The sequence below is a fragment of the Kineococcus aridisoli genome, assembly GCF_050871885.1.
Lineage (GTDB): Bacteria > Actinomycetota > Actinomycetes > Actinomycetales > Kineococcaceae > Kineococcus.
The window spans coordinates 1-57,671 of sequence record NZ_JBJLSF010000007.1; the positions used below are offsets into that span (position 1 = coordinate 1).

46 protein-coding genes and 4 pseudogenes (1 of these 50 running past the window's edge) are annotated in these 57,671 nt (G+C 73.4%); 24 read left to right on the forward strand and 26 right to left on the reverse strand.

Features of this window, described 5'->3' with window-relative positions:
• Positions 1-93: 93 nt before the first annotated feature.
• A complete protein-coding gene (locus tag ACRYM2_RS03405) occupies positions 94-1,053 on the reverse strand; it encodes a hypothetical protein (protein ID WP_432519882.1) in 960 nt (319 codons plus the stop codon).
• A 293-nt stretch (positions 1,054-1,346) separates the two neighbouring features.
• On the opposite strand from ACRYM2_RS03405, the gene ACRYM2_RS03410 reads away from it, so the two are divergent.
• The 5 genes and pseudogenes from ACRYM2_RS03410 to ACRYM2_RS03430 all read left to right on the forward strand — a co-directional run.
• Entirely contained in the window at positions 1,347-1,652 is a 306-nt protein-coding gene (locus ACRYM2_RS03410) for a hypothetical protein (RefSeq protein ID WP_432519883.1), read from the forward strand.
• A gap of 268 nt (positions 1,653-1,920) precedes the next feature.
• Entirely contained in the window at positions 1,921-2,271 is a 351-nt protein-coding gene (locus tag ACRYM2_RS03415; RefSeq protein WP_432519885.1) for a hypothetical protein, read from the forward strand.
• Between the two features lie 287 nt (positions 2,272-2,558).
• Positions 2,559-2,999 (forward strand): DMP19 family protein, encoded by a 441-nt coding sequence (locus ACRYM2_RS03420; protein WP_432519886.1) that lies wholly within the window; start codon positions 2,559-2,561, stop codon positions 2,997-2,999.
• Between the two features lie 147 nt (positions 3,000-3,146).
• Complete coding sequence (locus ACRYM2_RS03425) at positions 3,147-3,332, forward strand: hypothetical protein (RefSeq protein WP_432519887.1); 186 nt, start codon at positions 3,147-3,149, stop codon at positions 3,330-3,332.
• A 406-nt stretch (positions 3,333-3,738) separates the two neighbouring features.
• Positions 3,739-4,351: pseudogene (locus ACRYM2_RS03430) on the forward strand (IS5 family transposase); the annotation flags it as partial.
• Positions 4,352-4,400: 49 nt separating this feature from the next.
• On the opposite strand, the gene ACRYM2_RS03435 reads toward ACRYM2_RS03430, so the two are convergent.
• The 7 genes and pseudogenes from ACRYM2_RS03435 to ACRYM2_RS03465 form a co-directional block, all read right to left on the reverse strand.
• On the reverse strand, positions 4,401-6,359 hold the full coding sequence (locus ACRYM2_RS03435) for a hypothetical protein (RefSeq protein ID WP_432519888.1): 1,959 nt from the start codon (positions 6,357-6,359) through the stop codon (positions 4,401-4,403).
• Between the two features lie 95 nt (positions 6,360-6,454).
• Positions 6,455-8,596, reverse strand: coding sequence for a hypothetical protein (locus ACRYM2_RS03440; protein ID WP_432519890.1), 2,142 nt, complete (start codon positions 8,594-8,596; stop codon positions 6,455-6,457).
• Between the two features lie 399 nt (positions 8,597-8,995).
• Positions 8,996-9,898 (reverse strand): hypothetical protein, encoded by a 903-nt coding sequence (locus tag ACRYM2_RS03445; protein WP_432519892.1) that lies wholly within the window; start codon positions 9,896-9,898, stop codon positions 8,996-8,998.
• A 54-nt stretch (positions 9,899-9,952) separates the two neighbouring features.
• Positions 9,953-10,856, reverse strand: a pseudogene (locus ACRYM2_RS03450) (IS5 family transposase).
• A gap of 215 nt (positions 10,857-11,071) precedes the next feature.
• Positions 11,072-11,680, reverse strand: a complete 609-nt coding sequence (locus ACRYM2_RS03455; RefSeq protein ID WP_432519893.1) for a hypothetical protein — start codon at positions 11,678-11,680, stop codon at positions 11,072-11,074.
• A 391-nt stretch (positions 11,681-12,071) separates the two neighbouring features.
• On the reverse strand, positions 12,072-12,395 hold the full coding sequence (locus ACRYM2_RS03460) for a hypothetical protein (protein WP_432519894.1): 324 nt from the start codon (positions 12,393-12,395) through the stop codon (positions 12,072-12,074).
• Positions 12,396-12,744: 349 nt separating this feature from the next.
• Positions 12,745-13,479 (reverse strand): annotated as a pseudogene (locus ACRYM2_RS03465) (ABC transporter ATP-binding protein); the annotation flags it as partial.
• A 188-nt stretch (positions 13,480-13,667) separates the two neighbouring features.
• Here ACRYM2_RS03465 and ACRYM2_RS03470 point away from each other — a divergent pair.
• Positions 13,668-15,548, forward strand: a complete 1,881-nt coding sequence (locus ACRYM2_RS03470) for a DNA/RNA helicase domain-containing protein (protein WP_432519895.1) — start codon at positions 13,668-13,670, stop codon at positions 15,546-15,548.
• A 299-nt stretch (positions 15,549-15,847) separates the two neighbouring features.
• On the opposite strand, the gene ACRYM2_RS03475 is transcribed toward ACRYM2_RS03470, so the two are convergent.
• From ACRYM2_RS03475 to ACRYM2_RS03515, 9 genes are all read right to left on the reverse strand, one after another.
• Complete coding sequence (locus tag ACRYM2_RS03475) at positions 15,848-16,243, reverse strand: hypothetical protein (protein WP_432519896.1); 396 nt, start codon at positions 16,241-16,243, stop codon at positions 15,848-15,850.
• Positions 16,240-16,785, reverse strand: a complete 546-nt coding sequence (locus ACRYM2_RS03480; RefSeq protein ID WP_432519898.1) for a helix-turn-helix domain-containing protein — start codon at positions 16,783-16,785, stop codon at positions 16,240-16,242. Before ACRYM2_RS03480 ends, ACRYM2_RS03475 begins: the two co-directional genes overlap by 4 nt.
• Before the next feature lie 171 nt (positions 16,786-16,956).
• A complete protein-coding gene (locus tag ACRYM2_RS03485; RefSeq protein ID WP_432519899.1) occupies positions 16,957-17,787 on the reverse strand; it encodes a hypothetical protein in 831 nt (276 codons plus the stop codon).
• Complete coding sequence (locus ACRYM2_RS03490) at positions 17,784-19,844, reverse strand: alpha-galactosidase (protein ID WP_432519901.1); 2,061 nt, start codon at positions 19,842-19,844, stop codon at positions 17,784-17,786. The genes ACRYM2_RS03485 and ACRYM2_RS03490 overlap by 4 nt, the downstream gene beginning before the upstream one ends.
• The gene (locus ACRYM2_RS03495; protein ID WP_432519903.1) at positions 19,841-20,716 is read right to left on the reverse strand and encodes a carbohydrate ABC transporter permease; all 876 of its coding nucleotides are present in this window, start codon (positions 20,714-20,716) and stop codon (positions 19,841-19,843) included. The genes ACRYM2_RS03490 and ACRYM2_RS03495 overlap by 4 nt, the downstream gene beginning before the upstream one ends.
• Positions 20,713-21,594, reverse strand: coding sequence for a carbohydrate ABC transporter permease (locus ACRYM2_RS03500; protein WP_432519989.1), 882 nt, complete (start codon positions 21,592-21,594; stop codon positions 20,713-20,715). Before ACRYM2_RS03500 ends, ACRYM2_RS03495 begins: the two co-directional genes overlap by 4 nt.
• Before the next feature lie 101 nt (positions 21,595-21,695).
• A complete protein-coding gene (locus ACRYM2_RS03505; RefSeq protein ID WP_432519904.1) occupies positions 21,696-22,994 on the reverse strand; it encodes an ABC transporter substrate-binding protein in 1,299 nt (432 codons plus the stop codon).
• Positions 22,991-24,346, reverse strand: a complete 1,356-nt coding sequence (locus ACRYM2_RS03510) for a cellulase-like family protein (RefSeq protein ID WP_432519906.1) — start codon at positions 24,344-24,346, stop codon at positions 22,991-22,993. Before ACRYM2_RS03510 ends, ACRYM2_RS03505 begins: the two co-directional genes overlap by 4 nt.
• The gene (locus ACRYM2_RS03515) at positions 24,343-27,780 is read right to left on the reverse strand and encodes a DUF5107 domain-containing protein (RefSeq protein ID WP_432519908.1); all 3,438 of its coding nucleotides are present in this window, start codon (positions 27,778-27,780) and stop codon (positions 24,343-24,345) included. Before ACRYM2_RS03515 ends, ACRYM2_RS03510 begins: the two co-directional genes overlap by 4 nt.
• Before the next feature lie 106 nt (positions 27,781-27,886).
• Here ACRYM2_RS03515 and ACRYM2_RS03520 point away from each other — a divergent pair, with 106 nt between their 5' ends.
• On the forward strand, positions 27,887-28,756 hold the full coding sequence (locus ACRYM2_RS03520; protein ID WP_432519910.1) for a helix-turn-helix domain-containing protein: 870 nt from the start codon (positions 27,887-27,889) through the stop codon (positions 28,754-28,756).
• 39 nt (positions 28,757-28,795) lie between these two features.
• Here the strand turns inward: ACRYM2_RS03520 and ACRYM2_RS03525 are convergent, their stop codons facing one another.
• Entirely contained in the window at positions 28,796-30,613 is a 1,818-nt protein-coding gene (locus tag ACRYM2_RS03525; protein WP_432519912.1) for an ABC transporter ATP-binding protein, read from the reverse strand.
• Entirely contained in the window at positions 30,610-32,544 is a 1,935-nt protein-coding gene (locus ACRYM2_RS03530; protein WP_432519914.1) for an ABC transporter ATP-binding protein, read from the reverse strand. The genes ACRYM2_RS03525 and ACRYM2_RS03530 overlap by 4 nt, the downstream gene beginning before the upstream one ends.
• 119 nt (positions 32,545-32,663) lie before the next feature.
• On the opposite strand from ACRYM2_RS03530, the gene ACRYM2_RS03535 reads away from it, so the two are divergent.
• Both ACRYM2_RS03535 and ACRYM2_RS03540 read left to right on the forward strand, forming a co-directional pair.
• Positions 32,664-34,043 carry an ATP-binding protein gene (locus tag ACRYM2_RS03535; protein WP_432519916.1) on the forward strand — a complete coding sequence of 460 codons (1,380 nt, stop codon included), beginning with the start codon at positions 32,664-32,666 and terminating at the stop codon, positions 34,041-34,043.
• 100 nt (positions 34,044-34,143) lie between these two features.
• On the forward strand, positions 34,144-35,559 hold the full coding sequence (locus ACRYM2_RS03540) for an ATP-binding protein (RefSeq protein ID WP_432519918.1): 1,416 nt from the start codon (positions 34,144-34,146) through the stop codon (positions 35,557-35,559).
• 25 nt (positions 35,560-35,584) lie between these two features.
• On the opposite strand, the gene ACRYM2_RS03545 is transcribed toward ACRYM2_RS03540, so the two are convergent.
• Complete coding sequence (locus tag ACRYM2_RS03545; RefSeq protein WP_432519920.1) at positions 35,585-36,274, reverse strand: response regulator; 690 nt, start codon at positions 36,272-36,274, stop codon at positions 35,585-35,587.
• On the reverse strand, positions 36,271-37,380 hold the full coding sequence (locus ACRYM2_RS03550) for a sensor histidine kinase (RefSeq protein ID WP_432519922.1): 1,110 nt from the start codon (positions 37,378-37,380) through the stop codon (positions 36,271-36,273). The genes ACRYM2_RS03545 and ACRYM2_RS03550 overlap by 4 nt, the downstream gene beginning before the upstream one ends.
• Positions 37,381-37,515: 135 nt before the next feature.
• Here ACRYM2_RS03550 and ACRYM2_RS03555 point away from each other — a divergent pair, with 135 nt between their 5' ends.
• The 3 genes from ACRYM2_RS03555 (at position 37,516) to ACRYM2_RS03565 (ending at position 39,916) form a co-directional block, all read left to right on the forward strand.
• On the forward strand, positions 37,516-38,802 hold the full coding sequence (locus tag ACRYM2_RS03555) for a serine hydrolase domain-containing protein (protein ID WP_432519924.1): 1,287 nt from the start codon (positions 37,516-37,518) through the stop codon (positions 38,800-38,802).
• Positions 38,803-38,879: 77 nt separating this feature from the next.
• Positions 38,880-39,509: a nucleotidyltransferase domain-containing protein gene (locus ACRYM2_RS03560; protein WP_432519926.1), complete on the forward strand. Its 630-nt coding sequence runs from the start codon at positions 38,880-38,882 to the stop codon at positions 39,507-39,509.
• A complete protein-coding gene (locus tag ACRYM2_RS03565) occupies positions 39,506-39,916 on the forward strand; it encodes a HEPN domain-containing protein (RefSeq protein WP_432519928.1) in 411 nt (136 codons plus the stop codon). Before ACRYM2_RS03560 ends, ACRYM2_RS03565 begins: the two co-directional genes overlap by 4 nt.
• Positions 39,917-39,983: 67 nt before the next feature.
• Here ACRYM2_RS03565 and ACRYM2_RS03570 read toward each other — a convergent pair whose 3' ends face one another.
• A complete protein-coding gene (locus ACRYM2_RS03570; protein WP_432519930.1) occupies positions 39,984-41,765 on the reverse strand; it encodes a putative bifunctional diguanylate cyclase/phosphodiesterase in 1,782 nt (593 codons plus the stop codon).
• Entirely contained in the window at positions 41,762-42,601 is an 840-nt protein-coding gene (locus ACRYM2_RS03575) for an alpha/beta fold hydrolase (protein ID WP_432519932.1), read from the reverse strand. The genes ACRYM2_RS03570 and ACRYM2_RS03575 overlap by 4 nt, the downstream gene beginning before the upstream one ends.
• Before the next feature lie 169 nt (positions 42,602-42,770).
• Between ACRYM2_RS03575 and ACRYM2_RS03580 the strand changes: the two genes are divergently transcribed.
• Positions 42,771-43,718, forward strand: a complete 948-nt coding sequence (locus ACRYM2_RS03580; RefSeq protein WP_432519934.1) for a hypothetical protein — start codon at positions 42,771-42,773, stop codon at positions 43,716-43,718.
• A 269-nt stretch (positions 43,719-43,987) separates the two neighbouring features.
• Positions 43,988-44,253 (forward strand): annotated as a pseudogene (locus ACRYM2_RS03585) (DUF8836 family protein).
• Positions 44,254-44,276: 23 nt separating this feature from the next.
• On the opposite strand, the gene ACRYM2_RS03590 reads toward ACRYM2_RS03585, so the two are convergent.
• Both ACRYM2_RS03590 and ACRYM2_RS03595 read right to left on the reverse strand, forming a co-directional pair.
• Positions 44,277-45,614 carry an Nramp family divalent metal transporter gene (locus ACRYM2_RS03590; protein WP_432519936.1) on the reverse strand — a complete coding sequence of 446 codons (1,338 nt, stop codon included), beginning with the start codon at positions 45,612-45,614 and terminating at the stop codon, positions 44,277-44,279.
• 67 nt (positions 45,615-45,681) lie between these two features.
• Positions 45,682-46,725: a LacI family DNA-binding transcriptional regulator gene (locus tag ACRYM2_RS03595; protein WP_432519937.1), complete on the reverse strand. Its 1,044-nt coding sequence runs from the start codon at positions 46,723-46,725 to the stop codon at positions 45,682-45,684.
• A 356-nt stretch (positions 46,726-47,081) separates the two neighbouring features.
• Here ACRYM2_RS03595 and ACRYM2_RS03600 point away from each other — a divergent pair, with 356 nt between their 5' ends.
• The 9 genes from ACRYM2_RS03600 to ACRYM2_RS03640 are packed head-to-tail and all read left to right on the forward strand — an operon-like array spanning position 47,082 to position 56,325.
• Positions 47,082-48,386 carry an ABC transporter substrate-binding protein gene (locus tag ACRYM2_RS03600; protein ID WP_432519939.1) on the forward strand — a complete coding sequence of 435 codons (1,305 nt, stop codon included), beginning with the start codon at positions 47,082-47,084 and terminating at the stop codon, positions 48,384-48,386.
• Positions 48,387-48,400: 14 nt separating this feature from the next.
• Entirely contained in the window at positions 48,401-49,351 is a 951-nt protein-coding gene (locus ACRYM2_RS03605) for a carbohydrate ABC transporter permease (RefSeq protein WP_432519941.1), read from the forward strand.
• Positions 49,348-50,235, forward strand: a complete 888-nt coding sequence (locus ACRYM2_RS03610; protein WP_432519943.1) for a carbohydrate ABC transporter permease — start codon at positions 49,348-49,350, stop codon at positions 50,233-50,235. Before ACRYM2_RS03605 ends, ACRYM2_RS03610 begins: the two co-directional genes overlap by 4 nt.
• Positions 50,232-51,173 (forward strand): aldo/keto reductase, encoded by a 942-nt coding sequence (locus tag ACRYM2_RS03615; RefSeq protein WP_432519945.1) that lies wholly within the window; start codon positions 50,232-50,234, stop codon positions 51,171-51,173. Before ACRYM2_RS03610 ends, ACRYM2_RS03615 begins: the two co-directional genes overlap by 4 nt.
• Positions 51,170-52,273: a Gfo/Idh/MocA family protein gene (locus tag ACRYM2_RS03620; RefSeq protein WP_432519947.1), complete on the forward strand. Its 1,104-nt coding sequence runs from the start codon at positions 51,170-51,172 to the stop codon at positions 52,271-52,273. Before ACRYM2_RS03615 ends, ACRYM2_RS03620 begins: the two co-directional genes overlap by 4 nt.
• A complete protein-coding gene (locus tag ACRYM2_RS03625; protein WP_432519949.1) occupies positions 52,273-52,644 on the forward strand; it encodes a tautomerase family protein in 372 nt (123 codons plus the stop codon). The genes ACRYM2_RS03620 and ACRYM2_RS03625 overlap by 1 nt, the downstream gene beginning before the upstream one ends.
• A complete protein-coding gene (locus ACRYM2_RS03630; RefSeq protein ID WP_432519950.1) occupies positions 52,641-53,789 on the forward strand; it encodes a zinc-binding dehydrogenase in 1,149 nt (382 codons plus the stop codon). Before ACRYM2_RS03625 ends, ACRYM2_RS03630 begins: the two co-directional genes overlap by 4 nt.
• Positions 53,786-54,553, forward strand: a complete 768-nt coding sequence (locus ACRYM2_RS03635) for an SDR family NAD(P)-dependent oxidoreductase (RefSeq protein ID WP_432519952.1) — start codon at positions 53,786-53,788, stop codon at positions 54,551-54,553. Before ACRYM2_RS03630 ends, ACRYM2_RS03635 begins: the two co-directional genes overlap by 4 nt.
• Positions 54,553-56,325, forward strand: a complete 1,773-nt coding sequence (locus ACRYM2_RS03640; RefSeq protein ID WP_432519954.1) for an IlvD/Edd family dehydratase — start codon at positions 54,553-54,555, stop codon at positions 56,323-56,325. The genes ACRYM2_RS03635 and ACRYM2_RS03640 overlap by 1 nt, the downstream gene beginning before the upstream one ends.
• Positions 56,326-56,485: 160 nt before the next feature.
• Here the strand turns inward: ACRYM2_RS03640 and ACRYM2_RS03645 are convergent, their stop codons facing one another.
• Complete coding sequence (locus ACRYM2_RS03645; protein WP_432519956.1) at positions 56,486-57,331, reverse strand: VOC family protein; 846 nt, start codon at positions 57,329-57,331, stop codon at positions 56,486-56,488.
• Positions 57,332-57,405: 74 nt separating this feature from the next.
• Between ACRYM2_RS03645 and ACRYM2_RS03650 the strand changes: the two genes are divergently transcribed.
• On the forward strand, positions 57,406-57,671 hold the 5' portion of the coding sequence (locus tag ACRYM2_RS03650; protein WP_432519957.1) for a putative quinol monooxygenase. 82 nt of this gene lie beyond the right edge of the window; only the first 266 of its 348 coding nucleotides appear in the window; its start codon is at positions 57,406-57,408; the stop codon falls past the right edge of the window.

Consider the following 57,671-nt stretch of genomic DNA (forward strand, 5'->3'; position numbering starts at 1 on the left):
CGCCGGGTCCTCGACCCGGCGGCCGTCGTGCGTCCGGTGCACCCGGCCACGGCGAGCGCAGCGCAAGGCTCAACAGCAGGCTCAACAGTCGGCTCAGGTGTTGAGCGTGTCGGCGAACAGGCCCAGGTCGTCGCCCTCGGTGACCTCCCACGCCTCCAGGCCGGGCGCGGCGAGCACGGCCTCGATCAGCTCGGTGGAGCCGCCGATGAGGGTGGAGTCGAAATCGATCTCGCTGACCAGGCACCAGGAGCGGTCGAGCGGCCACAGCAGGTTCGGTGACTGCGGATCGAACCAGTCGCCGGTGACCTGATCGCCCATGGCCAGCGCCGCGCGCAGCGGCCCGGCGAGAAGCAGGTAGTCGCGTCCGGGCAGCGACAGGCGTGGTGCGGCCAGGGCCCGGCGCAGCTGCACCGGCACCGGCACCGGCACCGGCACCGGCGCCGGCTGCGGTGGCGGTGGGGGAGGGCCGCCCTCGCTGTCGGCGTAGGCGAAGACGGTGAAGGAGCTGGAGCCGGTGAGCCAGCCGTAGCCCTCCCACAGGGCGTGGCAGCACTCCTGCTCACCGGTGAAGGGGGCCAGGACGTCCAGCAGCGCGGTCAGGGCGGCAGGCTCCAGGGTGCCTTCCTGGACGCTGACCTCCTCCCACAGGCCCTCGTCGGTGACGGGCAGCCGCGTCTGGCTGGGCGCGTCGCCGGTGGGTGCGGGGGTGGTGATGGCGCGCCACTGCATGAGCGCGTGCGGGGTGCGCCCGGTGCGCTGGCACACCTGCGCCCACGTCAGCCCCGCCCGCTGCGGCACCAGCCCGTGCGGCGCTGTCCCTGTCGGTGTCCCGGGCCCTTCGGCCGCGGGGGCCGACGCGGCGCTCGCCGATGCCGGCGCCGACGATGTTGAGGGCGGTGCGGGGAAGAAGTCGACGGGGTGCAGGATGCGCGCGTAGGCGGCGAAGCCGGTGGGCACCGTGCATGCCACCGTGCTGCCGAAGCCGCGCAGCCGACCGGTGATCCAGTTCCCGGCCGAGCCCTCAGGCAGGGCTCGCAGTCCTTCCATGCTCACCAGCTCATCCTGCCGGTCAGCACCCCTGATCGTCACCGCTCGAGACCACGCACTGTGGGGCGGCCGTCATCGACGGCACGAACACATGGGCGTCGAGCGAGCAGGAACCCTCCTGTGGGCCCGTCCTCTCGGGCAGCCTGTCCTGCATGGCCGGCACCGCGCGCTTGTCCGTCACAGCATCCGTGCGCATGCAGAGCAGTGGCAGTGGCAGAGTCAATGGCAGAGGTTCTGACCCTGGCCCTGGCCCTAGCCCTAGCCCTGGCCCTGACCTGCCGCGGCCGCGGGTGGCCTTGGTGGCAGCTCCCAGCCACCTGCTGCCGCACGATCACGACGAGCTGGAGGACGTGCGTGAGTGGCCCTTCCCGGTGAGCGTGGACTTCGCCGGGCCCTCGGGGGAGAGCCGCTACGCCGTGGCGCGCACGCTCTCGCAGCGGGTGACCTCAGGGGGCGCGGCTTTGGTGCTCGATAGCGCCTCGGGCGACCCCGAGTGGCAGCCACGCCCACGGGTGCTGCGCCGCGACCCGGATGACTGGGGACTCCTGTGGCCCTTCGATGGGTGGTGGGTGTGGCCGGATATCACCGCCAGCTTCCCCGAGTAGGCCTCCTTTACCGTCAGCGCACCTGTGGAGTGGGGCACGCGTATCAACCCGCGGTACGGGCAGGTACTGCTGACGCTGGCGATGCAGCAGCACTGACCCCGTCGTGGCGCTCGGTGTGCGAGCGCGTCGTGACATCGGTGTGCGAGCGCGCTCACCGGCGGGGCGGGCGCCGGCACCCCCCGGGGGGCAGGACATGCCTACGGCTGTTCACGAGTTTCGCTGGCAGAAGGCCCTCAAGGAGGCGTCGTGATCTGCCGATGACCTGACGGTGACCTCCGAGCAGGTGGTGGTGCGGTTGCTGCCCACCGATCCGCGCGACATGGTGCCCTCGGCGGTGCGCTGGGCGCAGGCCGTGCGGAGCGCGGTGGAGCGCGTACCCGGCCGCCAGATGCACCAGCCGGCACGTGAGTCGCTGGCCGCGGTGACGTGGGTGCTGGCAGCAGCGGCCGACTACGAGAGCCGCATCCCCGCCGACCACACCGCAACCGTGCTGACGCGGGAGGCCGGGGTCGGCGCCCGGGTGTGGCAGAAGCGCACCGCGTGGCTGCGCGAGCACCACTGGCTCGAGCACGATGCAGCCGGCGTCCACACCGGCTGGCGGCTGCGGTCCCCGGCATGAGGGACGCCGAGCAGGCCGGGGTGGCCCAGGTCGCCTTGGCCGTGCAGTGGACCCATGGCTGGACGACGACCTGCCCAGAGTGCGGCGGGCCGGAGTGGTGGACATGGTGGCGCTCACCGGTGGACGGCCTGTGGCGTCCCTCGCTGGGGCGCTGCAGCGGCTGCTGACACGCGAGCCGAGCATCTGGAGGTTAGCGCGTCACCGATCCAAGGTCTTGCTGGACGGAAGCGTCGGCGGTGAGGGCTAGCGTCTGGGCTCGACCTGCTCGCGACCGGAAGGCGCAACCGATGACCCCACAGGCGATGTCCCCACTGATCGGGGCGTTGACGGTGCGCGCCATCCACGCTTACGAGCGCGAAGACGCCTCGATCCTGCCTGGACTGCGCTCTCTGGGGGCTGTGATGGCCCTGCACGGCATCGCCGAGAACGGCGGTCTGGTCGGCGGCGGCATCGAGAACGTCTTCTTCAGCGAGAACATGCCGTCGCTCGAGGACGCGATCGCGGGCTTGCGCTGGCTCGCTCTCGACGACGTCGCCGCGCTGGTGGTCCGCGCCCGCCAGGAGTACCTGTGGTTTCGGCCCACCGGCTGGGAGGAGCTCTCCGAGGAGGGCACCTTCGTGTGGGATCAGCTCGACTCAGCGTTCTTCGAGATCGCCACCCTGGACCGGCTGGAGACGGCGATGGCTGCTCGCCTGCACCAGATCGCCCCGGAGCTGCTGCTGTCCTGACCGCCTGGGGAAGTCAAGTACCACCACCGGGGGAGTGCCGAGGCGGTGCTCACGGTGTCGCGCACATCGACACGCCAGGACGTCGCTGACTGCTCATGATCACACGCGTATCGCGGGATGACCCAGCGGTTACACGAGAGATGCTTCGTGGTCGCGACAGTACTCGAGCGCGGCAATCGCCCGCTGCGCGACACCCAGCATCCTGAACGCATGCAGGTCGCGTACGGACACCCGGTGGTCGAGTTGGCTGCCGGCCTCGGTGCTCAGCGGCAGGCGGCAGGCATCTGGGCCCGCGCCACCGTCAAGCGGGAATACCTGCCTTCGGTGCCCTAGGACGAGGACAAGCTGGCTGGCATCCTGCAAGCTCTGCCGGCAGCTGGCGCATCGCTGTGCACCTGGCTCGCCGCGACCAGTTGGCCGTGGATTCTGCATTCCCATCCCGCAGGAGGACCGCTACCTGGCCACCGATCCCAGAGCTTGGGGTCAGGGACAAGTCGGGCGCTGCTGGAGCGCGTGCACCAGTACGCCCGCCAGGCGGCGTTCTCCTGCGGTGAGCTGTGGGCCATCGCTGACAACGCGCGAGCGATCAGCGTGTACGAGCGTGCAGGCTGGGTGGTTACGGGCACCGTTGGGGTGCGCGGGTCCGCGGAGCGCCTGGAACGTCGCTCTGTGCGCGACTTCCGCTGACTCGTCGTGGTGCTGGTCGAGCAGCAGCCGCTCAGCCGTTAGCGCGAGCTGAACGTGCTCGCAGCGCCTGCGCCAGTGGCAAGAGGCCGGCGTGTGAGATGAGCTACACGCCGCGGTGCTGGACCGTCTCGGGCGGCAAGGACTGCTGGACTGGTCTCAGGCTAGTGCGGACTCCGTCAGCGTCCGAGCGAGAAGGGGGCAAGCTGACGGGCCCGAACCCCACCGACAGAGGCAAGCTGGGCACCAAGTACCACCTACTGGTCACCGCCGACGGCCTGCCGCTGAACGTCGTGCTGTCCAGAGTGAACCGGCACAACTCGATGTTCCTGGCTCCGATGCTGGACGGGCAGCGCGCCATCAAGGGCACCGGCCGCGGACGTCCCCGACGTAGACCGCTCAAGCTGCACGCCGACAAAGGCCACGACAATCGGCGTTGTCGCGCCTACCTGCTCCGCTGGGGCATCGCCGCGCGCATCGCCCGCATCGGCATCGAGTCCAGCCAGCGACTCGGGCGGCATCGCTGGGTCGTCGAGCGCGCCATCGACTGGCTGCTGGCCTACAAGCACCTGGCGCTGCGCTACGACTGCACCGCGGTCACGATCACCGCATTGGCGCGTCTGACCGTCACCTTGATCTGCGCCCGCCGACTACCTCTGACGAACTAATGCAACGGCTTCTTGGACCTACCTGCTGGCTGATGCTCGCTTCAGGCATTCATGCCACCACCGGCGGTACCGGCTCGGCCTGATTGGTGACGTCAGGAGTGCTCATGAGGCGGCGCTCGATGTAGCGATCACGCCACTGGCCAACTTGCTGGCGGATGTCGTCCAGCTTGTCCATCCACGCTTTGGCCCGCAAGTTTTCCACACCGTCCTGCTCCACCACGGGTGTGCCGTCGTCGAGGCTGAGCGTGCTGAGGTCCGCGATGGCGGCCTCGAGCGCCAGCACGGCAGTGTTCACCGTGCCCAGCCGGCCCTCCAGGGGGTCCGCGGCAGATGTGGCAGCGCCACGGGGAAATCCGCTTTCACGCAGCCAGCGGTGTGTGACGGTGGCATCGCCGCCATGCCCAGCGGCCAGGGCCTGGCCGCTCTCGTCGACAATGGTGGGGGCGGTGTTCCTGCGGCCATCCTCGATAGCACGGGCGAGGAGCTGCAGGCCGCGCTCGGTCGCTGCCATGTCCTCGAGCAGGGCCGCGACGGAGCGGCGGTCACCGCCAGGGCCGACGTCATTGCGGGGACCGCGGATTGCGTCGTAGCGGGCCAGGTAGTACAGGCCCCGAACGCGCAGCTCAGTGGTGGCGGGCCGCTCCGGTGCGTCGGCGGCCCGCTCCGCCAGCGCCTCATGCAGGAGCTCGCTCACCGGCTTGGAGCTGGGAACCCAGGAGCCGATGCTCGTGTCGGCGCCAGCGGTGAGCACGCTGGCCATCCGCTCAGCAGCCTCGGCCGTCATGACCCCACCGCGCAAGCCCCGCACCACCAGCTCCACGGCGAGTGGGACCTTCGTGCTGCGCCTGATGCGGGCGCCACGGCGTTCCGGCTTTTCCAAGTCCAGGAAGATTGGCTCGCGGATGGCCTTGCGGACCCTGTCCTGAGCGGTGGTGAAGAGGAACACTAGGTCCGCGAAGCGGTCATCGGGCTGCAGTCGGCTCACCCCCAGGCGCTGGGCCTCGCTGCTGGTGATCTCCCCGCACAGCCATGCGCGCTTCGCGTCCGTGTCAACCTGGCTGATGCCGTGGCGGGCAGCGGCGGCGACGCAGGAGCTGGCGAGCTTGCCGGAGCGGGCTGCGTCGTCCCAGGGACGCTTCGTGTTGATGTGCTCCTGCCCGATCTTAATTTCGACGGCGCCGGCCAGATCGAGGCCTGATGCGGTGCTGTCGGTGATCGCACCGACGATGACGATTAGGGGGATGACCATGCAGCGTGCCTGTGCCCGCTGCTCGTCGCTCAGCGCGGAGTCGGGCATGCTGATGAGCTCGCTGAGCTCGTCCAGCTTGCGCCTGAGGGGGGTGGAGGAGGCCGGGTAGGTGAACAGCAGCTCCGATGCGCTCAGCCCTAGCTGGCGCTGGGCATGGCTGGTGCGGCTGGTGCCTTCGCGCACCACGGGGAGGACGATCTCTGAAGCGCCGTCCTGGAAGGTGATGCGGGTCATCACCGCGATCGGCGCATCCATGATCCCCTGCTGGGAAACGGGCGGGTTGAGGTCGTTATTCGCGCGGGTGAGGTTCATGGCCGTCTCGAGCTGCGCTACCAGGTCCTGCCGCGACGCAGCGCTGATGCACAGCTCGGCTGGCCCACTGGTGACGGGGCTGGTGGCGCGCTGGTACAGCGAAACTCTCCCGGCCGCTTCCGCGGCCAGGGGGTACTCGACCATGGACCCGATGCGGGGGTTGTCCACGTCTGCGATCACGCTGGTGGCCCACGCCTCGCCCTCGACAAAGAGCAGGGTGGCGCCGGGGATGCGCATGCGGCGCGGCCGGCTCACCTGCGCAGAGATGTCGGCGGGATCGGCCCACAGGTAGGCGAACGAGCGCGAGCACCGCTCGTCCATGCCCAGCGTCTTGCGCGCCCGAGTGGCCAGCTCCCGCTGGGCGGAGGCGCCGGGCAGCGGTGGCAGCTCACGCACCGGGCGGGGGGCGTGCACCGAGCTATTGGTGGGGGTGCTGATCGTCGTCATGGGATCTCCGTCGGTATGCCGCTGAAAGCGGTGAGGGCCGCGCGCGCAGATACGGCCCTCACCGCATGCCGAGAGTGCAAGGCTGCCGCGCCGGGTCAAGCCGGCAGGGCCTCCCCGTCGCTGGCGGCCGCCCAGCGCCCACGCCGGTGCTGCTCGGCGTCCTGGCGGATCGCCTCCTGGATCCGGGCCCGGGTGGCCACGCCACCGCGCACGAGCACCCACAGCGTGTCCGGGGACAGTAGCTGCTCCTGCTGTGCCCGGGTAGGGACCTGGCTGGTGGTCTGCAGGATGGCCGCCAGGGTGAGCGTCGTGTACTCGACCTCGAGGGCGCTGGTGATCATCGCCGGCTCGATGTGCTCACGGATGCGGGCCTGCTCGTCCTGCCGCGCCCACGTGTCGGTGAGGTGACGCACCTCGTTGGCGAAGTGGGGGTGCTCGCGGTTGAAAACCAGCTTGCGGTTCTGGTTGTCCCAGAACGCCGGGATCTCGCCGCCGCGCGCATCCTCACCAATCTCGCCGGTGAACTCCTCCCGGGATAGCCACACCACCTGCGGCGTCGCCTGGCGGCGCACCGGCAGGCCCAGGACCGGACCAGCAGGATCGGGCGTCAGCGGCGTGCCGGGCGCTGCCTGATCCCCCGGCGAGCCAGGGCCGCTGCCGCCACCGGTGCCGCGGCCAGCGCCCGGGCCCGCAGGGGTGGCGGTGGCGGTGCCGGGGCCGGGCGTGGCAGGCACGCCCGGCTCGGTGCCGTTCGCCCTGGCCACCAGGCCCGAGCCGGCCAACAGCGCGCGCAGCCCGGTGTAGATCTGGGCGACGCGCTCCTCCCAGCCATGCGGCTGCTGCGAGCGGGCGGTGGCGGCGGCCAGCTCGTCGCGGATGAACTGCGGAAGCAGGTGGCCGTCGACGATCTCGTCGGCCCACTCGCGCGGCTTGCCCGAGTCGGCCAGGAACTGCGAGGTGCCTGAAATCATCAGGTGCGAGCGGGTGCGGTCCTGCTCGACGGCGAAGGGCTCGCTGCCGTCGCGGGCGATGGGCGGCTCGATGACCACGGCCACGCGCCTAGCCACCTCGGCGTGCCCGATGCCCAGCTCGCGGCAGGTGGCCACGTGCTTGCGCGAGTGCCACAGCTTGTGCGCATCGCCCCGGTAGCGCACCTCGGAGAAGCCCTTACCGCCGAACGGCATGTGCCGGGCGTCACCGCCGTTGCTGGGGGCCAGGCCGAAGCGGATTGTCGTCCCGTCGGCCAGCTGCACGCTCTGCTCTTGCACGCCGTCCATGGCGAACCAGGCGTCGTGGCTGCGCAGGCGGCGCGAGTCGATCCGATACTCGGTGCCGTCGGCAGCGTGCACGAAGCGGCCACCGGCGCTGGAGTGGCTGCGCGTCTCCTCGCGCCCGCGCCGGGAGCTGGCCACCAGCTCGACCGTCAGGCGTGAGGGGTCGTACAGGCGCTCGGTGATGGCGGTCTCGACGTTCTGCGCCGTCTCGTCGGTGAAGTAGTCACGCACGTCGTCTTCCAGGTGCATGCCCAGCTCGGCGAACACCATCCCGCCCCACTTGAGCACCTCCCGCGGGATCAAGGACGGAAAGTCGATGCCGTCCATCTCATAGCAGGGCACCACATCGTCGTAGACGTAGCGCACGCTGCCCGCGTCGTCCTCGACGAGCTCAGCAGGCAGCTGGCGGGTGACGTACGCCTCCTGCGCGTCGTCGAAGCGGATCCACATAAGGTGGCTCCGCTGCAGCAGGTCACCATCTCCAGGTTCCACGGCGATGATGACGAAGCCGGCGTGGTTCTGCGGTAGGGCCACCTGCCGCAGTCCCTGGCCGAAGCTGCCGTCGCGCGAGGAGGTCGACCAGGTCTCGTTGCCCGACTCGCCGATGTAGCGGAAGTAGTCGCGCATCTGCTGCGCGGACATCGCAGGGGCGGTGTTGGCGGTGACGACCTTGATCCGCGTGCCGTGCGTGCCGTCGGGCAGCGGCACGCCTACCTCAAGCGACCGGATCCACATCTGCGCAGCTCCAGCCTGGAGCTGGTCCCCGATGGTGATCATCCGGTCGTGCTCGCGCTCGCACGCCTGGATGAAGTTGCGGTAGCTCTCGACGGCCTTGGTATAAGGGGCGGAGCGGTCCGCCTCGTACTGCAGCCGTCGCGCCGTCGCCCTGGCCGTGGTGGTGACGGGCGTGTCACCCAGGTGAGGCCCAGCGGCGGGGGGAGGGGTCTTGTCGGGCTCGGTCATGCGCTGCTCCCGAAGGTCGCAGCCGCGGGTCCTGTCCCGCGGCGTCCTCACGCGGGAGCTGGGCACCGACCGGCTCTCGCACCGCCACCACCGGGTCCGGCCCGGGTCGTGCGGGCGGCACAGAACCTCAGTCGCGGTGCTCAGGTCTCCGCGGCAGTGCCACTTGACGGACCTCATGGTCTTCCCGGGGTCGGTGCCCCGGGTCGACCGCACCGTGACGCGGTTCCGCGTCGTTGGCTTCGAGCGTAAGGCACAGTGCCGATGCTGTCTTCCCCTTCCGTCCGAATGGCCCAAATGCCTCAGTGCGCCCCAGGTGGGTGCCGCCTTGAGCCCAGCCGGGGCGGCCAACGGCGCCGCGGGCGGCTTGAGAAGCCGCCACCCCGGCCGCTACCGCCACCGTCAGGGATGCAGGCCGGTCGCGGGGCTGAGCGTCTGAAAAGTCATACCCTGCCGATACGTGACGCTGAGGCCCACGGTGGTGATGAGGTCGACCAGGTCGTCGTTGGGCCGCGCGGGCAGCAGCACGGCGCAGTGAGCGGGCTGGTCGATGTGCCGGCGGTAGTCTAGGAGCTGGCCGATGGCCATGCGGATGTCGCTGCGGCTGCTGGAGGCCTTGGCCTCGATGAGGGTGGCGGTGGCGCGGTCGTAGGCGTCGCAGACGATCCTCGAGCCGTCGGGCAGCTTGGCGCTGATGACGGCCAGGTCACGGCCAAGGGAGCGCTGGTAGTCCAGCAGGAGCCGCTGCTCGTCGTAGGTCTTGGTCAGCGTCCCGCCGGGCAGGAGCACCTCGGAGGGTGTGGTGGCCGCGCTGAGCAGGCGGGAGGTGAGCATCGGGGCGCTGGGCTGCGCGGCGGGATCCAGGTCTGGGGCGGGCAGGTGGGCCTGCAGCACCGCCCACTCGGCGCCAGTCAGCCGCAGTGGGTTGGCGGCACCGGGCATGCGCAGGATCAGCGCGCTGGCGAAGGCGGGATCGGCCTGCAGGACCGCTCGGTAGAGCGGGGCGGCGAAGAAGGTGCCCGTGACTTCGATGCCGATGTTGTGGGTTGGCACCGTCGGCGGCTGCAGCCAGTAGCTGCTGGTGCTCAGCGCCGGGCCGGTGGCGGGCCCGGTGACCTTGCCGGTGGCGTACACGCCGGCTTCCCTGCCGCTGACCCACAGGGCGAAGTCGTCACCAGCGGCGATGTCCTTCAGGTGTACGGCGACGGTCCAGCGCTGCAGCGGCTCCGCGTCCGGACCGTCTTCGTGCCAGCGGAAGATGTCCCACTTGCCTGGGTTGGCCTGCAGGATCCACGCGCTTGCCATTGCCGTCCCCGCCAGGTCGTGAGCTGCTGTGCTTACAGCTTAGAAGCCGTTGCATTAGTTCCTCGTGGGTAGTCGGCGGGCGCAGATGAGCGTGACGGCGAGGCGGGCCAATGCGGTGATGGTGCGTGCGCTGGTGTCGTAGGGCAGCGCCAGGCGCTTGTAGCTCAGCAGCCAGCCGGTGATGCGCTCCACCACCCAGCGGTGCCGACTTAGCCGCTGGCTGGACTCCACACTGATGCGGGCGATGCGCGCGGAAGGGGCACCTCCCGCGCGCGGGGGAATGCCGCGTCGGCGCAGGTAGGTGCGGCACCGTCGGTTGTCATAGCTCTTGTCGGCATGCAGTTTCAGTGGGCGGCGCCGGGGTCGGCCGCGGCCGGTGCCCTTGACGGCTCGCTGCCCATCCAGCAGCGGCGCCAGGAAGAGGAAGTCGTGCCGGTTGGCGCCGGAGATCACGACATTCAGCGGCAACCCATCGGCGGTGACGAGCAGGTGATACTTCGTGCCCAATTTTGCCCTGTCGGTGGGATTCGGGCCTGTCAGTGCGCCTCCTTTTTCGCCCAGACACTGACGGAGTTGATGCAGACCCGCGACCAGCCCAGCAGTCCTTCCTGGCCAGGGCGGTCCAGGACGGCGCCGTGCAGTTGCTCTCACACGCCGGCGTCCTGGCACTAGCGCAGCCGCCGTCAGCAGGTCGCCCCCACGCTACGCGCGGGAGGTGCCCCCGCCCCAGCCGTAGCCCGGCTCGAGCGGGAGCTTGGCCCAGCCGATGCCGGTGCTCAGCACAAAGACGATGCCCTCAAGGACTTCCGGTCATCGCGCCGAGGCCGGCCGGTGCGTCCAGGAGGTACCTCCTGCTAGGGGGCACCGCTGGCGGCGGAGCAGGGATCAGCGGCTCGAGCAGCTGCCACAGCTCACCGCTGATCAGGGGGTGGAGTTGAGTGCTGGCGTCGATGGCCATGCTGCCCAGGCTGCGCCTGCCTCACCACGACACGCCAGAGACCTCGACCGACTTCCGCAACGGCTTCTTAGTTTTGTGCCACCGTCTAGAGTTTCTCACCCCGCAATCGCGGTAAGGCAAGTCAGTGGTCAGGTTCCGCTGTGGCCGAGGCGCTCCTGGCGTGCAGCCAAGTGAGGTGCTGAAGATCACTAAGTCGGCCGCGGTCCTATGCGCGCCTATGACCGCGTAGCCAGCATGATCCTTTCTTGTGTTTTGGTGCTGAGACGGGTGTTGATGAATGCGCTGATCCGCTGACGGTCTAGGGGGCGCGCTTCGGGTGCCTCGGCGATCTCCCAGGGAGAGCCTTCGATGCCCTGGGTGAGCACGACGCCTACGCCGAGCTCGCGCGCCAGTGCTCGTACCGCATTGACGCGGTCCCGCAGTACTGCGGGTGCATCCATCGGCAGGTGAAGAAGGAGGTACGCGTGCGTGGCGCCGATGACGCGGCTCTGGTGGAGAGCGGCATACACGCTCGTGACGTCAGCGGCATCCGAGGAGTCGGTCAGCAAAGTCGCCACTTCAACGTCTTTGCCGGGTAGGTACATGTAGCGCCTCACCAGCACAGCGACGATGACGCGGCTGCCTTCGACTCCACCGCTCATCCTGGAAGTGGAGCAAGTGAATTCCTGCACTACCGGCAGCTCTACAACAACTCCCAGGGCCCATCCGTGGCCGAGGACCTCGCCAACGCGTTGATGGATGCTTGGTGGGCAGGCTGTCAGTACTTCAGTCGTATGCTCGTCCTCCTTCTCCGGCGCGTACGGCATAGCCTCCTGAGGGATCATGACGCCTTCTTTCGTGGTACCTGTAGCCAGGTGCTACCTGCTGTCATGGCACAGATCGGCAGGCAGTCCGGTGGTAGTGGCCGGGGTGAACCTTCGTGACGCGCTCCCAGCTCGATGGGGCGAGCACTGAGCGCGGCTCCTGCGCAATGCCCTCTGGCGGTGGATCGTGATCATTGCCGGAACCAACCAGCGATCGGCCCAGGCGTGCTCCCGTGGATTCCAGTCCTTGCTGCCACCTCCACTGACCATGCGCAGGCCCACGCACGAGCTGTGCAAGCGAGGGTGAAGTGGAAGGCGCCCGGCTGACCCAGCGCCGGCTGCACCGGCGTAGCGACTGCCTCGACCCGAGCGGCCTTCAAGGTGTGGCCGCTCGGGTCGCTTCCTGCCTGAACTAGGAGAGAGATCGCGAGGTGATGATGACGAAAGACTGCTCAGCCAGGTCCCAAAGACGCTCGGCTCCGGATCCAAGATGATGCAGTGCATCACACACCAAGATCGCGGAGACGGCGTCGCCCACCCAGCACATCGAGCCACCGGCGTAGGCAGGGTCGTGGACGATGTCGCTGACCTCCCTGTCGAAGGCAGGGTACGGCGCCTCCCAGCGGTATGGCTGCTCAGTGGCGAGTGTCGCGTGAGTCCTCATGGTCGTGAGGCACTCGAAGACCTCCTCGGCGTTGGGGTCCCAACCGAAGGGGGTGCTGGGCTCGTCAGTCATGGTGATCGGCTCCTGTGTCATGGCCTGCCCGAGTGGCGCGGCAGAGTAGGTATTGGCAGGCAGGTCGACGCGCGACCAACGCGGCGCCACATTCACCCGAATGCCGCAAGCACTGCGCCAGCTCCCGCGACAAGCCATCGGCGAGGTCACCCAGCGAAAGAGGCATCGCTCGAACGGAGCAACTTGCTCTCACCCCGCCGGCCGATCGACCAGCCACGATGACTCCAGTGATCAACCTGCTTGAGGAGCCCACCTACCCGAGCACACTGGAGCCGCTGGCCGTGATGATCCGTGCCAGCAGCAGCGGATCATCATTGACAGGACCTCATCGGCTGCAGGCGTGAAAGCCCTATGCGTGCTGCGCCGTCCAGGCTGCGTGCAGCCGCGAGTACGGCCCCCCGGCGTGCGCCAGCTCCACCGCCGGCCCCACCTCGACGACCCGCCCGGAGTCCACGACCACCACGACGTCGGCGGCTTCCGCCGTCGACAGCCGGTGCGCGATGGCCACCGACGTCCGGCCACTCAAAACACCCTCCAGCGCCCGCTGCAGCCGCACCTCGGTGGCCGGGTCGACGGAGGAGGTGGCCTCGTCGAGGACGAGCAGGTCGGGGTCGGCGAGGTGCGCGCGGGCCAGTGCCACGAGCTGGCGCTCGCCGGCGGAGAGGCGCTCGCCGCGCTGGCCGACGGGGGTGTCGAGGCCGTCGGGCAGGCCCTCGAGCCAGGCGGTGAGGCCGAGGTCGGCGAAGGCGGCGCGGACGTCGTCGTCGGTGGCGCCGGGCTTGCCGCGGCGGACGTTGTCGCCGACGGTGGCGTCGAAGAGGAAGCCCTCCTGGGGGACGGCGACGACGCGGCGGTGCAGTTCGCGGCTGGGCAGGTCGCGGGCGTCGATCCCGTTGAGCAGGACCCGGCCGGCGGCGGGGTCGACGAGGCGGGTGACGAGGCGGGCGAGGGTGGTCTTGCCGGAGCCGGTCTCGCCGACGACGGCGGTGCGGGAGCCGGCGGGCAGGTGCAGGGTGACGCCGGTCAGCACGGTCTTGTCGGTGCCGGGGTAGGTGTAGGCGACGTCCTCGACGCGCACGTCGACCGACCGGTCGGAGACCGGGCAGTCAGGTCGCTCCTTGAACCGTCGCGATGCCGAGTCGTTAAGAGTGCGTAGGGATCAGTTCGCTAGTGTGCTGACGCGGCCCGACCGGCTTCCGCCGCCCACGCTTTCGCTGGGCACAGGACACGCCCCCACCCGCACGAGACTTCGTGCTGCCTTGGGGATGTCCTGTGTCGTTGGTTCGTCGTTCCGCCGCTCAGCTCCAGGCCGAGCTGCCCACCGGCTCCGTCGTGGAGACGCTCATCGAGCAGATGCTCTACACGGCGGGCCACGGGCCCAGTCCCGGTGAGCGAGCCTCGTGGGAGAAGAGCCTGCCGGTGCTCGCCGCCGACCTCGTCGAGGCCGGGCTAGGGGAGGTCGAGGTGCTGCTCGAACACCGGCTGCCGCTGACGTCGAAGCGCGCGGACGTCGTGCTCGCTGGTGTGCACCCGACCACGGGCCGGCCCTCCTACGTCGTCGTCGAGCTGAAGCAGTGGAGCGCTGCGCACCGCTTCGAGGGCAACCCCGACCTCGTCGTGGTGCCGGGCATGGCGGGTCCGCCGAAGCTGCACCCGGTCAAGCAGGTGCGCGGGTACGTCGAGTACCTGCTCGACTTCACCCGCTCGCTGGAGTTCACGCAGGACGCCGTCGCCGGCGTCGCCTACCTGCACAACGCCACCCAGCCCGGCGCGGTCGCCCAACTGGGCGACTACACGATGGACCGGGCGGGCCGGCTCTTCACGGGCGCGGAGAGCGGCGCGCTGCGCGACTACCTCCGCACCCGTCTCGCGCCGGGAGTCTCCGGGGCGTCGGCGGCGGACGAGCTGCTCGGGTCGAAGGCGGCACCGTCACGGCAGCTGCTCAAGGCCGCTGCCGCCGAGATCCGGGACCGTGAGCAGTTCCTCCTCGTCGGCGAGCAGCAGGAGGCCGTGGACCTCGTATTGCACCAGGTGAAGCAGGCGAAGACCGGCAACAGCAAGCGCATCATCCTCGTCACCGGCGGGCCGGGTAGCGGCAAGAGCGTCGTCGCGCTCTCGCTGCTCGGGGAGTTGTCACGCAAGGGACAGACGGTCCTGCACGCCACGGGTTCGCGCTCCTTCACGCAGACGTTGCGCAAGGTCGCCGGGAAGCGGGCACCGAAGGTGCGATCCCTGTTCAAGTACTTCAACGACTTCATCGTTGCGGAACCCAACGACCTCGACGTCCTCATCCTCGACGAGGCGCACCGCATCCGTGAGACGTCGGCGAGCCGGTGGACGCCCGCGGCTCACCGGACGGGACGTCCCCAGGTCGAGGAACTCATCGCCGCTGCACGGGTGCCGGTGTTCCTGCTCGACCAGCACCAGGTCGTCCGGCCGGGGGAGATGGGCTCGAAGGAGGAGATCACCCGGCACGCGCAGCGCCTCGGGCTGGACGTCCTCACCGTGGAGCTGGACGCGCAGTTCCGCTGCGGTGGCAGCGCCGAGTACGTGCGCTGGGTGCAGCGGCTGCTCGGCCTCGACGACGCCGGTGTGGAGGACTGGGCCGGTGACGACACCTTCGAGGTGGTCGTCGCGGACACCCCCGAGGAGATGGAGCAGTTCCTCGCCGCCAAGCGCGAGGAGGGGTACTCCGCGCGCATGACCGCCGGGTACTGCTGGCCGTGGAGCAAGACGCCGTCCCCGGGCGGTGGCCTGGTGCCCGACGTGCGCATCGGCGACTGGGCGCGGCCGTGGAACGTCCCCGGCGACCGCGCCGTCGGTGACGCCCCACCCGCGGCGCTGTGGGCGACCGAGCCCGGTGGTTTCGGGCAGGTCGGCTGCATCTACACAGCGCAAGGCTTCGAGTACGACTGGAGCGGCGTCATCATCGGGCCGGACCTGCTGTGGCGGGACGGCCGGCTCGTCAGCGACCGGTCCGCCAACAAGGACCCGGACTTCCGCAACCGCACGCGGGTCAGCGATGCCGACTTCGACCGGCTCGTGCGCAACGTCTACAAGGTGCTGCTCACCCGCGGCATGGTCGGGACGGTGCTCTACGCCACCGACGAGGAGACGCGGCGGCAACTTCGGCATCTCGTGTCGAAGGGTTGATCGACTTCGCGCCGTAGTCAAGGTTGTTGCTCAACCTTGACTACGGCGTCAGCATCCCTCATGTCGTAGGCCCTGTTGGGGTCCTGATCCAGTCACGGCAGGCCGGGACCCCGCTGCGAGAGCGTCAGCCGTGGTGCTGCCGGCGCTTCACCCGTGAGCCCGTCGGTCGTGCCCGTCGATCCAGCGCAGTACGCGCGTGGTGCGTGAGCGTGGCGGGGGCAGTAGCGCAGCCCGCTCCCGCAAGGTCTCGCACGAGACGAAGCCCACCTCGATCAGCGCGGAGACGAACTCGTAGTCCTTCATGCGTGCTGCGACGAGCTTGGCGATCGCGAGGTCGTGCGCCTCCAGGCAGTGCGCCCGCCCCGGCGCGCTGGACCGGCTCTCCCACACGACGACTCGCTCGCGCCAGCCCTCGGGCAGGACCGCGGTGCTCCCGACACGCCCTGGGCGTAGTAGCCGTTCATCCGGTGGAAGTCGCTGTCCTCGCCGATCGCGCCGTCGACCGCATCGGACTTGCAGTTGTCCGGGTCGTCCCAGAAGGCGACGTCCGCCTCCACCGAGCCGATCACCGGATCGGGCAGGCCGTCCTCGTCGAAGGACCCCAGGATCGACTGCGAACCGATCACCACGACGTCGGGGTCGGCGGCGATCTGGCTGGCCGCCCGCAAGATGTGAGCCAGGTGTGCGCGCTTCACTCCGCGCCCCACGGCGAGGACGTCGAGGAGTGCTGGGCGAAGGCTCCGCGCACCCTCTGCCGCTCCTCTTCGGACAGCACGGCGGCGAAGGGGGAGTTCTGGCGCAGCTCCCGCGCCCGCGGGGACGGGGAGGTCAGAGCCGTCAAGATCCCCTCGACGGGTCCGTCGAGAAGGTCCGCCCACTCCGCCAGCCACTTCGCCACCTGCCCGCGGCGGTGGCGCTCACGCAGCACAGCAAGGTTGGCGCGCGCCTGCGCGATCGTGGCCTCCGGGTCGGTGACCAGGTGACCGGCCACGGCGTGCGCCAACCACAGGCTGCGGCGCTGGTCCCGGCTCAGCCGCGCGCCCGTGGCACGCAGCGCCTCAACGTCGGCGCGACGCACCCGGCGGTGCACGCCCGTCGTTGTGTGGGGCAGGTCGCCGCGCTCGCACAGGTTGACGACGTGCTGGCGCGAGACGCCGAGGAGGCGCGCGGCCTCACCGGTGGTCAGCCACTCCTCGCTGACCGAGGACCGGGTGTCCTCGAAGACGGCGGTGCGCATGGGGAGAGGGTACAGCACAAAACACAACAGACACAAACAAAGTGTGTGCTGTTTTCGTTTTTAGCGGCTCAGTGGGGCACGGATCGCTGCGCGTGCGCCGGTGCGGCGGCGACCCTGGTGTCCCCGTCGTCGTCCGAGCGGCATGCCGTGCGGGCGCCTGCACGCCGGCTGTCAGCCCTCACGGTGCGCGGTGAGCGCCAGCCGCCACGTGAGCCGGCCGCCGGCGTCGAGCACGCCGGTCTCCCCGGCGCCCGCGGTCGCCAAGTCCGCGGTCGCACCGAGCAGCGGTTCGACGCCCACGGACCGGTAGGGCGCCGCCTGCGGCCACCCGCGGAGGTTGCGCCACACCACGAGGGACACCGGTCCGGTGCCGCGCAGCACCTGCCACCGCAGGGACAGCCGGTCGGCGCCGTCGAGGACGTCGAGGCGGTCGGTGGTGACGACGGCGCAGCGGGCGGTGCCGTCGTCGGGGCCGAGGGCGTCGAGCGTCACGCCCGCGCCGTCGGGCCAGGTGGTGCGCACGGACCGGCCGGGCGTCGGCTGGTCGAGCACGCTCACGGGCGGCGCGCCGGGGACGAGGAGGCGGGCGGCGGGGGAGAGGTCGAGGAGGGCGTGCACGGTGTGCAGCACCGGCACGCCGGGTGGGCCGGTCACGTCGTAGGTCGCGACCACGGCCCCGTCCTGCACCGACAGCGAGCGCCGCAGCGACAGCGAACCCGTGCGCACCGACGCGCTCCCCGGTGCTGCAGGAGTCCACGGGCGTGACCACACGTCGCCGTGGTCGGGTGCGCCGCGCAGGGTGGGGAAGCACTCCTCCACCCCGCCGGCGTCGACGAACGCGTCACCTGGGCGGACGGCGGCGCGCGCCGACGCGGGCACGGCGGGGTTGCGCCACAGCCACTCCCGCTCAGGCGTGCGCAGCGACGTCCACCGCCCTCCGTGGGCGTCGTCGGTCTCCACCACCAGCGGCCGCGGCCGCCAGTCGTTCACACCCTCGCTCACACGCGGTCCAGCACGATCACGTCGCAGTCGCCGCGCGACCACGTCACCACCAGCCCGTCCTCCACCCGGACCGTGGAACCGCCCGAGCGGGAGCGCAGCAGCGTCCCGGTGGGCAGGTCGCCCAGCGGCACCCGCCAGGCGGCGGGGCGGCCCGGCCGCGCCCACGCCAGCACGACCACCGCCGCCTCATCCGTGTACTGCACCGCGTACGCGGCACCGGTCGGGGTGCCGTGCCGGCGCACCAGGCCGTCGTGCAGGACGTGCCGCACGGAGCGGTGCAGCGCCACCAGTTCGCGCACCCGATCCCGCTGCGCGGGGCTCCAGCGCAGCAGGTCCCCGCCCAGGCCCATCACCCCGGCCATCGCCACGACGCACCGGAAGTCGACGCTGACGGGCTCGCGGTCCAGCACGTCCGGCTCGTCGGTCACCCAGGAGCTCATCACCCACGGCGGGTAGGCGGACAGGAAGCCGTGCTGCACGGCCAGCCGGTCGCGCGGGCCGGTCTCGTCGCTGGGCCAGGCGACGTCGGTGCGGGCCAGCACCGCCAGGTCGATGCGGCCGCCGCCGCCCGCGCACGCCTCCACGGTGACGTGCGGGAACTCCTCCCGCAGCGCGTCCAGCACGCGGTGGTAGGCCTGGGTGTGCCGCCACGACCAGTCGTCCCCACCCGGTACGGCCGTGCCGCCGTCGGTGATCGCGCGGTTCATGTCCCACTTCAGGTAGCTGATCTCGTAGCGGGTCAGCAGTCGGCGCAACTGCGCCAGCACCCACGCCTCCACCTGCGGCCGGCCCAGGTCGAGGACGAGCTGGTGGCGCAGCCGCACCGGGTCCCGGCCCGGCGCGCGGTGCACCCAGTCGGGGTGGGCGCGGAACAGGTCGCTGTCCTCGTTGACGGCCTCCGGCTCCACCCACAGCCCGAACCGCAGGCCGCGCTCGTGCACGCCCGCGACCAGCGGCTCCAGCCCGCCGGGGAACTTGGCCTCGTCCACGTCCCAGTCGCCGAGCCCGGCGCGGTCGCAGGTGCGGCCGCGGAACCAGCCGTCGTCGACGACGAAGACCTCCGCGCCCAGGTCGGCGGCCACCTCGGCCAGCGCGAGCTGGTGCTCCACCCGCACGTCGAAGCCGGTGGCGTACCAGGAGTTCGCCACCACCGGCCGGTGCTCGGGGCCGGCGGAGCGGGCCAGGGTGCGCTGGTAGGCGTGCCACGCCTGCGCGGCCTCGTCCGGGCCGCCGGGCACCCACAGCCCGGCCAGCTGCGGGGTGGTCACCGACCCGCCCGGCGGCAGCGTCACCACGCCCGCCTCGTCGTCGGGGCCGCCGGCCACGCGCACGTGGTCGGTGAACGGCACGGCCTCCACCTGCAGCCGCCACGACCCGCTCCACGCCAGCGCCACCGCGTACGTGCCGGCGTCGCGACTCTCGCGGTCCTCCTGGCCGTCGCGGGCGCGGACGGTGACGACGGGGGAGGCGCTGTGCGAGGTGAGGCCCTGCCGGCTGCCCAGGCTGAACGTCCCGACCGGCAGGTCCACGACGGCCTCGGTGAACTCCCGCGACCACGCCCCCGTCAGCGTCCCGACGCGTGCGCCCGGCCCGACCGGCGGGGTGAACGCGCCGCCCCAGCAGCGCAGCAGCTCCACCGCGTGCCCGGAGCGGTTGCGCACCACTGCGTGCTTGGTGACCACGTCGTGGGCGGTGCTGCTGCGCAGCACCAGTTCCACGTCCACCTCGGCGACCTCGTCGGTGAACGGTGCGCGCAGCTCGTGCAGCTCCCCGCCGACCGTCAGCGTCACCTCGCCGGCGGTACGCAGCCGGATCCCGCGCAGCCCGTCGGCGCGGCGGGCGACGAGCTCGGCGGCGTGCGCGGAGCGGGTGCCCAGCGCGGTGGCCTCCAGCGGCAGCAGGTCCAGCGGTGTCTCGAAGGACGTGCGCCGCGGCGCCGAGGCCGGCTGCGCACCGCCGCGGGCGCCCCAGTGCACGCGCACCAGACCCGCCCCGTCCGGGGCGAGCGCGACGACGTGCTCCCCGGAGCGGGTCGGCAGCGTCCACGGGCCGCTCACTTGTTCGAGCCCACCAGGAGCCCGGAGACGAACTGCTTCTGGAAGAGGAAGAACACGATCGCGGTGGGGACCGCAGCGACGAGGGAGGCCGCCGCGATGACGTTCCACGCGCTGGAGTAGCCGCCCATGAGGTTCAGCAGCGCCGCCGTGATCGGGAACTTCGACTCCGAGCGCAGCACCGTCAGCGCCCAGATGAGGTCGTTGAAGATCCACGTCGTGGCCAGGGCCGCCAGCGCCGCCATCGCCGGCCGGCTCAGCGGCAGGACGATCCGCAGGTAGATGCGCCCCGCGCCCGCCCCGTCCAGGCGGGCGGCTTCGAACAGCTCCTCCGGCAGCCCGCGCATGAAGCCGTGCAGCACGAAGGTGTAGAAGCCGATGCCGAAGCCCACCTGCACCGCCACGAGCGCGAAGAGGGTGTCGGCGATGCCGAGGGACTCGCTGATCCGCGCCACCGGCACGAGCAGGATCTGCGGGGGCAGCAGGTTGCCGGCCAGCATCGCCAGCAGGATCGTCTTGCGGCCGGGGACGGCGAAGCGGCTGAGCGCGTACGCCGCCCACGAGGACAGCAGCAGCGAGGCCAGCACCGCGGCCGCGGTCACCGCGATGCTGTTGCCCAGCGCCCGCACCAGCCCGCCGCCGCTGAAGGCGGTGCTGAAGCCGTCGAGGGTGAAGGAGGCGGGCAGCGCCGCCAGCCCGCGCGCGGCGATGTCGTCGAAGGAGCGGAACGCGATGAGTCCGACGTAGACGACGGGGCTCAGCCACAGCAGGGTCAGCGGCACCATGACCACGTGCAGCCACGGCGAGCGGGCCCGCCGCGGCCGCCGCAGCGGCGGGGTCGCGGCCGTGCCGGGGGCGAGGGTGGTGGCGGTCACGACTGCTCCTCCGCGCGGGCCTGGCGGGCCAGGTAGGTGATGATGAAGCCGATCGCCAGGACGAAGATGACGACCGCGATCGCCGAGGCGTAACCGAGGTTCCCCGACGTGAACGCCTGCTGGAACATGTACGTGCTCAGCAGCTGCGTCGTGTTGTAGGGACCACCACGGGTCATCGCCCACACGATGTCGAAGGTGCGCAGCGAGTCGATGACGGTGACCGCGAAGACCACCGTGTTCACCCCGCGCAGCTGCGGCATGACGATGTGCCAGAAGCGCTGCCAGGCGCTCGCGCCGTCGACGGCCGCGGCCTCCTCCAGCGTCGCGTCGCAGCCCTTCAGCCCGGCCAGGTACAGCACCATGATGTAACCGACCTGCCGCCACACCGCGGCCACGAGGATCGCCGCCAGCGCCACGTCCGGGTCGGCCAGCCACTGCCGCTGCAGCGAGCCCAGCCCCACCGCCTCCAGACCGGCGTTCACCGGACCGCCCGGCTGGTACATGACCCGCCAGAACAGGCCGGTCACCGCCATCGAGACGACCATCGGCAGGTAGATCGCGCTGCGGTAGAAGCCCACCCCGCGGCCGGGCCTGTTCAGCGCCACCGCCAGCGCCAGGCCGCCCACCACGGACAGGACGCCGAAGCCGAGCACCCAGAGCGCGTTGTTGGTCAGGGCCGTGCGGAAGATCGGGTCCTCGGTCAGGTCGGTGAAGTTCTGCAGGCCCACGGGCTCGGCAGGGCTGATGCCGTCCCAGCGGGTGAGCGAGAGGGAGAAGGAGTTGGCGGCCGGCCAGAAGACCCAGAACAGCTCCACCGCCAGCGGCACCAGCAGGAAGACCCACACCAGCAGCGGCACCCGTCGCAGCCGGGCGCCCAGCGAAGGACCGCCCGGCCGGGCGGGGCCGCGGGCGCCGCCGGTGGGACGGGAGCCGTCGGACCCCCGCCGCGCCGGCCGGGCCGCGGCCCTCACGTCGCTGCTCACTGCCCGAAGACCCCCTCCGCGGCCCGCTGCCACTCCTCCAGGATCCGGTCGCGCGAGCCCGGGTCGGCGAGGAACTGCGTCAGCGCGGTGTCCGCCGTCGTCTGCAGGGCGTCGGAGGAGTCGCGGTTGAAGAACTGGGTGATCTCCTCGGTGGAGTTGAGCAGCTCGATGCCCTTCTGCACCAGCGGGCTGAACTGCGTGGTGTCGACGTCCGGGGACGTCGGAAGGTTGGAGGACCCGGACTGCTCGATGAAGGCCTGCTGCTGCTCCGGGGCGGCCAGGTAGGACAGGAAGGCGATCGTGGCGTCGGGGTCGGAGGTGCCGGCCGCGGCGAAGTAGCCGTCCGTCGGGGCCTCCTCGGCCGTCGGCACGTCCGGGTTGATCACCGGGACGGAGAAGAAGTCCAGGTCGTCGCGCTGGTCCTCGGGGAAGTACTGGGTGACGAAGGCGCCGATGAGGTACATGCCGGCCTGGTCCTGCGCCATCGGCACGGACGCGTCCTGCGCCGAGTACGAGCCCATGTTGGGGTCGAAGTAGGGGATGAGCCGCTCGTACTGCTCCATGACCGCGACGACCTCCGGGTCGGTGAAGGAGTGCTCCCCGGCCAGCAGCTCGCGGTGGTACTGGGCGCCGTTGATGCGCAGGTCCAGGTAGTCGAACCAGCCCGACGCCATCCACGGGGTGGAGCCGATGCCGTTGGCCAGCGGGGCCACGCCCTGGCCGGAAAGGTTCTCGCACAGCGCGAGGAACTCGTCCCACGTCGTCGGCGGCTGCACGCCCCAGCGCTCGAAGGCGCTCTTCTTGTAGAAGACCGACCACCAGTAGTAGTTGGTGGGGACGAAGATCTGGGTGCCGTCGTCGGCGCTGGACAGGTTCTTCAGCGCCTCGGAGAAGCCCGCGCACGCGCCGTCGCCCTCCCACATGCTCGACACGTCCAGCAGCAGGCCCTGGGCGGCGTAGTCGCGGGCCACCGACCCGGCGTACCAGCTCATGACGTCCGGCGGGTCGTTCGAGCGTAGGTAGTTGGTCAGCTGGGCGCGGAACTGCTCGGTGGCGACCGAGTTCATCGTCACCTCGCCGTCGTAGCTCTGCACGATCGCCTCGAGGGCCGCCTTGGGTGCGGTGTCCTGGATGGAGTTCTGGAAGACGATGCCGCCACCGCCGCCCCCTCCGCCGCCGGCGGCCGCGCCGCCGCCCTCCGAGCCGCTGGTGCCGACGCAGCCGGTCAGCAGGCCGGCGCCGCCGAGGCCGGCCGTGGCCGCGAGCAGGCTGCGCCGCGAGAGTCGGGAGTTCATCGTCGAACCTCCTGTGCGCCGTCGTCGGCGCGGTCGTGGTGGGTGGTGTCGGGTTGATCGGGTCGGTCGGTGGGGGTGGTGCCGGTCAGGAGGGCCGCGCACTCGCGCTGCAGGGCGACGTCGGCCCACATGCTGTGCTGCGGCGCGGCGTTGGAGCACACCACGGCGCCCCACGCGCCGAGGCGGTGCGCGTCGCGGACGGCCCGGCGGCACAGCTCCGCGCCGACCGGTCCCTCCTCGAAGCGCCCGTGCTTGGGGGTGTAGCCGACGTAGCCCTCCCCGAGCACCAGCGGTACCCCGCGCGCCGCGGCCCAGTCGGCGGCCACCTCCAGCCACAGCGTGAGCTTCTGCTCCACCGCCAGGCGGTGCTCGCCCCAGCGGTCGTACAGCCAGCGGTCGAAGGCCTCCGGGTCGCACCAGTCGTGCACGTACACCTCGGGCAGCGAGACGACCGTGGCGTCCAGCTTCCAGGCGTTGTCCTCGCCCGGTCCCCAGTCGGCCACCGCGGGCGCGCCCGGGCGCAGCAGCGGGGCCGCCCGCTCGCGGGAGAACTCCTCCACGGGCCCGCGCAGGCCGAAGACGTCGATGAGCTCCTGCAGGTTGCCGTAGGCGTAGGGGTGCACGACGAGGACGTCGGCGCTGGGCGGCACCGCGCTCAGCGCACCGACCGGCACCCCGGCGTAGTTCACGGTGCACAGCCGGTCGGGGTGGCGCTGCTTGAAGCGGCGGATCCCGCGCTCCAGCCTGTCCCTCAGCGCCGGCACCGCCGCCTCGCCGCGTTCCACACCCAGGCCGTCGACGAGGAAGCCGATCTGGACCTCGTTGTGCAGCTCGGTGAACAGCACCCGGTCGTCCAGGCCCTCGGCCACCAGCAGGTCGATCAGGTCGGCGTGCGCGTCGGCCAGCACCTCCGCGCGCTCGTCGGGGTCCACCGCGTGCAGGGCCTCGTACCAGTCCGGGTCGAGCGCGAACGACGGCGACTGCTGGTACTCCCAGCTGGAGACGATGACGTGCACGCCGTGGCGCTGCGCGGCGCGGAAGAACGCCAACGTGTGCTCGCGCGCGTCGATCGTCGTCTCGTGCGCCACGTCGTACCAGCGCACGCCCTGCCCGTACTCCCCGCCGAGCGGGCCGAGCCGCAGCGCGGAGGTGTCCACGCCGGAGCGGAACAGCAGGAACGGCATCGCGCAGATCCGCACCGCGTTGCAGCCGCGCTCCACCGCCTGCGCGAAGGCGGCGTCGAGGTCCTCGAACGGCTCGCCCGGCCCGGTGCGCACGTACCAGGAGAAGTCCCACAGGCTGATGACGAGCTTCTCCGGCGCACCGGCCGGCAGGTTCCGCGTCGCGCTCACCGGGCCACCTCCTCGATCCGGGTGACGGGTCCACCGGGCACGGCGCTGGGCACGGTGGAGGGTGCACCCAGCAGCTGCGGGTGGGTGGCCAGGGCGTGCGCCAGGTCGGCCGCGTGCCGGCTGGCGGCCAGCCGCGGGTCGGCCAGCAGTTCGCGGGCGCGCCCGGCGTCGCCGTCCAGCAGGGCCAGCTGCGCGTCGAGCACCACCACCCGGCGGTCGCGCACCACGAGCGGGTCCTCCTCGAACAGCAGCAGGTCCGGCAGCGAGGTGGCGAAGTAGTCCACCACCGGCACCGCCGCGGCGAACGCGTCGCGGAAGCGGCGCAGCGAGGCGGTCAGCGGCCCGTCGTCGCGACCCAGCCGGCGCAGCGCCAGCACCGAGGAGAACGTCGCCTCGCTGTGCTCCTGCGTGCTCATCCCCAGGAAGTCCCCGCGGTGCTCGGCGGCCGCCCCCCACGCCGCGCGCGCCGCGCCCGCGTCGCCGGCCGCGGCCAGCGCGTCGCCCAGCAGCAGGTGCAGCTGCGCCGTCGCCGCCAGCGGGTGCCTCGCCTCGCCCAGGCACGCCGGGCTGTCCAGCGCCGCCCGCAGGTGCGCCACCGCCGCGGCCGGGTCGTCTGCGAGCGCCTCCAGGGCCAGGCGGGTCCGGGCGCGCTCCCACGCGGAGAGCACCTGGCCCTCCCCGCCCTCCCACGGCTGGAACGTGCGGTCGGTCAGCAGCTGCACGGCCCGCGCCGCGCCGCCGGTGCTCACCAGCAGGTGCGCGACCTCCACGAGGGCGTCGTCGCGCTGCTCGGCCAGGTCCCAGCGCTCCCGCCAGCGCGCCAGCCGCTGCTGCGGGCTCACGCCGCGCAGCGCGTCGAGCTGGTCCACCTCGAAGCGCAGCCGTGCCTCGTCCGGGGCGGCCTCCTCCGCCCGCGCGTACGCCGCGCGGGCGGCGTCCAGGTCGCGGTGGTCGTTGACCAGCGCCAGGCCCAGGTTGCGGTGCGGCACCGGGTCGCCCGGTGTGCCCGCCGCGCCGGCCCGCCAGTCCGCGACGGCGTCGGCGTGCCGGCCCGCCGCGTACAGCCAGTGCCCGCGCAGGGTGCGGGCCCGCGGGTCGGTGGCCGAGGCGCTCAGCGCGGCCACGTCCTCGCGGCGGCCGGGGAAGCACCACGTGGTGTCGCGCGCCGCGGCGTCGGCGCGCGCAGCGGCCGCCTGCGCGGTGCGGCCGAGCCGATCCAGCACCAGGCCCCGGTGGTGCGCCAGCAGGGGGCCGGCCGCCGGTTGCCCTGCCGCGCGCAGCGGCTCGCGCTCCTCGGCCTCGTCGAGGACGTGCAGCGCGTCCTCCAGCTCCCCGGCGCCGGCCAGCTCCAGCGCCACGTCCAGGCAGGTCTGCGCGTCGGCGCTGGCGGGCAGGCCGTCCAGGTGGCGCAGCCACGCGTCCAGCGGGTCCAGAGCGCGCGCGGCGGCCAGCACGTCCTCCGCGTCGTCGCCGGACCGCCGCCGGCACACCACCTCCAGCGCGGCGGCCTGCAGGTGCTCCGGCTCCACCCGGCGCACGTCGGCCAGCCGGTGCAGCGCGGCCGCGGTACGCCCGGCGCGCGCGTCCAGCCGCGCCATCCGGTACCCGGCCGGTCCCCGCCACGCCCGCGCCCACGACGCGCGCCCGTACGCGTCGTAGGCGTCGTCCTCGCGTCCGCGGGCCTCCAGGACCACGCCGAGCAGGTACAGCGCGGTGGTGTCCTGCGGGGTGGGGTGGCGGGAGGTCAGGCGGTCCACCGCGCGGCGCAGCAGCTCCTCGGCCTGCTCGTCCAGGCCGGCGCGGTAGGCGCGCACCGCCAGGCCCACCAGGCTCGGCACGTGCCCGGGGTCGCGGGCCAGCGCCTCGTGCCAGTACGGCTCCGGAGAGCGGGTGGCGTGCCGGTACAGCTCCAGGTGCTCGGCGGTCAGCGCCAGCTCCTCCACGCTGGCCACCTCCTGCGGTGCGGGCGGTTCGGTGGCGGGGTCGGGAACCTCCCCGATCCCCGCGCGCTCCTCGGCGGTGCTCCAGCGCACCAGCACCCGGCCCTCGTGCACGACCGAGACCTCCACGTCCGGTGCCTCCGCCTCGCCGGCCGGGAGCTCGTGCACGCGCAGCAGCGCCGCCGAGGGGTCCAGGTCGACCGTCTCGCTCGCCACGACCCGCCCGCCGGCGCGCAGCTCCACCCGCACCCCGGCGCGGGGGCGGGTGACGACGACGGCCAGCCGGACGCGTGCGGGGTCCTCCTCGCGGCGCAGGCTGACAGCCGCGTCGACGCTCGCCCGGTCCAGCGGGCCGGTGCGCCGCACCGGGTACCAGCACTGGGTGAACACCTTCGTCTCCCCGGGTGCCAGCACCGAGAAGTCCGGCTGGTTGTCGGTGAACACCCCCGCCATCAGCTCCACGTAGTGCGCGCCGTCGTCGGAGAGGTTCGTGTCCCACGCGTGCCCGAAGGGGGAGTTCCCCCACGTCCACTGCTTCTTGCCGACGGCGACCTGGTGGTCGGCGACGTGCACGAACCCCACCCCGCGGGCGTGGTCGTAGCCGCCGAAGAAGTCCTCCCGGCTGCCCAGGCACATGTACGACGTCGGCACGGGGATCGTGCGGTACCAGTCGATCCGGTCGCCCGTGCCGCGCGCGCCGTCGGCGGCCGTGAACACCTCCCCGGCGCGGGCCGGGTAGTCCACGCCGTAGTAGCGCCGGTCCGCGGCCGGGTAGGCGGTCACGGCGCGCTTGGCGTGGTCGGCCACCACCGTCACGTCGTGCGGGAAGAACGACTGGTAGTCCTCGTCGACGCGGGCGGCGACGTTGGCCCACCACAGGAACGACTGCGGCAGCTCGGTGCGGTTGGCCAGGCGCACCTCGAGCTCCAGCACGGAGCTGCCCGGGCGCAACCGCAGCGCGTGCGTGCCGCGCATGCGGGTGAACGGGTCGTGGTCGGAACAGCGCACCACGACCGCGCCGTCCTCCTCGGTCACCGCCTCCCAGTCGGTGGGCAGGTAGGTCGCCGGGCGGTGGTGCTGCGGCCAGTTGAACTCCACACCGCCGGCGATCCACGGCCCGGCCAGCCCGACCAGGGCGGGTTTGACCACGGGGTTGGCGTAGAAGAGGTCCACCCCGCTGGTGCGGTCGCGCACCACGTGCACGCGCCCGCCCAGCTCGGGCAGCACCACCACGTGCAGCCACTCGTTCTGCAGGTGCACCGCCGTCCAGGCGTGCTCGACGGGGTCGGTGGCGATGCGGTGGTGGAACGGCAGCGGGTACACCCGGCCCGAGGAGCCCTGGTAGACGCGGCGGTCCAGGTAGGCGGGGAACACCTCCGGCGGCAGCGGGTGGTAGGTCGGCAGCGTCAGCGGCGCGCTCCAGACCGCGGCCGGGGCGTCCGCCAGGGCGGCGGGCCGGGCCGGCAGGCCGAGCTGCGTCTCGTCGTCGAGCATGCGGTGACGGTAGGCCGGTGATCACCGCGCCGAGAAGGGACGATCCGACGCTGCCACCTGGACGATCCGACGGCGCGCACCACCCGGACGGCGCTAGCGTCGCGGCGTGCGCATCCGCGAGGGGTTCCCCGGGCAGCGGCTGCGGGTCCTGCCCGCCGACGTCGCCCGCGCCGCGGCCGCGTCCGGGCCGACGTCGCGGCTGCTCGTCACCGACGCCGGGTACTTCCCGCACGCCCACCACCACGGACGCACCCGCCGCTGCGGCGCCAGCGGCACCGTCGTCATCGTGTGCGTGGGCGGTCGCGGCTGGTGCCGCACCGCCGGCGGCGAGGTGGCCGTCACCCGCGCCCAGGCCCTCGTGCTGCCCGCCGGGCTGCCGCACACCTACGGCGCCGACGACGCGCACCCCTGGACGATCTGGTGGCTGCACGCGGCAGGCCCCGACGCCCGCTCCTTCGACCGGCAGCTGGGCGGGGACCCGCCGAGCCCCGCCGTCGTCGACCTGCACGACGTGCTGGAGGTGCAGCGCGACGTCGAGCGCGTCGTGGAGCACCTGGAGACCGACGAGACCGGACCCACGCTGCTGCGCGCGGCCGGCGCGGCGTGGTCGGTGCTGGCGCAGGTGGCGGCCGACGCCGCCGCCGGCAGTCCCGTGCGGCGCGAGCCGGTGCGTCAGGCCCAGGAGCACCTGCGTGCCCACCTCGACGCGCCCGTCTCCGTTGCCGCCCTGGCGCGCGAGGCGGGCCTGTCCACCTCGCACTTCACGGCGCTGTTCCGCGCCGCAACCGGGGGAGGGGTCGTGGAGTACGCCAAGCGGCTGCGCATGGCGCACGCCTGCGAGCTGCTCGTCACCACCGACCTGCCGGTGGCCGAGGTCGCCCGCTGCGTCGGCTACGCCGACCCCTTCTACTTCGCCCGCCACTTCCGCGGCGTGCACGGGTGCAGCCCGACGGCGTTCCGGCGTCGGGAGGAGTGAGGCGGCGGTTCGCCGCATCACGCGTGCTGCGCCGTGAGATCACGCGTGCTGCGCCGTCCAGGCCGTGTGCAGCCGCGAGTACGGCCCCCCGGCGTGCGCCAGCTCCACCGCCGGCCCCACCTCGACGACCCGCCCCGAGTCCACGACTACCACGACGTCGGCGGCCTCCGCGGTCGACAGCCGGTGCGCGATTGCCACGGAGGTCCGCCCGCTGAGCACGCCTTCGAGGGCCCGCTGCAGCCGCACTTCGGTGGCCGGGTCGACGGAGGAGGTGGCCTCGTCGAGGACGAGCAGGTCGGGGTCGGCGAGGTGCGCGCGGGCCAGTGCCACGAGCTGGCGCTCGCCGGCGGAGAGGCGCTCGCCGCGCTGGCCGACGGGGGTGTCGAGGCCGTCGGGCAGGCCGTCGAGCCACGCGGTGAGGCCGAGGTCGGCGAAGGCGGCGCGGACGTCGTCGTCGGTGGCGCCGGGCTTGCCGCGGCGGACGTTGTCGCCGACGGTGGCGTCGAAGAGGAAGCCCTCCTGGGGGACGGCGACGACGCGGCGGTGCAGTTCGCGGCTGGGCAGGTCGCGGGCGTCGATCCCGTTGAGGAGCACCCGGCCGGCGGCGGGGTCGACGAGGCGGGTGACGAGGCGGGCGAGGGTGGTCTTGCCGGAGCCGGTCTCGCCGACGACGGCGGTGCGGGAGCCGGCGGGCAGGTGCAGGGTGACGCCGGTCAGGACGGTCTTGTCGGTGCCGGGGTAGGTGTAGGCGACGTCCTCGACGCGCACGTCGACGGGGCCGGCGGGCAGCTCGCGGACGCGGTCGGCGGGGGGTTCGGGGACGGTGACGGGGGTCTCGATGAGGTCGACGACGCGGCGCCAGCCGGCGAGGGCGTTCTGCAGCTCGTTGAGCACCTCGGTGGTCGCCTGCACCGGGCCCACCCACAGCTGGGCGAGGAAGAGGAAGGCCAGCAGCCGGCCGAGGGTGATGTCGCCGTCGACGCCGAGCAGGGTGCCGACCACGACGACGAGGGCGACGACGAGACCGGAGACGACGACGCCGGTGGAGAACGTCGTGGCGGTGGCGACCTGGGCCTTCACGGCCTGCTTGCGGTGCGCCTCCACGGCGGCGTCCACGGTGCGCCAGGAGCGGGAGGCGGCGTCGTGGGCGCGGATGACGTCGGCGCCGACGACGGTCTCCGAGACGGCGCCGAGCAGCTCGCCCATCCGCACCCGCACCTGCTTGTAGGCCGCGGCCACCGGGCGCTGCAGCTTGTTGCGGATGATGACGAGCGGCACGAAGCAGCCGATCACCACCAGCGCCAGCTGCCAGGAGTAGAAGAACATCACCGCCGTCGCCAGCACGACCTGCCCGAGCGAGAGCACCAGTACGAGCATGCCGGTCTGCAGGAACGTGGAGATCGTGTCCACGTCGCTGGTGACGCGGCTGACGAGGGAACCGCGGCGCTCACCGGACTGGGTGAGCACCGCGAGGTCGTGCACGTGGCGGAAGGCCCGCACCCGCAGCGCCGCCAAACCCGCCTCGGTCGAGCGGAACAGCCGCGAGTTCACCACCCACGCCGTCAGCGTGGTGATCGCGACGACGACGGCCGCGATGGAGCAGAGCAGCGCGACCCGGCCCGGGTTGGGGCCGTCGGGGCCGAGGACGCCGGTGTCGATGGTCTGCTGCACGGCGACGGGGACGACGAGCTTGCCGATCGTCGTGGCCGCCGCGATGGCCAGGGTGACGCCGAGGCCCTCGGCGAACTGCGGGGTCAGCTCGCGGGCCTGGGCCAGCACCCCGCGCTTGGTGGGGGCGCCCTTCGCGGCGGAGCCCGCGGCGGGGGGAGTGCCGGGGTTCGTGGTGGTCGTGCTCACGCCATGCCCGCCTTGTCGTTCGCAGCCTTGACCGCTGCCTCGTCGGCGCGGTCCTGCGCCGCGCGCGCGTACGCCGTCACCAGCTCGCGGTAGCCCGCGTCGCGGGCGGCGACCTCCTCGGCCGGGCCGCGGTCCACCACCCGTCCCTTGTCCAGGTGCACCACCTCGTCGGCCAGCGCGATCGTCGCCGGCCGGTAGGCGACGACCACGACGGTCGTGCCGGCGCCGGAGTCGGCGAGGCCGTCGAGCACCGCGCGCTCCACGGCCGGGTCCAGCGCGCTCGTCGCGTCGTCGAGGACGAGCAGCCGGGGCTTGCGCACCAGCGCCCGCGCCAGCGCGAGGCGCTGGCGCTGCCCGCCGGAGAGGGTGGAACCGCGTTCACCGACGAGCTCGTCGAGACCGCCGGGCAGCGCCTTGACGAAGTCCTCGGCGCGGGCCAGCCGCAGCGCGTTCCAGACGTCGTCGTCGCCGACGCGGCGCTGCGCGGGCACGCTCTCGTCGTCGAGGCCGAGGGCGATGTTGCCGCGGATCGTGTCGTCGAAGACGAACGTCGACTGCGGCACCAGCGCGGCCGCCGCGGCGACCTGGCCCTCGGCGAGCTCGCGCACGTCCACCCCGTCGAGGAGCACCTCACCGCTCGTCGGGTCCACCAGGCGCACGAGCATCCCGGCCAGCGTCGACTTGCCGGCGCCCGTGCTGCCGACGACCGCGACGGTGGAGCCGGCGGCGACGTCGAGGGTGACGTCCGCGAGCGCCGGCGTCGGCTCACGGCGCGGGACCGCGGGAGCCGTGCGGCGGGCGGGCTGGCCGGGCAGGCCGGGGCGCTCGTCGAGCGGGTCGACGGCGGGCACGGGGTGGCGGTAGCCGAGACCGCTCGTCGCCACCGCCAGCGGGCCCGCGTCCGCGTCGGTGCTGCCGGGCAGCTCCCGCGTGCCCCACGGGGTCGTCGCGTCCGCGCGCAGCACCGACTGCACGCGCGCGTCCCCGGCCACCACCCGCGGCAGCTCCGAGAGCACCCAGCCGAAGGAGCGCACCGGGAAGGCCAGCAGTCCCAGCAGGTAGGCGATCTGCACGAGGTCGCCGACCCCGACGGCGCCGCCGGCCGCGCGGACCGTGCCGACGATCAGCACGGCGAGGGTGCCGAGGCTGGGCAGCGCGTCGATGAGCGGGTCGAAGGCGCCGCGGGTGCGCCCGGCGGCCACGTTCGCGTCCCGCAGCCGGTTCGCGTCGGCGGTGAAGCGCTCCACCTCCTCGTCGGCCAGGCCCAGGGTCTTCACCACGAGCGCGCCCTCGAAGCTCTCGTGCGCGGTCGCGGACACCTCCCCGCGCAGCTGCTGCACGCGCGTCACCAGCGGGGACATCCGCCGCTGGTAGACGACGTTCGCGGCCAGCAGCGCCGGGATCACCAGCAGCCCCACGAGGGCCAGCACCGGGTCCGCCTCGGCCATCGCCACGCCCGCGACGGCGATGAGGACCACGACGCCGAGGGCGAAGGGCAGCACCGCCATCGCCTGCCAGGTGGCCTCCACGTCCGAGCTCGCCGTCGCCAGCAGCCGGCCCGCGGGGTGGGCGTGGTGCCAGGCCAGCGGCAGCTCCAGGTAGCGGCGCGTCAGCCGGCGCCGGTAGCGGGCCTGCAGCGCGTACATCGTCGCGCCCGCCCAGATGCGGCGGATGAGGATGCCGACGACGGTCACCAGCGTCACCGCCATGAGCGTCGCGCCCGCCAGCCACACCTCACCGGTGCTCACCGACCCCGAGCCGGTGACGGCCGGGACGACGACCCGGTCGGTGACCCGCCCCACCATCCAGCCGGTCGCGGCCGTGCCCGCGCCGTAGATCGCGGAGCCGATGATCGCCGTGGTGAAGAGCCGCGGCTCCTCCCGGGCGCCGCGGGCGAGGGTGCGCATGCCGCTGACGAAGGTGCCGCTCACTGGAGGAAGCCTGTCACGAGTCCGTGGATGACGCTTGCTCCGAGCAGCGAGCCTCCGCTGCACGTCACGTCACTGACGTGGCTTGCTACTTACGAGCCACGTAAGTCACAATGGTGCGCATGGCCCCGTTCGTCCACCGGGAGGTGGAGCTCGCCGAACTGACCCGCTGGTGGAGCGACCCATCGGCGGGGGCGGCCCTGCTGTGGGGACGCCGCCGCGTCGGCAAGACGGCCTTGCTGCAGCGCTTCTCGGACACCACCGCACCAGAGCGCACGATCTTCCACACCGGCGCCGGCCGCCCCGCCCCCGCCGAGCTGCAGCAGCTCTCCCGCGCCGTGCCACCCGCGCTGCGCGGGGTGCGGGACCTCACGAGCCGACCGTTCACCGACGCTGACGACCTCCTGGACCACCTGGCCCGCGAGGCCCAGGACGAGCCCGTGCTCCTCGTCCTCGACGAGTACCCCGAGCTGCTGCGCTCGGTGCCGGAGCTGTCCGGCATCCTGCGCGCCTTCCTCGACCGGCCCGCGAGCCGCGGGGTGCGGGTGCTGCTCTGCGGTTCCGCGGTCCGCAGCATGGCCGAGCTGCAGGAGGAGCGCTCGCCGCTGTTCGGCCGCTTCGGCCTGCGTCTGCAGCTGCACCCCTTCGCCCCCCACGAGGTGTCCGCGCTGCTGCCGGACCTCGCCCCCGTCGAGCGGGCTCAGGTCCACGCCCTCCTCGGCGGCATGCCGCTGTACCTGTCGTGGTGGGACACCGGTGACGACCTCGCCGGCAACCTGCGGCGGCTCGCCACCCGGCCCGGCGGGCTGCTGCTCACCGAGGGCGACCTGCTGCTGGCCACCGAGGTCGAGCGCGGCGAGCAGCCGGCCGCAGTGCTGCAAGCCATCGCCGCGGGAAAGACCAAGCACCAGGAGATCAAGGCGTGGGTCGGGGCCGAGCCCAGCCGCACCCTCGACCGCCTCGTCGAGCTGCGCCTGATCGAGCGCATCGTCCCCGTCACCGAGGACCCCCGGCGCACCCGGCGACGCAGCTACCGCATCGCCGACAACTTCCTCGCCTTCCACCTCGGCCTGCTCGGCCGCTACCGCCCGGAGATCGAGCGCGGGCTGGGGGAGTCGATCCTGCCGGTGCTCCTGGAGAGCCTCGACGACGCCAGCGGTCCGCCGTGGGAGGTGGCCGTGCGCGAGCACGTCCGCCGGCTGGCCGCCGACGGCCGCTTCGGCGACGGGGTCGTGGCCGTCGGGCCGTGGTGGCGCGGGGACGGCACCGACGAGATCGACGTCGTCGCCCTCGCCGGGCGGCAGCGCACGCCGGTGCTCGTGGGCGAGGTGAAGTGGCGACGCGAAGTGGACGGCGACCGGCTCGTGCGCACCCTGCGGACCAAGGCCGCCGGGCTGGACGTCGACGTGGAGGAGCTGCGGTACCTCGTCGCCGCCCGCGAGGAGGTGCGGCTGCGCTCCGAGGAGGCGGTCGTGGTCACCGCGGCGGACGTCTTCGCCTGACGGTTCCCGGCTCGACGGCTGGACATGGCGGTTCGTACTCCCACTAAAGATGCCCCATGGCCGCTGCACGTATCTACTCTTAAAATGTTAGAGTAGATACGTGCAGCGTCTCGCCGTCGACCGTGCTCTGGCGATGCCTCCTGACGAGGTCGGTCGCGCGCTCGGCGCGCTGCCGGAGGACCAGTGGTTCGAGCGCAAGAGCGCCCGGATCAGCCCGGCCAAGCTCAGCCAAGCGGTCGTCGCCTTCGCCAACGCCGAGGGCGGGACGATCGTCGTCGGCCTCCACGACGGGCGTGTGGAAGGGACGGACGCGGATCCCCGGCACCGCAACGAGCTGCAGCAGGTGCACGTGCAGCACGTCCAGCCACCGGCCCGTGTCCACACGCGTCTCGCGCCGTGCCGCACCGATGACGGTCGCGACGACCACCTGCTCCTCGTGGACGTCAACCCCGGCGACGAGGTCCACGCGACGACCCGGGACGACGTGTACCTGCGGCTCGGCGACGAGACGCGCCGCCTGACCCACGTGCAACGCCGCGAGCTCTTCTTCGACAAGCGGCAGGCCGGGTTCGAGGCCGAGCTCACCACCACCGCCCTCGACAGCGCCGGAGCCGTCGACGCCGAGGCCGCGCAGGAGTACGCCGCGCACGTCGGTCACCCGCACTGGCAGGGCCTGCTCGCCGCGCGCGGCCTGGCGCGGGACGGGCACCTCACGATCGCCGGGCTGCTGCTCTTCGGGCGCAGCCCCGAGAGCGAGCTCCCGAACGCCCACGTGCGGGTGACCCGCTTCGCCGGGCGCGAGCGCGGCACCGGAGCACGTCAGCAGGTGGTCACCGACCGCCGGTTCGAGGGCTCCCTGCTGCGACTCCTGCCTGCGGTGTTCGAGCACGTCCGCGAGGTGCAGCCGCGCCGGCGGGCGCTGGGCAGGGCCGGCCGCTTCGAGGACGTCGCCGCGGTGCCGGAGGACGCATGGCTGGAAGGCGTCGTCAACGCCGTCGTCCACCGCTCCTACAGCCTGCAGAGCGACCACGTGCACGTCGACGTCTTCGACGACCGCATCGAGGTCGAGAGCCCGGGCCGTTTCCCGGGGCTGTCCGACGTGCGGGACCCGCTGTCCGTCCACCGCTTCGCGCGCAATCCCCGCATCGCGCGGGTCTGCGCCGACCTGGACTTCGGCCAGGAGTTCGGCGAGGGGATCCGCCGCATGTTCGACGAGATGCGGCTCGCGGGCCTGCAACCACCCCTCTACCAGCAGACCGAGGGCAGCGTCCGGTTGACGCTGTCCGCCGAAGCGCTCACCCCGCACGGCGGCGAGCGGCTGCCGGAGGAGACCCGGCTGGTCGTCGCCGCGCTGCGCGAGGCCGGGCGGCTGGCGACGCGCGACCTCGCGGAGGTGATGGGGCGGACCAGACCGACCGCTGTCCGCAAGCTCGCCGAGATGCGGGAACAGGGGATCATCCGCTGGAACGGCCAATCCCCGCGGGATCCGCACGCCTACTGGGACCTCCCTTCATAGCTCGGCCGATCGGCCGGCGTACAGATCAGGTACCTGCGCCGCTCCCCGGCACCACGAGCCCGCTCTCGTAGGCCAGCACCACCGCCTGCGCGCGGCTGGACAGCTCCAGCTTGGCCATCACCCGCTTCACGTGCGTCTTCACCGTCGCCTCGCTGAGCACGAACCGGTCCGCGATCTCCGCGTTGCCCAGGCCCTGCCCGATGAGGACGAGGACCTCGCGCTCGCGGGGGGTGAGGGTGTCCACGGCCGCGGAGCCGCTGATCCGCTGCGGGCGGAACGCCTCGACGAGGCGGTGGGTGATGCGGGGGGTGAGCAGGACGTCCCCGGCGGCGACGGCCTCGACGGCGGCGATGATCCGCGCGGGTGGGGTCTCCTTGAGCAGGAACCCGGCGGCGCCGGCGCGCAGGGCGGCGTAGACGTGCTCGTCGAGGTCGAAGGTCGTCAGCACGAGGACCTTCGGCGGCTCCTCGTCCGCGCCGGCGCCGGGGGAGCGGTCGGCGCCGAGGATCCGCCGGGTCGCGGCGATCCCGTCGAGCACCGGCATCCGGATGTCCATGAGCACCACGTCGGGGCGGGTGGCGGCGGTCAGCTCGACGGCCTGCTGCCCGTCGGCGGCCTCGCCGACGACCTCGGTGCCGGGGGCGGCGCGCAGCAGCGCGACGAGACCGGCGCGCACGAGGGCCTGGTCGTCGGCGACGAGGACGCGCACGCTCACCGCTCGCCCCGCACGGGCAGGCGCAGCTCCACGGCGAAACCCCGACCGCCGCGCGGGCCGGCGGTGAGGGTGCCGCCGTAGAGGGCGGCGCGCTCGCGCATCCCGCGCAGGCCGTGGCCCTCCCGCACGGGTGCCGGGGTTCCCGGGCCGTCGTCGTGGACGCCGACGTGCAGCGTGCCGTCGCGGCGCTTGACGAGGACCTGCGCGCGCACGGTCCCGGGCGCGGTGGCGGTGTGCTTGATGACGTTCGTCAGCGACTCCTGCACGACCCGGTACGCGCACAGCTCCTGCCCGGGGCTGAGGTCACCGAACTCGCCGCTGGTGCGCACGTCGACGGCGACGCCGGCGGAGCGGGTGCGCTCGGCGAGGTCCGGAAGCGCGGCCAGGCCCGGCTGGGGCAGGTAGTCGGCGTCGGGGTCGTCGTCGGCGCGCAGCACCTCCAGCAGGCGGCGCATCTCCGCCAGCGCCTCGCGGGTGGTGTCCTCGACCGTGGCGATCGCGGTCTTCGCGGTGGCGGGGTCGTCGTCGAGGACGTACCCGGCGAGCCCGGCCTGCAGGGCGGTCACCGACAGGTGGTGACCCACGACGTCGTGCAGCTCGCGGGCGATGCGGCGGCGTTCGTCGGCGACCGCGCGGGCGGACTGCGCGGCCAGCGCCTCGGTGCGCCGCGCCCAGCGGCGGGTGCTCTCCCCGAGCGCCCACGCCCCGGCGAGGACGAGGGCGGCCTGGGCGAGGTCGAACGAGCTGGGTTCGGGGTCGGAGCCGGTGGCCCCGCCCAGCCACACCACCGCCACCGCCGTGGCGAACAGCGCGGCCGCGGTGCGGCGCGGGCGCAGGGTGGCGACGGTGAACATCGCCACGACCATGCCGAGACCGCTGCCGGGGAAGGTGCCGACCAGGAGCTGGTGCGCGGTGACCGCCGCCAGCACGAGCACCGCCGTGAGCACCGGCACCCGCTGGCGCACCGCGATCGGCGCGGCGGTGAGCGCGGCGAGCACGAGCCCCGGCAGTCCTTCCCCAGCGCGCACCAGCGGGCCCAGGGTGAGCAGCGTCAGCAGCGCGGCGAGCGCCGGGTCGACCAGGGACGAACCGGGCGGTCTGCGCACGCCCGCGAGCCTGGCACGCCGCCCGCGCCCGCCGCCATCGGCCGTCCGGGTCCGCGGTCTACCCCTGCGGGGGTAGGCGAGGTTGCCCGCCTCGGAGGACGCCGCGGGGCGGTCGTCCTCCCTAGCGTCCTCGCCATGACGACGACCACGCGAACGACGATGCGAACGACCACGCGACCGGGCACCGCACCGGCCACCCGCCCCCGCAAGGCCTACCGCACCACCGCCGCCGTCGCGGTGGCCGCGGCCTGCGCGACCCTGGCGACCGCGCTGCCCGCCACCGCCGGTGCGACCCCGCCGCGCGACCACGACGCGCAGCTGCGGCAGGTGCTGCAGCAGGACGCCGACGCGCTGCTGACGCTGGGGACCCCCGGCGTCCTCGCCGAGCTCGACCGCGCCGGCCGCCGCGACATCACCGTCCGCGCCGGCTACGGCGACGTCGCCGCGCAGACCCCCGTCCCGGAGAACGGGCGGTTCCGCATCGCCAGCGTCACCAAGCCGTTCGTCGCCGCGACGCTGCTGCAGCTCGTCGGCGAGGGCCGCCTGTCGCTGGACGACACCGTCGAGCAGCACCTGCCAGGTCTCGTGCAGGGCAACGGCAACGACGGAAACCTCGTGACGATCCGCCAGCTGCTGCAGCACACCAGCGGCCTGCCGGAGTACCTGGCCGCGATGCCGCAGCTGTTCAGCGAGGAAGGTTTCCAGCAGCACCGCTTCGACGAGGTCAGCCAGCAGGAGGCGATCGCGCTGGCGATGACGCAGGCGCCGACGTTCGCACCGGGCACGAGCTGGAACTACTCCAACACCAACTACGTGCTCGCCGGGATGGTCATCGAGCAGGTCACCGGGAACACCTGGCAGCACGAGGTGCGCGAGCGGATCGTGCGCCCCCTCGGCCTGCGGCACACCACCCTGCCGGGCAGTTCCTCGGACATCCCCGGCCCGCACGCCATCGGCTACGAGCGCTTCCCCGGTGAGGGCGCCACCCCGGAGGACCCCCGCTACGGCGAGGCGATCGACGCCACCGAGCTGAACCCGTCGTGGGCGGGCGCGGCCGGGGAGATCATCAGCACGACCGACGACGTCAACGAGTTCCTCCAGGCGCTCGCGGGCGGCCGGGTGCTGCGCCCGGCGCAGTGGGTGGAGATGACCGCGACCGTCGCGGCCAGCGAGGAGTTCCGGGCCAACTGGCCCGGCGCCCGCTACGGGCTGGGGATCATGTGGGTGCCGAACTCCTGCGGCGGCATGTGGGCGCACGGCGGCGACATCCAGGGGTTCATGACCCGCAACGGCGTCACCCCCGACGGCCGGCGCAGCGTCGTCGTCTCCTTCAACACCGACTCCCCGGTGCCGCAGCCGGGCGCGCAGGTCCCGGCCGGGGACATCGCCACGCAGCTCATCGACGACGCGCTCTGCCGGTGATGCACCAGACGCGACGGTGATCGCGGCGCTCGCACGGGTGAGCACCATCCTGCTCGCCCGAGTCCTATGGTGTTCACATGGACCTCGGGCAGCCGGTGCGCAGCGTGGTGCCGTCCTTGGACGGCCCCGTGCTCACCGTCTTGGCTGGACTCACGACTCCTCTCTCCGGCAGGGAGGTCGCGCGCCTCGTGGGTGGCGCCTCCCAGACCGGCGTCCACCGGGTCCTGACCCGCCTCGCCGGGGAGGGGATCGTCCACGCCGAACGACGGCGGAACGCGGTCCACTACAGCGCCAACCGTGAGCACCTCGCCTGGCCCGCCGTCGAGGTGCTCGCCGGTCTGCGGAGCGAACTCCTGCGCCGCATCGGCGAGCACGTCGGAGGGTGGGAGGTCCGCGCGCTGACCGCGGCCGTCTTCGGCTCCCTGGCCCGCGGAGACGGGGGAGTCGACTCGGACGTCGACCTGCTCCTCGTCCGCGCCGACGACGTGGCCGACGAGCGGTTGCGGGTGTGGGGCGAGCAGGTCGATTCGCTGGTGACCGCGGTGGGCGCCTGGAGCGGCAACCCGCTGCAGCCGTACGACGTCTCGCTCCAGGACCTGCGCGCGCACGTCGCGGCCGGCGAGCCGATCGTCCAGTCCTGGCGCCGGGAGGCCATCACCCTCGCCGGCCGCGACCTCACCGCGCTGCTGCGGAGCGTGGCGCGGTGAGCCCGGCCGGCCGCACCAGCGACTGCTCGCCCTCGGAGGGGCGCGTCCGCCTGGAGCAGGCGCGAGCCTTCCTCGAGGTCGCCGAGCTGGTCCTCGAGGAGTCGGACGACGGTCTCGCCACCCCTCAGGTCGCCGCGTCGCCGGCGGTGCTGTGCGGCATCGCCGCATCCGACGCCGTGTGCTGCAGCCGCCTCGGCCGGCGTTCGCGCGGTCAGGACCACCGCCAGGCCGTCGACCTGCTCGCGACCGTCCTGCCCGACGGGCCGGCCATGGCCAAGGACCTGCGGCGGCTGCTGGAGATCAAGGACCAGGCGCACTACGCGGCGACGATGGTCTCCGCTCCGCGGGCGGAGCAGGCGGTCCAGTGGGCGCGGCGGCTGTACGACCTGGCTGTGCGCACCGGGTGAAGTGGCGGTAGATCCAGATCGTGCACCCGCCCGTGTTCGAGGTTGAGCGACAACCTCGAGCACGGGTTCACCGGATCGCCGCCTCGTCGTGGTCCCGGGTCGAACCGCTGCGCTCGCGCGCCCACTGCTGCACCGCGTCCGCGTCCACCGGCCGGGAGAACAGGTACCCCTGCACGACGTCGCAGCCCATCCCGGCCAGCGCCTCGCGCTGCTGCTCGCTCTCCACGCCCTCGGCGACGGTGCGCACGCCGAGGGCCTGGGCCAGCTGCACGCAGGCCCGCACGATGGCGGTGTCGCCGTCGCTGGCGCCGAGGCCGGTGACGAAGGAGCGGTCGATCTTCAGCTCGTCGACGGGGAAGCGCTGCAGGTAGGTCAGGCTCGCGTAGCCGGTGCCGAAGTCGTCGACGGAGACGCCGACGCCGAGCTGCTTGAGCGCCACCAGCGTGGCCGCGGCCGCGTCGGGGTCCGCGGCGAGTGAGGTCTCGGTGACCTCCAGGACGAGCAGGTGCGCGGGCAGGCGGTGGCGCTCCAGCGCGGCCGTCACGGCCTCCACCAGACCGGGGTCGGTGAGCTGGCGGGTGGACAGGTTCACCGCCACCTCCACGGTCGCGCAGCCGGGGTCGCGGGCCCAGCCGGCGGCCTGGGCGACGGCGGCGTCGAGCACCCAGGCGCCCAGCTCGCGGACCAGGCCGGACTGCTCGGCGAGCTCGATGAACTCGACCGGCGCCAGCAGCCCGCGCACCGGGTGCTGCCAGCGCACGAGCGCCTCCACGCCCACCAGCCGCCCGTCGCGCAGGCGGACCTGCGGCTGGTGGTGCAGGCGCAGCTGGCCGTCGGCGATGCCGCGGCGCAGTTCCCCGAGCAGGCGCAAGCGGTCGGCGGCCGCGCCGGTGCGGGTGGGGTCGTGCACCTCCACGCGCCCGCGGCCGCGGGCCTTGGCGCGCTGCACCGCCACCGCGGCGTCGTGCAGCACCCGCTGCGCTGCACCGGGACCCGACGGGGAGAGCGCCGCGCCGATGCTCGCCGAGGCGACGACCTCCAGGCCGGCGAGGACGACGGGGGCGGTGAGCGCCTCCAGCAGCCGCTCGGCGAGGCCGCGGGCCGCCTCCACGTCCTCGCAGCGCTCCACGACGGCGAACTCGTCCGCGGACAGCCGGGCCACCACGGCGCCCTCGCGCACCGCGGCGCCCAGCCGCGCGGCCACCGTCAGCAGCAGCTCGTCGCCGGCGGCGGTGCCCAGGCTCTCGTTGACGACGGCGAAGTGGTCCAGGTCCACCACGAGGACCCCGACGTCGGTGCGGCCGCCGGCGAGCGCGGCGTCCAGGTGCGCGGCCAGCCCGGCCCGGTTCGGCAGCCCCGTCAGCGGGTCCGCCAGCGCCTGCCGGCGCGCCTCGACCTCCGCGGCGGCGCGGCGGTCCTCGGACTCCTCCGCGCGGTGCAGCGCGGCGATGAGCTCCTGCTCGTGGGCGCGCCGCTCGGGGGCGGCGAAGACGATGACGCGCACCTCCGCGTCCGCGCCCTCGCGCGGCGGGACGCGGGTGGCGGTGACCAGCGCCGGGCGGCGGGTGCGGTCGGCGGCGACGACCTCCACCACCACCTCGCTGACGCTGCCGGCCGTGCCCAGCTGCGGGGCGCTGTGGGTGGACCACAGGATCCGGTCGCCCACCGGCAGCAGCCGCCCGAACGCCGAGCCCAGCAGGTCCTCGCGCCGGTGCCCCGTCCAGGCCAGGAACGTCGCGTTGACGCGGGTGATCCGCCCGCCGTCGGTGGTCGTCAGGTACCCGACCGGGGCGTGCTCGAACAGCGCCTCGAACCCCGCGTCGGCGCCGCCGGTGGTCGCGGTGGTCACGGCCGCCCGGGGAGGTGCGCGAGGACCGCCGCGGCCGTCGCCGCCGGTGCGCTGACGTGCGGGCAGTGCCCAGAGGCGTCCAGCTCCACCAGCGTGGCGTGCGGCAGCCGCGCGACGACCTCCCGCACCGCGGTGTCGGTGGCCAGGGCGTCGTCGCGGCACTGCAGGACGAGCGTCGGGGTGCTCACGCGGGCCAGCAGCTCGCGCGAGTCGGTGCTGAACGTGGCCCGCGCGAAGTCGCGCGCCGTCCCGGGGTGCAGCTGGCGCATGGCGCCCGCGAACTCCTCCCCGAGCTCGGGCCGCTCCGCGTTCCCCATGATCATCGGGGCGACGGTGGCGGTCCACGACAGGTAGTTGTGGTCCAGGGAGTCCAGCAGCTCCTCGACGTCCTCGGCGGAGAAGCCGCCCTCGTACCCAGCCGCGGCGTCGTCGGTGTAGCACGCGGACGGCGCGATCATCACCAGCTGGGCGAAGCGCTCCGGCGCCCGCAGCGCGGCGCGCGCGGCGATCATCGAGCTGACGCTGTGGCCCACGACGACGACGTCGTGCAGGTCCAGCTCCTCGCACACCGCCACGAGGTCCGCGGCGTACCCGTCGAGGCTGGAGTACCGCGCGCGGTCGTAGGCCGCCGCGTCGAAACCGCCGGCACCGGCCTGGTCCAGCAGGACGACGCGGCACCCGTCCAGGAACGCCGGCAGCACCCGGTCCCACGCCTGCTGGTCGGTGCCGAAGCCGTGCACGAGCAGGAGCACCGGCCCGTCCGGGCGGCCCAGGACGCGCACGTGGTGGCGGGCGGCCGCGGTACCTGCCGGCGCGGCGGTGGGGTGGGTGTTCACGGCGGACTCCTCCGGGGCGGGACCCCGCGTCGATCTCGACAGGCTGCCCGGAGGGCATCGGCAGGCGCGGGCCGGGGCTTGAACGGCGCCGCCCGCGGGCACCCGGCGCCGCTGCGGAGCACCCGGTCGGCCCGCGCGCGTCCGGTCGCCGGTGCGGCACGATCGCGGGGTGCTGATCGTGGTGGACAGGAGCAGCGTGGCGATGGGCGACGACGTCGAGCCCCACCGGCGCACCGTGGAGGTGCCCGACGGCGCCCCGCTGGAGGAGGTGCTGCGCCGCACCGCCCCCGACGCCTCCGTCTGCGGCGGCTCCACCTGGATCACCTCCTGGAACGACGTCCCCGTCGCCGTGCACTCCTCCGGCTGGGGCACCGGCCGGTTCTGGGACGAGCGGTACCGCACGGTCGCCGACCTGCCCGCCACCGCCGACGGCGCCCTGCCGGTGGTGTTCCACCGGTACTGGGCGCAGCTGGACGCCGACTGGCTGCTGGAGCGGCTGCGCGCCGGGGAACCCCTGGACCGCAGGGCGCTGCAGGAGCGGTGGGTGCCGATCGCCGCGCAGCGCCGCAAGCACGCCCTGCGCGAGCGCGAGCGCACCCACCCCGGCCGCCTCCTCGACGCCGCGACCGTCGCCGCCCTCACCGCGCTGGGCGCCCGCGTGGACCTGCACACCGACCGGGTGTGCCGCTTCAGCGTGGGAGGTGCGAGCGGCCCGGAGGCGTCCTGGCGCGCGGAGCTGCACGACACGATGACGCTGGTGTGGACGCCCGACGGGCGCTGCGGCAGCCTGCGCCCGATCGCCCTCGCGCAGCCGTGGCTGGTCGCCCTCGTCGGGGCGGCGGTCAGCGGGCGCGGTGCGGACGCGCTGCCCGCACCGGCCGTCGGGGCGAGCGTGCGCCGCAGCCCGTCGCTGTGGACGGTGACGCGCGAGGTCGACGGCCGCCAGGAGCTGGCGCAGCTGCCCGACGAGGCGCACGCGCAGTGGTTCCGCCGCGTCCTGGGGCGCTCGGTGCAGGAGGTGGCCGCAGCCTACGGAGCGGGCCCGCCCGCGACGCCGGGCGCCGGTCCCGGGGCGCGGCCGCGCGGCCTGCTGCGGTGGTGGCGCAGCAGGCGCTGAACGGCCGCCGGGTCCGCGCCGGGTCCGCGCCGGGTCCGCGCCGGGTCCCCGCGGGGAGCTCCGGAGAGGTTCGCCGGGAGGGGCTCCGGAGGGAAGTTCTCGCAGGTCAGGGGTGTTGAGAACAGTGGCGGGGCACCGTCGAGGCCCCGGGCTCCACCCCTCGTCGCCGTGAGCGACCCCCGTGCCGACAGGCGCGCTCCCGGTGCACCGCCACCACCCTCTCCCCGGTTCCTGCAGCGGAGCCGGACCACCCCAGCCAGGAGGCAACCGTGAAGGGCGATCGAGTCGAGATCGTCGTCGACGCCGGCGGCGACACCCGCACCTACGAGGTCGAGGCGACCCGCGCGGGCCGCCGCGTGGACGTCAGCCACGGGCGCGGTCTCGTGGAGGTCACGAGGTCACCCGCGGCGGCACCCCCGTGCGCACGGCCCGGTTCATGGCCGCGCGCGTCATCGCGCTCGTCGAGCACCCCTCGCCCCGCGCGGGTGCCGAGGAGGACGAGGAGACGGTGACGCCGCTGCGCGCCACCGCCTGACCCCCACCGTCGCCGGCCGGCTCTCACAGCCGGCCGGCGACGTCCGTGACGAGCAGCGCGGTGAACAGCACCGAGGCCGCTCCCAGCAGGCCGTTGGACACCCAGCCCGAACGCCCCTCGCGCGCGATGCGCCGGGAGTTCAGCAGCAGCATGAGCGTGATCGCCAGGAACGGCATGAACACCGATCCGAGCAGGCCGTAGACCAGCGTCAGGCCGAACGGCTTGTCGACGAACAGCAGCGCCATCGGCGGGAACGTCAGCCACAGCAGGTACCCGCGGAACGCCAGCGACTTCTCCACCGCGACGGCGCGGTAGCCCTCGCGGGTCGGCTCCGTGCCCGTGACGTCGGCGCGGGCGGCGCTGCCGGGGCCGACCTCGGCGGCGCGCCCGTGCGGCAGCCGCACCGCGCGGGTGAAGTCCGCGAACATCAGCGACACCCCGTTCCAGACCCCGAGCAGCGACGACGACGTCACCGCGAGGAACCCGACGAGGAACAGCAGTCGCGCCCACTGCCCGTAGGTCTCGCCCAGCGCCGCGCCGAGGGTGAGCAGGCCGTCGTCGGAGGCCGTGAGGTCCTGGCCGAAGAGCATCGTCGAGCCGACGACGAGCATCGCGACGACGAAGATGCCGGTCATCACGTAGCCGACGGCGTTGTCCAGCCGCATCATCGACAGCCAGCCCGTGCCGCGCCAGCCCTTGGCGAACATCCAGTACCCGTAGGCCGCCATCGTGATGGTGCCGCCGACCCCGCCGACGAGGCCGAGGACGTAGATCGTCGAGCCGTCCGGCAGCCGCGGCACCAGACCGCCCGCGAGGTTCCCCAGGTCCGGGCTGACGAGGACGGCGACCGAGACGACGGTGGTGAACTTCAGCAGCACCAGCACCGTCATGAACTTCTCGAACGCGTGGTAGCGCTGCGCCCACACCAGCAGCAGCCCGGCGACACCGGCGATCATCGCCCAGTAGCGCACCGACAGGCCGCCGAAGAGGGCGTTGAGCGGCAGGCCCACCGCGGACATCGCCGTCGCCCCGTACACGAACCCCCACAGCACGATGTAGACGCCGAAGAACGTCGTCGCCCACCGCCCCAGCCGGCGCCAGCCGTCCAGCAGCGTCGTGCCGGAGGCCAGGTGCCAGCGGCCGACGCCCTCGCCGAGCGCCAGCTTGAGGACCGTGCCGGCCACGGCCGCCCACAGCAGCACGGTGCCGAACCGGGCCCCCGCCACCATCGTCGCGACGAGGTCGCCGGCACCGACGCCGGTGGCCGCCGCGAGCAGCCCGGGACCCACCTGCCGCACCTTCTGCTTCAGGCCCACCGGCGGTGCGAGCCGGACGGAGGGACCGCTGTCGACCGTTGCCATGGGTTCTCGCTCCTCGTCGCGCGGGAAGGCCGTGACGGGCGCCGAGGTCGACGCCTCGGGAACCACCCTACGAGGACGCGCGCGGGGGAGCGGTGGAGTCGCGGACGACGAGCTGGGTGGCGAGCTCGATGTGGTGGGGGTCCAGGACCTCCCCCTCGACCAGGCGCAGCAGCATCTGCAGCGCGAAGCGGCCCATGTCCTGCAGGGGGGTGCGCACCGTGGTGAGGGCGGGGGTCACCCAGCGGGCCACGTAGGTGTCGTCGAAGCCGACGACCGAGAGGTCCTCGGGCACCCGCACGCCGTGGGCGCGGGCGGCCTGGACGACCCCGAAGGCGCAGACGTCGGTGACGGCGAAGATCGCGGTGGGCGGGGCGTCGGAGGCGAGCAGCCGGCCGGCGAGCTCGACGCCGGCGTCGAAGCCGAATCCGCCGTCGACGACGAGCGCGGGGTCGACGGGCAGGCCGGCGTTGGCCATCGCGGCGCGGAAGCCGTGCAGGCGGGCCTGGCTGATGGCCGCGCCCGCCGGGCCGCCGAGGTGGGCGATGCGGCGGTGCCCCAGGGAGACGAGGTGCTCGGTGGCGGTCAGCCCGCCGGTCCAGTTGGTGGCGCCCACGCTGGCGACGCCGGCCTGCGGGGTGTGCACGGGGTCGACGACCACCAGCGGCAGGCGGACCTTGGCGAAGCCGGCCACCTGCTGGGAGGTGAGGTCGGAGGTGACGACGAGCACGCCGTCGCGTCCGGCCTTGACCAGCCGCCGCGCCCACGTGGTGCCGCTGCTGTAGCCGGACATGCCGTCGGAGAAGCGGCCCACGACGACGTCGGCGTCCGCGACCGTGCCCGCGTCGGTGACCCCGCGGATGAGCTCGGTGGCGTAGGGGCTCATGAAGTCGTCGAAGATCAGGCCGATCGTGCGGTGACCGCTGCCGGCGCGCTTGGGCGGCACCTGCAGGTACTCGTGCTCCACGAGCAGGCGCTCGATCCGCTCGCGGGTGCGCGCGCCCACGTCGTCGCGGCCGTTGAGCACCTTGGACACGGTGGCCGTGGACACCCCCGCCGCGGCGGCGATGGCCGCGAGCGTGGGGCGCTTGCCGCGCCCGTCGACCTCGCTCACCCGTCCTCCTCTGCACTCCGTCGATCACGCGCATCATCCCGCAGCGCGCGCCCCCACCCGCGCACCGGCGTCGTCGCCGGCAGGCGGTGTTGCGAAAGTTGACGCTAGAGCAGCGGCCCGCCCGGGGCAACGATGCCCGGGATTCCCGCCCACTTCGTGCCGCAATCCCTCTTGACGCTGCGGTGAGGCGAGTCCTAGCGTCTGCCGCATTCAGTCTTTCGCGCAACATTGCGAACATCCGGGCCGCCGAGGGTGGTGACCCGGCAGCGACGACGCCGTCCGACGCGCTCCAGCGCCACGGCTGCACGGTCCCGGCACGCGGTCGTGCCGGTGCACACACGACGACGGAGGACACCGTGCACGACACCTTCCCCGCCACCCCCAGGTCCCTGAGCCGGCGCCGGCTGCTCGCCGGCGGCGCCGCGGCCGGCGCCGCGGCGGCCCTCGCCGCGTGCGGCGGCGGCAGCGACACCGGCAGCGATGGCAGCATCACCCTCGGGCTGTGGACGTGGGCCTCGGAGTTCGAGGACGCCTTCGCCACCGCGGCCGCCGAGTACCACACCCTGCACCCGGACGTCACCGTCAAGCCGCGCTACTGGAGCTTCGCCAACTACGCCCCCTCGCTGCAGGCCGCGCTCGCGGCCCAGGAGGAGGCCGACATCTTCATGCCGCTCGTCTCCACGCTGGCCCTCGGCCAGGCCGAGCGCACCATCGACCTCAAGCAGGCGCTCGGGCAGGACTTCCTCGACGGGTTCTTCCCCTCCACCAACGAGGAGAACGTCTACGGGGACGGCCAGTACGCAGTCGGCTGGGCCGCCCAGACCTTCGGCCTGTTCTACAACACCACCATCATGAACCAGCTCGGCCTGCAGCCGCCGGAGACCTGGGACGACCTCGCCGCGATGGCCCCGAAGATCAACGCCGCCGGGTACGTGACGATGTCCATCCAGGGCAACCCGTCGAACCAGCTGTCCGACTTCATGCTGCCCATCATCACCCAGATCACCGACGACCCCCAGGTCGTGCTCGACCTCGACGCCCACGAGAAGGACGGCGTCAGCTGGGACAGCGAACCCGTCGTGCAGGCGCTCACCGTCGTCAAGCAGCTCAAGGACGCCGGCGTGTTCGCCGACGGCGTCCTGGCCACCGACAGCGACACCGCCAACAGCACCTTCACCAGCGGCAAGGCCGCGATGCTGTTCACCGGCTCGTTCTTCCCGCCCTCGCTGCAGACGACGGCACCCCCGGAGTTCCTCACCCAGTACGGCATCGCCAAGACGCCCGCGATCGAACCCGGCGGCAAGCACTGGTGCGCCAACCAGGCCGGCTACACCTGGGCCGTCAGCTCCGGCTCGAAGAACCAGGAGGCCGCCGTCGACTTCCTGAAGTACCTCTACGACCCGGACCGCTACCTGAAGATGATGAACGACACCTTCTCCATGCCCAGCACGAAGGCCGCCGCCGACGGCGTCACCAGCTCGGACATCAAGACGATGACCTCCTGGCTGCTGGACGGCGAGGGCGCCCCGCACATCATGTTCGGCAAGGGGACGCTGGACTCGGTGACCAACGGCGTCGTCTCGGTCGTCGACGGCTCGGCCACCCCGGCCCAGGCCGCCAAGGCCATCGAGGCGGCCGTCGTGCAGAACCGGAAGATCTGAGGTCACCGCCCGCGATGACCACGACGACACCCACCCGGAAACCACCTGCCGCGGTCTCCCGCCGCCGCGCCGAGCGCCCCCTCACCGGCTGGTCCAACCCCACCGGCCTGGCGTTCGTGCTGCCCGCGCTCGCCTTCTTCGGGGTCTTCATCGCCTACCCCGTCCTGCGCACCTTCCACCTGTCGATGACGACCGCCGACGGGTTCGGCGGTTCCTCCTTCGCCTGGTTCCACAACTACGGCGTCATGGTCACCGACCCAATCTTCCGCAAGGCCGCGCTGGTCACGGTCGTCTACACCGTGGTCACCACGGTCCTGCACACCGTCCTCTCGCTGGCCCTCGCCCTCATCGTGCACGCCGGCCCGCGCCGCAGCGCCGTCGTCTACCGCACCCTGTTCTTCCTGCCCGCCGCGGTGTCGCTGACCGTCACCGGCCTGCTGTGGCGCATCGGCCTCACCCCGGTGTTCGGCGTCTTCAACCGCGTCCTGGACGCCGTCGGCCTCGGCGCGCTGCAGCACGAGTGGCTGGGCGACACCGCCACCGTGCTGCCCACGATCATCGTGGTGTCGCTGTGGCAGTCCACGGGGCTGTTCATGCTCATCTTCTACGCCGCCCTGGGCAACGTGGACACCTCCATCGCCGAGAGCGCCCGCGTCGACGGCGCCGGCCCGCTGCGCGAGGCGTGGAGCATCACCATCCCCATGCTGCGCCCCGTCATCGAGGTCGTCGTCATGCTCAACGTCCTCAACGGCCTGAAGGTCTTCGACCTCAACTTCGTCATGTCCAACGGCGGCCCGCTGCACGCCTCGGAGTCGCTGAGCAGCTACACCTACCTGCTGACCTTCGGCTCCTCCACCGGCGGGGTGCCCTCCTTCGGCTACGGCTCGGCGATCAGCGTCGTCGTCTTCCTCGTCGCCGGCGTCGCCACGCTGCTGCTGTACCGCTTCCGGAAGGGGGAGGCATGAGCTCCACCGCCCTCCAGCGCCCCGCCGCCGTCCCGGCGGTGGCGCGCCGCCCGCGCCGCGGCGCCGCCGCGATCTCCCGCCGCGTCCTGTGGCACGCGGTGATGATCGCCGTCGCGGTCTGCGCCGTCGCGCCGCTGCTCTACATGGTGCTCACCTCGATCCGCCCGCAGGCCACGGCCTTCAGCGGGCCGATCATCCCCGACTCCCTCACCGGCGTCGGCTACGACTTCGCCTGGAACGAGCTGCAGATCTGGCGCAACTTCCTCAACAGCGTCCTCATCACCGGCACCACCCTCGCGCTGACGATCGCGGCCGCCACCCTGGCCGGCTACGCCTTCTCCCGCATCGGCTTCACCGGGCGCAACCTGCTCTTCTTCGTCGTCACCAGCGCCCTGTTCCTGCCCGGGGTCGCCACCCTCATCCCCGTCTACCTGGAGCTGCAGAGCTTCGGCCTGCTCGGCAGCCGGCTCGGCCTCATCCTCGTCTACACCGCCGGCGGCGTGTCGTTCTCGCTGTTCCTCATGCGGACCTTCTTCGACGCCCTGCCTCACGAGCTCAGCGAGGCCGCCCGCCTCGACGGCGCCAGCGAGGTGCAGATCTTCTGGCGCGTCATGCTGCCGCTGGCCGCACCCGGCATCGCCACCGTGGCGATCTTCCAGATGATCAACGTCTGGAACGAGCTGCTCTTCGCCAGCGCCCTCGTCTCAGACCCCGCCAACCGGCCCATCCAGCCGGTGGCGAACTCCCTCATCGGCCAGTACGCCACGAACTGGCCGGCGCTGACGGCCGCCATGACGCTGTCCGCGCTGCCGATGGTCATCGCCTACGTCGTCTTCCAGCGCTGGTTCGTCGCCGGCCTGACCGCCGGGGCGGTGAAGGCGTGAGCACCGACGTCCTCACCCCCCGGCGGCTGGGCCGCACCGGGTTCAGCGTCACCGCGCTGTGCGTGGGCACCGCCGAGCTCGGCGACATGGCGAACGTCTACGCGCCCGTCCCCGAGGAGCAGGCGCTGGCGACCGCGCGGCGCGCCTTCGCCGGACCCCTCACCTTCGTCGACACCTCCAACGGCTACGGCTCCTCCGAGCGGCGCCTGGGCACCGTGCTGCGCGGGATCGGCGGCGTGCCCGAGGGGATCCTGCTGGCCACCAAGGTGGATCCCGTCGACGGCGGCCCCTTCGACGGCCCGCGGGTGCGCGAGTCGGTGCGCGAGAGCATGGACCGCCTCGGCGTGGACCACCTGCCGCTGCTGCACCTGCACGACCCCGAGCGGATCGGCTTCGAGGCCGCCACCGCGCCCGGCGGTCCCGTGGCCGTCATGCGCGAGCTCGTGCAGGAGGGCCTGGTGGGCCACCTCGGCGTCGCCGGCGGCGACGTGGAGCTGCTGCGCCGCTTCGTGGCCACCGGCGCCTTCGAGGTCGTGCTCAACCACAACCGCTGGACGCTGCTGGACCGCTCCGCCGGCCCGCTGCTGGCCGACTGCGCCGCCGCCGACGTCGCCTTCCTCAACGGCGCCCCCTTCGGCGGCGGCATCCTCGCCAAGGGCCCGGCGGCCGTGCCGCGCTACTGCTACGCCCCCGCCTCCCCGCCGCTGCTGGCCGCCGCCGCCGCGATCGAGGCCGCCTGCGCCCGCCACGGCGTGCCGCTGGCCGCGGCCGCGCTGCAGGACTCCCTGCGCGAGCCGCGCATCACCTCCACCGTCGTCGGCTCCTCGCGCCCCGAGCGGCTGGAGCAGACCCTCGCGCTCGCCGCCACCCCCGTCCCCGACGAGCTGTGGACCGAGCTCGCCGACCTCGTCCCCGAACAGGAGCACTGGCTCGCATGAGCAGCACCACCACTTCCCCCACCGCCGCGCCCACGACGTTCGCCGTCATCGGCAGCGGCTGGCGCTCGGAGTTCTTCCTGCGCCTGGCCCGGGCCGCGCCCGACCGGCTGCAGGCCACCGGCGTCGTCACCCGCACCGCCGAGCGCGGCGAGGAGGTCACCGCCGCCTGGGGGGTGCCCACCCACCGCACCATCGCCGACCTCGTCGCCGCCCGGCGCCCGGACTTCGTCATCGCCTCCGTGCCCTGGGGGCAGATGCCGATCACCGTCCGCGAGCTCGTGGACGCCGGGGTGGCCGTGCTCGCCGAGACCCCGCCCGCCCCCGACCTCGAGGGCCTGCGCGCGCTGTGGAACGACGTCGGCGCCGGCGGGCGCGTGCAGGTCGCCGAGCAGTACCTGCTCATGCCCGGCCACGCCGCACGCCTCGCGGTCGCCCGGGCCGGGACGATCGGCGAGGTCACCTCCGTGCAGTTGTCCTCCACGCACATGTACCACGCCGTCTCGCTGGTGCGCGGGCTGCTCGGCGTCGACATGGAGGAGGTCGTCGTCAACGCCCGCGAGTTCCGCGCGCCGCTGGTGGACCCGTTGAGCTTCGGCGGCTGGGACACCTCCGCCGTGCCGGAGCCGCGCACCACCACCCTGGCCACCCTCGACTTCGGCGACGGGCGCAGCGGCCTGTACGACTTCACCGACAACCAGTGGTGGAACCCGCTGCGCGCCCGGCGCATCGTCGTGCGCGGCTCCACCGGCGAGATCGTCGACGACGCCGTCACCCGCATGGTCGACCCCACCAGCGCGGTCACCTCGCACCTGTCCTACCGCCGCCGCGGCGTCGACATGAACCTCGAGGGCGTGGACCTGGACACCGTGAGCTTCGACGGGCGCGTGGTCTACCGCAACGCCTGGGCCGGCACCCGGATGTCCGAGGACGACGTCGCCGTCGCGCAGATCCTCGCCGACACCGGCGCCTGGGCGCGCGGGGAGGGCCCCGAGCCGTACCCGCTGGCCCAGGGCTGCCAGGACCACGCCATCGCCCTGGCGATGGGCGAGTCCGCCCGCACCGGCGCCGACGTGCGCGTGGCCGAGGAGGTGTGGGCCTGATGCCCCTGGTGCGCATCGACCTGCCCGACAGCACCTCCGCGCAGCAGCGCCGGGCCATCGGCGACGCCGTGCACGCCGGCCTCGTCGAGGGGCTGGGGATGCCCGCCGAGGACCGCTTCCAGATCCTGCGCGCCTCGCCCGCCGAGGCGTTCTCCTTCGACCCGCACTTCATGGGCGGCACCCGGCGCTCGCCGGTCTTCCTCGAGGTGCTGCTCGTGCGCGGCTACTCCACCGAGGTCAAGCGGGCCACGTACGCCGCGGTCGCCCGCCACCTGGAGGCGGTCGGCGTGCGCCCCGACGACGTCTTCCTCGCGCTGCACGAGAACGGCGGCGAGGACTGGTACGTCGGCCGGGCCGGGGACGAGCCGTGAGGGCGGCGGTGCTGCGCACCGCCGGGAAGCCCGTGCGCGTCGAGGACGTCGAGCTGGACGACCCCGGCCCCGAGGAGGTCCTCGTGCGCGTGGAGGCCGCCGGGGTCTGCCACACCGAGCTGCACTACATGAGCGGCGACATCCCCTGCCCGCTGCCGGTCGTCCTCGGCCACGAGGGCGCCGGCACCGTCGAGGCCGTCGGGGCGCGCGTGGACGACCTGCGCCCCGGCCAGCGGGTCGGCTTCACCTGGCGCCCGCGCTGCGGGCGCTGCGAGGCCTGCGTCACCGGCCGCCCCGTCATGTGCGTGGCCGGGCGCGTGCAGGCCCGCAGCGGCGGCCTCGTCGACGGCACCAGCCGGCTGCACCGCGACGGCGAGCAGCTGCACCACTTCCTCGGCGTCTCCTGCTTCGCCGAGCGGGCCGTCGTCTCCCGCGGCGCGCTCGTGCCGCTGCCCGACGACGTGCCCGCGGCCATCGCCGCCATCGCCGGCTGCGCCGTCGTCACCGGCGTCGGCGCCGTCGTCAACGTCGCCTCCGCCGCCGCCCCGCTGGCCGGCCGCTGCGTGCTCGTCGTCGGCGCCGGCGGGGTGGGCCTGTCCGCCGTCATGGGCGCCGTGCTCGTCGGCGCCGGGCAGGTCGTCGTCGTCGACGTGGCCGCCGACAAGCTGCAGCTGGCGCGCCGGCTCGGCGCCAGCGCCACCCTGGACGCCTCCGGCCTGGACGACGGGGCCGTCGTGGCGGCCGTGCACGAGCTCACCGGCGGCGGCGCGGACGTCGCGGTCGAGGCCGTGGGACGGCCCGCCACGCTGCAGCAGGCCTTCGCCGCGCTGCGCCCGGGCGGCACCGTCGTCGCCGTCGGGCTCTCGGCCACCGGCAGCACCGCGGCGATCCCCGTCAACGAGCTCGTGCAGCAGCAGAAGCGGCTCGTCGGCAGCCTCTACGGCTCCGCCAACCCGGCCGTCGACCTGCCGCGGCTGCTGGCGCTGCACCGCGCCGGCCGGCTGCCGCTGGAGCAGCTGCTCGGCGCCCGCCACCCCCTCGAGGGCGTCGCCGCCGCCTACGCGGACCTGCGCGCCGGCGCCGTCGGCCGCGCGGTCGTGCTGCCGGGGACCACCGAGGGAACCACCGCGGGGGCCGCCGCGTGAGCCCCTCCGCCCGCTACCCCAGCCTCGCCGGGGCCGGCGTGCTCGTCAGCGGCGGCGCCAGCGGCCTCGGCGCGGAGTTCGTCACCCGCTTCGCCCGGCAGGGCGCCCGGGTCGCCTTCGTCGACGTCCAGGACGAGGCCGGGAACGCCCTCGCCGAGCAGCTCGCCGCGGCCGGCTGCCCGCCGCCGGTGTACCGGCACACCGACGTGCGCGACCTCGAGGGCTACGCGGCCGTCGTCGAGGAGGTCGCCGCCCTCACCGGCCCGATCACCGTGCTCGTCAACAACGCCGCCGACGACACCCGGCGGCCGCTGGCCGCGGTGGACCGGGACTCGTGGGACGCGGGGTTCCGGGTGAACCTGGACCACCACTTCTTCGCCACCCGGGCCGTGGCGCCGATGATGCGCGCCGCCGGCGGCGGTTCGGTGGTCAACCTCGGCTCCATCAGCACCCACGTCAAGCTCGCCGACCTCGTCGTCTACCGCACCGCCAAGGCCGCCGTCGAGGGGCTGACCCGCGCGCTGGCGCTGGAGCTGGGCGGGGACCGGATCCGGGTGAACTGCGTCATCCCCGGCTGGGTGATGACCGCCCGGCAGCTGGAGCGGTGGGTGGACGAGGAGGCCGAGGCCGTGCTGGACCGGGAGCAGGTGCTGCCGCTGCGGGTGCAGCCCGAGGACGTGGCCTCCCTCGTGCTGTGGCTGGCCGCCGAGGACAGCCGGGCCTGCACGGGCCAGAACTGGATCGTCGACGCGGGGTGGATGTGATGGACGTGCAGGAACAGCAAGCGCAGGAGACGCAGGGGCCGCAGGCCGGGGGAGCGCCCCGGCGCAGCCGGGCGTGGTTCGGGGCCTCCGGGCGCTCGGGGATGCTGTACCGGTCGTGGCTGCGCAACCAGGGCTACGGCGCGGAGGTCTTCGACGGCCGGCCCGTCATCGGCATCGCCACGACGTGGTCGGAGCTGTCCCCGTGCAACGCCCACCTGGACCGGGTGGCCGAGGCCGTCAAGCGCGGGGTGTGGATGGCCGGGGCCTTCCCGCTGGTCTTCCCCGTGATGTCCACCGGCGAAACCCTCATCCGCCCCACCGCCATGCTCTACCGCAACCTCATGGCCATGCAGGCCGAGGAGCTCATCCGCGGCAACCCCCTCGACGGTGTCGTGCTGCTCTCCGGCTGCGACAAGACGACGCCGGCGCTGCTCATGGGCGCCGCCAGCGTCGACCTGCCCGCGATCGTGGTCACCGGCGGGCCGATGCTCAACGGCAAGTTCCGCGGCAAGGACGTCGGCTCGGGAACCCAGGTGTGGCGCTTCGAGGCGGAGATGAAGGCCGGGCGGATGAGCGCCGAGGAGGGCGCGATCGCCGAGGGCTGCATGGCCCGCTCCGCCGGGCACTGCATGACGATGGGCACGGCCTCCACCATGGCCTGCGTCGCCGAGGCCCTCGGCATGCAGCTGCCCGGCTCGGCCAGCTGGCCCGCCGTGGACGCCCGGCGCGGTGAGGTCGCCCAGGCCGCCGGCCGGCGCATCGTCGAGATGGTCGAGGAGGACCTGCGCCCCAGCGCCGTCATGACCCGCGGCGCCTTCGAGAACGCGATCCGGGTGACGGCCGCGATCGGCGGTTCCACCAACGCCATCGTCCACCTGCTCGCCCTCGCCGGCCGGCTCGGGGTCCCGCTGTCGCTGGAGGACTTCGACACCCTCACCCGCGACGTGCCGACGGTCGTCGACCTCATGCCCTCGGGGCGCTTCCTCATGGAGGACTTCTGCTACGCCGGCGGGCTGCCCGCTGTGCTGCGCGACCTCGCCGAGAACGGCCTGCTCAACACCGCCGAGACGACCGTCACCGGCCGCCCGATCGGCGAGCTCGTCGCCGACGCCCCCTGCTACGACCGCGAGGTGATCCGCGCCTTCGATGCGCCGCTGCAGCCGCCGGGCTCGGGGACCGCGGTGCTGCGCGGGAACCTGTGCCCGCGCGGGGCGGTCCTCAAGCAGTCAGCCGCCTCGCCGGACCTGCTGCAGCACACCGGGCGTGCCGTCGTCTTCGACTCCCCGGAGGCCTACCACGCCGTCTGCGACGACGAGGACCTCGACATCGGCGCCGACGACGTCATCGTCGTCCGCGGCGCCGGGCCCCGCGGCTACCCCGGCATGCCGGAGGTCTCCAACGTCCCGCTGCCCGCCAAGCTGCTGCGCGCCGGGGTCACCGACATGGTGCGCATCAGCGACGGCCGGATGAGCGGCACGGGCTTCGGCGCGGTCGTCCTGCACGTGGCACCCGAGGCCGCCGTCGGCGGGCCGCTGGGCCTGCTGCGCACCGGCGACGTCATCGTCCTCGACGTCCCCGCCCGCCGCCTGGACGTGCAGCTGAGCGAGGAGGAGCTCGCCGCGCGCACCCCCTCCTGGGAACGGCGCAGCGGCGTCCCCGACGGCGGCTGGCCGTGGCTGTACGCCGAGCACGTCCTGCAGGCCGACGAGGGCGCGGACCTGGACTTCCTGCGCGGGAGCCGCGGCAGCGCCGTGCCCCGCGACTCCCACTGAGGCCCCTGCCCGACCCCACCGCCCGATCCACCGCCCGATCCACCGCCCGATCCACCGCCCGATCCACCGCCCGATCCACCGCCCGACCGTCCGAGGGAGGACAGCGATGACCACCGCAGCCGAGGCCCCCGCCCGCCGCGGGCGGGACCGCCCGCGGCGCTCAGCCGCCCGCGGCGGGGGAGAAACCCGGCGGCAGCAGCGCCAGCGTCGTCCCGTCCGCGTCGAGCAGGCGCCGGCCGGGACCCTCCAGCGCGGAGGCGCGCGCCCGCAGCCGCCGCTCGGCCAGCTCCGGGTCCCCCGTCGTCAGCCCGACGGCCCGCAGGCCGGTGCGCCCCGGGTCGTCGGCGGCGGCGGGCAGCGGCGCGACGTCGTAGGAGAACAGCTCCAGCGTCCCGCGGCCCGCGGCCAGGTAGCTGCGCACGTACCCGCGCTCGTCGCCGGGGTGCGGAACCTGCCCCAGCGCGGGCAGCGCCAGGTCGTCGCGGTAGGTGGCCAGCGCGCGGTCGAGGTCGGCGGTGGTGAGGGCCGCGTGGTCCAGCACGAGGGCCTCGCCCGGGGCGGCCGCCGCGTCCCGCTCGGCGACCAGTTCCGCGTTCCACACCGTCGTGTGCACCAGGCGCCCGGCCACGAGCTCGACGAGGGCGCCGTCCGGGTCGGAGAAGAAGACGATGCGGACCTCGCCGAGCGCGGTCATCGGGGCGATGGCGAACGGCACGCCCGCGGCCCGCACCCGCTCCGCCCAGGCGTCGACGTCGGCCACCGTGAAACCCACGTGGCGCAGTCCCGACTGGTGGTTCACCACCTGCCACCCCGCCGGTTCCGGGCGCGGCCGGCGCACGAGGTGCACCAGACCGCTCCCGGCGTCCAGCCACGCCTCCTCGTCGGTGGCGGGCGCGCCGGCGGCGACGGGCAGGCCCAGCAGGCCGGTCCAGAAGCCGAGGCTGCGCTCGAGGTCCACCACGCCGAGTTCCACGTGGTGCAGGGTCGTCGTGGGGTTCGGGTCCACGCCACCACTGCACACCCGCACCGCCCGCGCGTCAACGCCTCTGCCGCACCACGCCCGGCCGCGGAGGTGGCCTGATGCTCGCCCTGCTCGTGCGCTTCGCGGTGCCCGACGCGGTCGCCGCCGCCCGCTTCGACGCGCTGCTCGCCGCGGCGCTGCCCGCCGTCCGCGAGGAGCCGGGGACCCTGCTCTACGCGCCGAGCACCGTGCCCGCCGAACCCCTCGTGCGCGTCGTCTTCGCCGTCTACGCCGACGAGGCCGCCCACGCGGTGCACGACCGCGCGCCGGGGATGTCCGCGTTCCTCGCGGAACTGCCGGCGCTCACCACCTCCGTCCGGGTCGA

Coding starts and splice junctions, on each gene's coding strand:
- ACRYM2_RS03420 (WP_432519886.1), top strand. CDS start 2,559: ATGACCCCACAGGCGATGTCCCCACTGATCGGGGCGTTGACGGTGCGC.
- ACRYM2_RS03435 (WP_432519888.1), bottom strand. CDS start 6,359: ATGACGACGATCAGCACCCCCACCAATAGCTCGGTGCACGCCCCCCGC.
- ACRYM2_RS03440 (WP_432519890.1), bottom strand. CDS start 8,596: ATGACCGAGCCCGACAAGACCCCTCCCCCCGCCGCTGGGCCTCACCTG.
- ACRYM2_RS03445 (WP_432519892.1), bottom strand. CDS start 9,898: ATGGCAAGCGCGTGGATCCTGCAGGCCAACCCAGGCAAGTGGGACATC.
- ACRYM2_RS03455 (WP_432519893.1), bottom strand. CDS start 11,680: ATGATCCCTCAGGAGGCTATGCCGTACGCGCCGGAGAAGGAGGACGAG.
- ACRYM2_RS03460 (WP_432519894.1), bottom strand. CDS start 12,395: ATGACTGACGAGCCCAGCACCCCCTTCGGTTGGGACCCCAACGCCGAG.
- ACRYM2_RS03480 (WP_432519898.1), bottom strand. CDS start 16,785: ATGCGCACCGCCGTCTTCGAGGACACCCGGTCCTCGGTCAGCGAGGAG.
- ACRYM2_RS03505 (WP_432519904.1), bottom strand. CDS start 22,994: ATGAACTCCCGACTCTCGCGGCGCAGCCTGCTCGCGGCCACGGCCGGC.
- ACRYM2_RS03515 (WP_432519908.1), bottom strand. CDS start 27,780: ATGCTCGACGACGAGACGCAGCTCGGCCTGCCGGCCCGGCCCGCCGCC.
- ACRYM2_RS03535 (WP_432519916.1), top strand. CDS start 32,664: ATGGCCCCGTTCGTCCACCGGGAGGTGGAGCTCGCCGAACTGACCCGC.
- ACRYM2_RS03555 (WP_432519924.1), top strand. CDS start 37,516: ATGACGACGACCACGCGAACGACGATGCGAACGACCACGCGACCGGGC.
- ACRYM2_RS03560 (WP_432519926.1), top strand. CDS start 38,880: ATGGACCTCGGGCAGCCGGTGCGCAGCGTGGTGCCGTCCTTGGACGGC.
- ACRYM2_RS03590 (WP_432519936.1), bottom strand. CDS start 45,614: ATGGCAACGGTCGACAGCGGTCCCTCCGTCCGGCTCGCACCGCCGGTG.
- ACRYM2_RS03605 (WP_432519941.1), top strand. CDS start 48,401: ATGACCACGACGACACCCACCCGGAAACCACCTGCCGCGGTCTCCCGC.
- ACRYM2_RS03610 (WP_432519943.1), top strand. CDS start 49,348: ATGAGCTCCACCGCCCTCCAGCGCCCCGCCGCCGTCCCGGCGGTGGCG.
- ACRYM2_RS03620 (WP_432519947.1), top strand. CDS start 51,170: ATGAGCAGCACCACCACTTCCCCCACCGCCGCGCCCACGACGTTCGCC.
- ACRYM2_RS03625 (WP_432519949.1), top strand. CDS start 52,273: ATGCCCCTGGTGCGCATCGACCTGCCCGACAGCACCTCCGCGCAGCAG.
- ACRYM2_RS03640 (WP_432519954.1), top strand. CDS start 54,553: ATGGACGTGCAGGAACAGCAAGCGCAGGAGACGCAGGGGCCGCAGGCC.